General features: G+C 65.3%; 52 protein-coding genes, 1 tRNA gene and 1 riboswitch (1 of these 54 only partly in view). Of the genes, 35 read left to right on the forward strand and 18 right to left on the reverse strand.

The window, feature by feature from the left end; all coding sequences use genetic code 11:
• The 4 genes from FYM52_RS02070 to hemP form a co-directional block, all read left to right on the forward strand.
• Positions 1–389: energy transducer TonB (locus FYM52_RS02070; protein ID WP_154162913.1), on the forward strand; the 389-nt coding region annotated here is incomplete at its 5' end.
• 21 nt (positions 390–410) lie between these two features.
• Positions 411–1,142, forward strand: a complete 732-nt coding sequence (locus FYM52_RS02075; protein ID WP_043386915.1) for a MotA/TolQ/ExbB proton channel family protein — start codon at positions 411–413, stop codon at positions 1,140–1,142.
• A 3-nt stretch (positions 1,143–1,145) separates the two neighbouring features.
• The gene (locus tag FYM52_RS02080) at positions 1,146–1,556 is read left to right on the forward strand and encodes a biopolymer transporter ExbD (protein ID WP_042416545.1); all 411 of its coding nucleotides are present in this window, start codon (positions 1,146–1,148) and stop codon (positions 1,554–1,556) included.
• 272 nt (positions 1,557–1,828) lie between these two features.
• Positions 1,829–2,044: a hemin uptake protein HemP gene (gene hemP / locus FYM52_RS02085; RefSeq protein ID WP_154162914.1), complete on the forward strand. Its 216-nt coding sequence runs from the start codon at positions 1,829–1,831 to the stop codon at positions 2,042–2,044.
• A 166-nt stretch (positions 2,045–2,210) separates the two neighbouring features.
• On the opposite strand, the gene FYM52_RS02090 is transcribed toward hemP, so the two are convergent.
• The gene (locus FYM52_RS02090) at positions 2,211–2,618 is read right to left on the reverse strand and encodes a heme-binding protein (RefSeq protein WP_154162915.1); all 408 of its coding nucleotides are present in this window, start codon (positions 2,616–2,618) and stop codon (positions 2,211–2,213) included.
• A 210-nt stretch (positions 2,619–2,828) separates the two neighbouring features.
• Here FYM52_RS02090 and FYM52_RS02095 point away from each other — a divergent pair, with 210 nt between their 5' ends.
• Positions 2,829–3,521 (forward strand): Bax inhibitor-1/YccA family protein, encoded by a 693-nt coding sequence (locus FYM52_RS02095; protein WP_042416555.1) that lies wholly within the window; start codon positions 2,829–2,831, stop codon positions 3,519–3,521.
• 99 nt (positions 3,522–3,620) lie between these two features.
• Entirely contained in the window at positions 3,621–3,983 is a 363-nt protein-coding gene (locus FYM52_RS02100; protein ID WP_042416558.1) for a hypothetical protein, read from the forward strand.
• Between the two features lie 108 nt (positions 3,984–4,091).
• Here FYM52_RS02100 and rlmD read toward each other — a convergent pair whose 3' ends face one another.
• The 6 genes from rlmD to FYM52_RS02130 all read right to left on the reverse strand — a co-directional run bounded on the left by rlmD (position 4,092) and on the right by FYM52_RS02130 (position 8,997).
• Complete coding sequence (gene rlmD / locus FYM52_RS02105; protein ID WP_238826090.1) at positions 4,092–5,549, reverse strand: 23S rRNA (uracil(1939)-C(5))-methyltransferase RlmD; 1,458 nt, start codon at positions 5,547–5,549, stop codon at positions 4,092–4,094.
• A 242-nt stretch (positions 5,550–5,791) separates the two neighbouring features.
• On the reverse strand, positions 5,792–6,229 hold the full coding sequence (locus FYM52_RS02110) for a ribonuclease HI family protein (protein WP_370513785.1): 438 nt from the start codon (positions 6,227–6,229) through the stop codon (positions 5,792–5,794).
• A gap of 10 nt (positions 6,230–6,239) precedes the next feature.
• Positions 6,240–7,178 carry a CysB family HTH-type transcriptional regulator gene (locus FYM52_RS02115; RefSeq protein ID WP_154162917.1) on the reverse strand — a complete coding sequence of 313 codons (939 nt, stop codon included), beginning with the start codon at positions 7,176–7,178 and terminating at the stop codon, positions 6,240–6,242.
• A gap of 55 nt (positions 7,179–7,233) precedes the next feature.
• Complete coding sequence (locus tag FYM52_RS02120) at positions 7,234–7,701, reverse strand: VOC family protein (protein ID WP_154162918.1); 468 nt, start codon at positions 7,699–7,701, stop codon at positions 7,234–7,236.
• Complete coding sequence (locus tag FYM52_RS02125; protein WP_154162919.1) at positions 7,698–7,904, reverse strand: hypothetical protein; 207 nt, start codon at positions 7,902–7,904, stop codon at positions 7,698–7,700. Before FYM52_RS02125 ends, FYM52_RS02120 begins: the two co-directional genes overlap by 4 nt.
• Positions 7,905–7,968: 64 nt before the next feature.
• Positions 7,969–8,997: a sulfate ABC transporter substrate-binding protein gene (locus FYM52_RS02130; RefSeq protein ID WP_042416566.1), complete on the reverse strand. Its 1,029-nt coding sequence runs from the start codon at positions 8,995–8,997 to the stop codon at positions 7,969–7,971.
• 140 nt (positions 8,998–9,137) lie between these two features.
• On the opposite strand from FYM52_RS02130, the gene FYM52_RS02135 reads away from it, so the two are divergent.
• The 3 genes from FYM52_RS02135 (at position 9,138) to mnmC (ending at position 12,503) form a co-directional block, all read left to right on the forward strand.
• Positions 9,138–9,413, forward strand: a complete 276-nt coding sequence (locus FYM52_RS02135) for an oxidative damage protection protein (RefSeq protein ID WP_042416570.1) — start codon at positions 9,138–9,140, stop codon at positions 9,411–9,413.
• A 288-nt stretch (positions 9,414–9,701) separates the two neighbouring features.
• Positions 9,702–9,800, forward strand: a riboswitch (glycine riboswitch).
• Between the two features lie 216 nt (positions 9,801–10,016).
• Positions 10,017–10,673, forward strand: coding sequence for a trimeric intracellular cation channel family protein (locus FYM52_RS02140; protein WP_255446747.1), 657 nt, complete (start codon positions 10,017–10,019; stop codon positions 10,671–10,673).
• A 36-nt stretch (positions 10,674–10,709) separates the two neighbouring features.
• A complete protein-coding gene (gene mnmC / locus FYM52_RS02145) occupies positions 10,710–12,503 on the forward strand; it encodes an FAD-dependent 5-carboxymethylaminomethyl-2-thiouridine(34) oxidoreductase MnmC (RefSeq protein ID WP_154162920.1) in 1,794 nt (597 codons plus the stop codon).
• Positions 12,504–13,234: 731 nt separating this feature from the next.
• Here the strand turns inward: mnmC and rocF are convergent.
• Together rocF and FYM52_RS02155 are read right to left on the reverse strand one after the other, a co-directional pair.
• Complete coding sequence (gene rocF, locus FYM52_RS02150; protein ID WP_154162921.1) at positions 13,235–14,218, reverse strand: arginase; 984 nt, start codon at positions 14,216–14,218, stop codon at positions 13,235–13,237.
• The gene (locus FYM52_RS02155; protein ID WP_154162922.1) at positions 14,219–15,343 is read right to left on the reverse strand and encodes an ornithine cyclodeaminase; all 1,125 of its coding nucleotides are present in this window, start codon (positions 15,341–15,343) and stop codon (positions 14,219–14,221) included.
• Positions 15,344–15,479: 136 nt separating this feature from the next.
• Between FYM52_RS02155 and FYM52_RS02160 the strand changes: the two genes are divergently transcribed.
• Positions 15,480–15,935 carry an Lrp/AsnC family transcriptional regulator gene (locus tag FYM52_RS02160; protein WP_154163068.1) on the forward strand — a complete coding sequence of 152 codons (456 nt, stop codon included), beginning with the start codon at positions 15,480–15,482 and terminating at the stop codon, positions 15,933–15,935.
• A gap of 103 nt (positions 15,936–16,038) precedes the next feature.
• Positions 16,039–16,404, forward strand: a complete 366-nt coding sequence (locus FYM52_RS02165) for a hypothetical protein (RefSeq protein ID WP_154162923.1) — start codon at positions 16,039–16,041, stop codon at positions 16,402–16,404.
• Between the two features lie 80 nt (positions 16,405–16,484).
• On the opposite strand, the gene FYM52_RS02170 is transcribed toward FYM52_RS02165, so the two are convergent.
• From FYM52_RS02170 to FYM52_RS02180, 3 genes are all read right to left on the reverse strand, one after another.
• Entirely contained in the window at positions 16,485–17,921 is a 1,437-nt protein-coding gene (locus FYM52_RS02170) for a zinc ribbon domain-containing protein (protein WP_154162924.1), read from the reverse strand.
• A gap of 87 nt (positions 17,922–18,008) precedes the next feature.
• Positions 18,009–18,653 carry a hypothetical protein gene (locus tag FYM52_RS02175; protein WP_154162925.1) on the reverse strand — a complete coding sequence of 215 codons (645 nt, stop codon included), beginning with the start codon at positions 18,651–18,653 and terminating at the stop codon, positions 18,009–18,011.
• Between the two features lie 116 nt (positions 18,654–18,769).
• On the reverse strand, positions 18,770–19,612 hold the full coding sequence (locus FYM52_RS02180) for a zinc ribbon domain-containing protein (RefSeq protein ID WP_154162926.1): 843 nt from the start codon (positions 19,610–19,612) through the stop codon (positions 18,770–18,772).
• 162 nt (positions 19,613–19,774) lie between these two features.
• On the opposite strand from FYM52_RS02180, the gene FYM52_RS02185 reads away from it, so the two are divergent.
• The 8 genes from FYM52_RS02185 (at position 19,775) to FYM52_RS02220 (ending at position 28,466) form a co-directional block, all read left to right on the forward strand.
• Positions 19,775–21,568: a nitrite/sulfite reductase gene (locus tag FYM52_RS02185; protein WP_154162927.1), complete on the forward strand. Its 1,794-nt coding sequence runs from the start codon at positions 19,775–19,777 to the stop codon at positions 21,566–21,568.
• Between the two features lie 26 nt (positions 21,569–21,594).
• On the forward strand, positions 21,595–21,987 hold the full coding sequence (locus tag FYM52_RS02190; protein WP_154162928.1) for a DUF934 domain-containing protein: 393 nt from the start codon (positions 21,595–21,597) through the stop codon (positions 21,985–21,987).
• The gene (locus tag FYM52_RS02195; RefSeq protein ID WP_154162929.1) at positions 21,984–22,619 is read left to right on the forward strand and encodes a phosphoadenosine phosphosulfate reductase family protein; all 636 of its coding nucleotides are present in this window, start codon (positions 21,984–21,986) and stop codon (positions 22,617–22,619) included. The genes FYM52_RS02190 and FYM52_RS02195 overlap by 4 nt, the downstream gene beginning before the upstream one ends.
• 64 nt (positions 22,620–22,683) lie before the next feature.
• Positions 22,684–23,616: a sulfate adenylyltransferase subunit CysD gene (gene cysD, locus FYM52_RS02200; protein ID WP_042416599.1), complete on the forward strand. Its 933-nt coding sequence runs from the start codon at positions 22,684–22,686 to the stop codon at positions 23,614–23,616.
• A gap of 160 nt (positions 23,617–23,776) precedes the next feature.
• Positions 23,777–25,156, forward strand: coding sequence for a sulfate adenylyltransferase subunit 1 (locus FYM52_RS02205; protein ID WP_154162930.1), 1,380 nt, complete (start codon positions 23,777–23,779; stop codon positions 25,154–25,156).
• 144 nt (positions 25,157–25,300) lie between these two features.
• Positions 25,301–25,630 (forward strand): ferredoxin FdxA, encoded by a 330-nt coding sequence (gene fdxA / locus FYM52_RS02210; RefSeq protein WP_043386884.1) that lies wholly within the window; start codon positions 25,301–25,303, stop codon positions 25,628–25,630.
• A 96-nt stretch (positions 25,631–25,726) separates the two neighbouring features.
• Positions 25,727–26,791, forward strand: a complete 1,065-nt coding sequence (locus tag FYM52_RS02215) for an NAD(P)/FAD-dependent oxidoreductase (protein WP_154162931.1) — start codon at positions 25,727–25,729, stop codon at positions 26,789–26,791.
• 259 nt (positions 26,792–27,050) lie between these two features.
• Entirely contained in the window at positions 27,051–28,466 is a 1,416-nt protein-coding gene (locus FYM52_RS02220; RefSeq protein ID WP_162524623.1) for a methyl-accepting chemotaxis protein, read from the forward strand.
• A 102-nt stretch (positions 28,467–28,568) separates the two neighbouring features.
• Here FYM52_RS02220 and FYM52_RS02225 read toward each other — a convergent pair whose 3' ends face one another.
• Both FYM52_RS02225 and FYM52_RS02230 read right to left on the reverse strand, forming a co-directional pair.
• Positions 28,569–29,423 (reverse strand): YbgC/FadM family acyl-CoA thioesterase, encoded by an 855-nt coding sequence (locus tag FYM52_RS02225; RefSeq protein ID WP_154162933.1) that lies wholly within the window; start codon positions 29,421–29,423, stop codon positions 28,569–28,571.
• A gap of 25 nt (positions 29,424–29,448) precedes the next feature.
• Entirely contained in the window at positions 29,449–30,378 is a 930-nt protein-coding gene (locus tag FYM52_RS02230) for an alpha/beta hydrolase (RefSeq protein WP_154163069.1), read from the reverse strand.
• A 233-nt stretch (positions 30,379–30,611) separates the two neighbouring features.
• On the opposite strand from FYM52_RS02230, the gene FYM52_RS02235 reads away from it, so the two are divergent.
• Positions 30,612–31,748, forward strand: a complete 1,137-nt coding sequence (locus tag FYM52_RS02235; RefSeq protein ID WP_154162934.1) for an iron-containing alcohol dehydrogenase — start codon at positions 30,612–30,614, stop codon at positions 31,746–31,748.
• Between the two features lie 8 nt (positions 31,749–31,756).
• Here FYM52_RS02235 and FYM52_RS02240 read toward each other — a convergent pair whose 3' ends face one another.
• The 3 genes from FYM52_RS02240 to FYM52_RS02250 form a co-directional block, all read right to left on the reverse strand.
• Entirely contained in the window at positions 31,757–34,222 is a 2,466-nt protein-coding gene (locus FYM52_RS02240) for an AI-2E family transporter (protein WP_154162935.1), read from the reverse strand.
• Positions 34,223–34,407: 185 nt separating this feature from the next.
• Positions 34,408–35,205, reverse strand: coding sequence for an HDOD domain-containing protein (locus tag FYM52_RS02245; RefSeq protein ID WP_154162936.1), 798 nt, complete (start codon positions 35,203–35,205; stop codon positions 34,408–34,410).
• A 262-nt stretch (positions 35,206–35,467) separates the two neighbouring features.
• The gene (locus FYM52_RS02250; protein ID WP_154162937.1) at positions 35,468–37,834 is read right to left on the reverse strand and encodes a Tex family protein; all 2,367 of its coding nucleotides are present in this window, start codon (positions 37,832–37,834) and stop codon (positions 35,468–35,470) included.
• 167 nt (positions 37,835–38,001) lie between these two features.
• Between FYM52_RS02250 and FYM52_RS02255 the strand changes: the two genes are divergently transcribed.
• From FYM52_RS02255 to FYM52_RS19090, 10 genes are all read left to right on the forward strand, one after another.
• A complete protein-coding gene (locus FYM52_RS02255; RefSeq protein WP_154162938.1) occupies positions 38,002–39,051 on the forward strand; it encodes a DUF72 domain-containing protein in 1,050 nt (349 codons plus the stop codon).
• A gap of 198 nt (positions 39,052–39,249) precedes the next feature.
• Complete coding sequence (locus FYM52_RS02260; protein WP_154162939.1) at positions 39,250–41,478, forward strand: hypothetical protein; 2,229 nt, start codon at positions 39,250–39,252, stop codon at positions 41,476–41,478.
• 224 nt (positions 41,479–41,702) lie between these two features.
• Positions 41,703–42,807, forward strand: a protein-coding gene (gene prfB / locus FYM52_RS02265; protein WP_154162940.1) for a peptide chain release factor 2 whose coding sequence is annotated in 2 segments (ribosomal slippage) — positions 41,703–41,783 and positions 41,785–42,807 — 1,104 coding nt in all. Because the reading frame shifts where the segments join, the coding sequence is not laid out codon by codon here.
• Between the two features lie 11 nt (positions 42,808–42,818).
• A complete protein-coding gene (pepN, locus tag FYM52_RS02270; protein WP_154162941.1) occupies positions 42,819–45,506 on the forward strand; it encodes an aminopeptidase N in 2,688 nt (895 codons plus the stop codon).
• 97 nt (positions 45,507–45,603) lie between these two features.
• Complete coding sequence (locus FYM52_RS02275; protein WP_154162942.1) at positions 45,604–46,620, forward strand: class 1 fructose-bisphosphatase; 1,017 nt, start codon at positions 45,604–45,606, stop codon at positions 46,618–46,620.
• Positions 46,621–46,638: 18 nt separating this feature from the next.
• Positions 46,639–46,714: transfer RNA gene (locus FYM52_RS02280), tRNA-Thr, on the forward strand.
• 619 nt (positions 46,715–47,333) lie between these two features.
• Positions 47,334–47,933: a hypothetical protein gene (locus FYM52_RS02285; RefSeq protein WP_154162943.1), complete on the forward strand. Its 600-nt coding sequence runs from the start codon at positions 47,334–47,336 to the stop codon at positions 47,931–47,933.
• Positions 47,934–48,133: 200 nt separating this feature from the next.
• Positions 48,134–48,343, forward strand: a complete 210-nt coding sequence (locus tag FYM52_RS02290; protein WP_042419516.1) for a hypothetical protein — start codon at positions 48,134–48,136, stop codon at positions 48,341–48,343.
• An 86-nt stretch (positions 48,344–48,429) separates the two neighbouring features.
• A complete protein-coding gene (locus FYM52_RS02295) occupies positions 48,430–49,656 on the forward strand; it encodes a plasmid recombination protein (RefSeq protein ID WP_238826093.1) in 1,227 nt (408 codons plus the stop codon).
• A gap of 46 nt (positions 49,657–49,702) precedes the next feature.
• Positions 49,703–49,993, forward strand: coding sequence for an HGGxSTG domain-containing protein (locus FYM52_RS19090; protein WP_304515523.1), 291 nt, complete (start codon positions 49,703–49,705; stop codon positions 49,991–49,993).
• A 240-nt stretch (positions 49,994–50,233) separates the two neighbouring features.
• Here the strand turns inward: FYM52_RS19090 and FYM52_RS02300 are convergent, their stop codons facing one another.
• Entirely contained in the window at positions 50,234–50,386 is a 153-nt protein-coding gene (locus FYM52_RS02300) for a hypothetical protein (RefSeq protein ID WP_154162945.1), read from the reverse strand.
• A 251-nt stretch (positions 50,387–50,637) separates the two neighbouring features.
• On the opposite strand from FYM52_RS02300, the gene FYM52_RS02305 reads away from it, so the two are divergent.
• The 5 genes in view from FYM52_RS02305 to FYM52_RS02325 are tightly spaced (at most 38 nt apart) and all read left to right on the forward strand, a layout consistent with a single transcriptional unit that may run on beyond the window.
• Positions 50,638–50,871: a MarR family transcriptional regulator gene (locus FYM52_RS02305; protein WP_162524625.1), complete on the forward strand. Its 234-nt coding sequence runs from the start codon at positions 50,638–50,640 to the stop codon at positions 50,869–50,871.
• A gap of 38 nt (positions 50,872–50,909) precedes the next feature.
• Positions 50,910–53,681, forward strand: a complete 2,772-nt coding sequence (locus FYM52_RS02310) for a class I SAM-dependent DNA methyltransferase (protein ID WP_154162947.1) — start codon at positions 50,910–50,912, stop codon at positions 53,679–53,681.
• Positions 53,674–54,927 (forward strand): restriction endonuclease subunit S, encoded by a 1,254-nt coding sequence (locus tag FYM52_RS02315; RefSeq protein ID WP_154162948.1) that lies wholly within the window; start codon positions 53,674–53,676, stop codon positions 54,925–54,927. Before FYM52_RS02310 ends, FYM52_RS02315 begins: the two co-directional genes overlap by 8 nt.
• Positions 54,920–55,570: a DUF4433 domain-containing protein gene (locus FYM52_RS02320; RefSeq protein WP_154162949.1), complete on the forward strand. Its 651-nt coding sequence runs from the start codon at positions 54,920–54,922 to the stop codon at positions 55,568–55,570. Before FYM52_RS02315 ends, FYM52_RS02320 begins: the two co-directional genes overlap by 8 nt.
• Positions 55,570–56,562: the 5' portion of a macro domain-containing protein gene (locus tag FYM52_RS02325; RefSeq protein ID WP_154162950.1), read on the forward strand. 84 nt of this gene lie beyond the right edge of the window; only the first 993 of its 1,077 coding nucleotides appear in the window; the start codon lies at positions 55,570–55,572; its stop codon lies off the right edge, out of view. Before FYM52_RS02320 ends, FYM52_RS02325 begins: the two co-directional genes overlap by 1 nt.

Below are 56,562 nucleotides of genomic sequence, written 5' to 3' on the forward strand. Positions count from 1 at the left end.
CCCCCACCGGAACGCTGGACAGCGCGCCCGCTGTCAACACAGCGCCGCCCGCCCCGCCCGCGCCACCGGCCCCGTCGACACCGCCAGCCACACCTTCGGGCGGGGCCGTGCAACTGCCATCCAGCGACGCCGCCTACCTGAACAATCCACGCCCCGGCTACCCATCGATCAGCCGCCGCATGGGCGAACAAGGCAAGGTGCTGCTGCGCGTGATGGTGAGCGAACAAGGCCTGCCGCAGCAAATCGAAATCAAGACGTCCAGTGGCTATGAGCGCCTGGACAAGGCCGCCATCACCTCCGTGCAGCGCTGGCGCTTTGTGCCCGGCAAGCGCAATGGCGTCCCCGAAGCCATGTGGTACATCGTGCCCATCAATTTCGTTCTCGAATAAACAGTCATCTCAGGAGTTTTCATGGAATCCCAATTCGGCATTGCCCACGTCTGGGCGCAAGGCGACTTTGTCACGCGTGGCGTCGCCATCCTGCTGCTGCTCATGTCCGTCGCCTCGTGGGTCGTGATCATCGTCAAGGCCCTGGGCCTGATGAAGTTCAAGAAGTACGCCAAGGAAGCCAAGGATTTCTGGCACAGCGAAGACTTCGGCGCCGGCCTGAACAAGCTGGACGCCAATCCGTCCAACCCCTTCCGCTACCTGGCCCTGGAAGGCCGCGAAGCCATCGCCCACCACCGCAAGACCAGTGCCCACCTGCACGATGCGCTGGACGTCAGCGACTGGATCACACGCTGCCTGCGCAACGGCATCGATGAGTTCACGGCCCGCCTGCAGTCCGGCCTGGCCATCCTGGCATCGGTCGGCTCCACCGCCCCCTTCGTGGGCCTGTTCGGCACCGTCTGGGGCATCTACCACGCGCTGATCGTGATCGGCACCAGCGGCCAGGCGTCCATCGACAAGGTGGCCGGCCCCATCGGCGAGGCCCTGATCATGACGGCCTTCGGTCTGGCCGTGGCCATCCCCGCCGTGCTGGGCTACAACGCCATCGTGCGCGGCAACAAAGGCGTGCTGGGCGGCCTGAACAGCTTTGCCCACGACCTGCACGCTTTCTTCGTGACTGGCGCCCGCATGACCGTGGACACGTCCAGCAACGGCACCGACGGCAAGGTGCTGCCGATCAAGAAAGGCGCGTAAGCCATGGCCTTCGGCACCCAAGACGACAGCGATGAAGTCATGAACGAAATCAACATGACGCCCCTGGTGGACGTCATGCTGGTGCTGCTCATCGTCTTCATCATCACCGTGCCTGTCATGAAGCATGCGGTGAATGTGGACCTGCCCCGCGCCTCCAACGAGCCCGAGGTGGTCAAGCCCCAGAACATCAGCCTGAGCATCGACGCCCAGGGCCAGTACCACTGGAACAAGGAAGCCATCAGCGACGAACAGCTGGTGGAGCGCCTGAAGGCCGAGGCTGCCAAGGACCCGCAGCCGGACCTGCACATCCACGGCGACAAGCAAGTGCGCTACGAGCGCGTGGCCAAGGCCATGGCGGCGGCCCAGACCTCGGGCATCCGCAAGATCGGCTTCGTGACCGAACCTGAACGTTGACCGACGGCTGCATTGCCGAGAACGCCCCCGCCCTGCACGCGCAAGCCTGCAGGGCTTTTTTTTAGGGCTTTGCAAAAAACAGAGCGGCTAGCGCTTGCCTTTCCTTAGTTTCAATCACTTTTTTGGCTGAATGTGAATGCAGACCAGCGCCAGGCGCTATCTATTCCTGCATGCAATCCCCTTTTACATCCAGGGACACCGAATAACGGTTGACTCACGAATAAGAATAGTTATCATTAACAAACATTCACACCAACCCAACACTTCGCACCATGCAAGCCACTCTCACCCTCCCCACCTCGCGCCGCGCTGCAGCCCCATCGTCTGCACTGTCCGAGTGTGCCAGCCAGCCGGCCAGCGCCGCCGAGGACCTGAGCGTGGACAGCGAGCTGCTGCTGCGTGGCCAGAAATCGGTGTCCATCGTGCACAACGGCGCCACCTACCGCCTGCAGGCCACCAAGCTGGGCAAGCTGATCCTGACCAAATAAACCGTTTCATCGTGGGGCGATTCCGGGTTCACTGGCCCGGCATCGTTTTAGGCCAGCCAACAAGGCGTTCATCGGGCATTGCGTAGCCAGTCCTTTTTTCCACGAAGCTCCCAACAAAAAAAGCGACCTGACCGGTCGCTTTTTCTATGGCCGCAGAAGCGGCGGCTTACAGGCCCAGCGCCGCAATGCCGGCTTGCGCCACCTGCGCATCTTCGCTGGCCTTCACGCCGGAAACACCGACGGCGCCCAGGCACTGGCCGTCCTTGATGATGGCCACGCCACCTTCCAGCAACCCATCCACAAAGGGCGCGCTCAGGAAGGCCGTGCGGCCGTTGTTGATCATGTCCTCGAAGGCCTTGGTATCCTTGCGGCCCAGAGCGGCAGAGCGGGCCTTGGCCGGAGCAATGTGCGAGGAAATGGCGGCGGCGCCATCCAGGCGCTGCAACCACAGCAGGTGGCCGCCATCGTCCACGATGGAGATGGTCACTGGCCAGTGGTTTTTCAGCGCTTCGGCTTCTGCGGCGGCGGCAATTTTCTTGACATCGGCCAATTCCAGTTCAAACTTGCTCTTCATCGCTACGACTCCCACAATTTGTATACAAAACAGGGCAAGCATAGCGACAATCCAGCCCCCCGCCCCAACCTTCTGCGCAAAACATTCCAACCCAAAAACGCGCGGAAAACCGCTCCGCCCTGCGCGGGCGGCGGGAACTTACACCCCGCAACCCTTCTCATAGAATGGACGCCACGGGCATTTCGCCCGTTCAACAGGAGAAAACACTCAATGAACCACCAAGTAAACACTTTGGACTCTGCAAGCTACGGTATCGCGCAGCAGCAGCGCCACAGAGTGCTGCGCAACACCTACTGGCTGCTGGCACTGAGCCTGCTGCCCACCGTGCTGGGCGCCTGGGTTGGTGTGGCCACCGGCATCACGGCCGGCCTGACAGGCTTTGTGGGCCTGCTCGTCTTCATGGGCGGCGCCTTCGGCTTCATGTTCGCCATCGAAAAGACCAAGCACTCGGCCGCAGGCGTGCCCGTGCTGCTGGGCTTTACCTTCTTCATGGGCCTGATGCTGTCGCGCATGATTGCCATGGTGCTGGGCTTCAGCAATGGCTCGCAGCTGATCATGACCGCCTTTGCGGGCACGGCCGGCGTGTTCTTTGTGATGGCCTCGCTGGCCACCGTCATCAAGCGTGACATCTCCGGCATGGGCAAGTGGCTGTTCGTCGGCGCGCTGGTGCTGATGGTGGGTGCCGTCATCAACGTGTTCGTGGGTTCCACCGCGGGCATGATGGCGATTTCCATGCTGGCCATCGGTATCTTCTCGGCCTACATGCTGTACGACATCAAGCAGATCATCGACGGCGGCGAGACCAACTACATCAGCGCCACCCTGGCCCTGTACCTGGACATCTTCAACGTCTTCCAGAGCCTGCTGGCCCTGCTGGGCATCATGGGCGGCGAACGCGACTGATGCACGGCCACAAGGCCCCAAAAGCCCCTTCGGGGGCTTTTTTACGTCCGCGCGAAGAAACCCTTAATATTGTCTGCAGCTTGTCGATACCACTGACACATGCCAAAACATCTCCACTCCTTCCGCCCTGCCTTCTTGCTGCTGCCGCTGGCCGCAGGCTTGCTGGCAGGTTGTCTTGAACAGGTGCCGGGTCTGGGCCCGGACCCCCGCATGGTGATCCGCGAGAACGAGGCCAAGGCCATCGGCAGCGCCTGCCGCCATGCCATGCGCGGCATCGAAGACTGCTACACCCTCAACCCCAAGGCCCCCAAGGCCATGGTGTTCGCCGGCTGGAAGGAGATGGACGAGTACATGCGCGAGCACAAGCTGGAAGGCACGCCCTCGGTGCTGACGCAAAAGCCCGAGCCTGCACGCGCCCGTGAAGACGACGTCGAAACCGAATACACCCGCCCCCGCAGCTGAACGGGCGCGAAGCCCCCACAAAAAAGCCCGGAGAGCCTTGCGCTCATCCGGGCTTTTTTGTGACGAGTCACACCCAGGGCAACGACACCGCCCCGGTCAGGCACACCCTCAGTGGGCTCGCTCGAACACGGCCATCGATTCCACGTGGGCCGTGTGCGGGAACATGTTGACCACCCCGGCGGCCACGCAGCGGTAGCCCGCCTGGTGCACCAGCAGGCCGGCATCGCGCGCCAGCGTGGCGGGGTTGCAGCTGACGTAGACGATGCGCTCGGGGAACTGCCAAGCCTCATGGCCTTCGGGCAGCGGGGGCAGCAGGTCGGGCTGCTCTTCCGTGGCCACGCCGGTCTGCTTGGCGCCGATGCGGATCTGGTGGATGTCGGCCAGCGCCTTGGACAGGGCGAACGCGCCCTCGCGCGGGGGGTCTACCAGCCACTTGTCGGCATTGCCGTCGGCCATCAGCAGCGCCGGCGTCATGTTGAACAGGTTGCGGCCCACAAAGCGGGTCGGAGCCAGCTGGTCGCCCTGCGCGCGCGTGGCGTTGTTGGCGGCGTAGTTCTCGTGCGAGCGCTGCACCAGCGCGTCCGAGCCCTCGATACCCAGCACCTCGCGCGCCATGGAGGCCAGCGGCAGCGTGAAGTTGCCCAGGCCGCAGAACCAGTCGATCACGCGGTCGCTCTTTTGCGCATCCAGCAGGCGCAGCGAACGCGTCACCAGCACACGGTTGATGTGCGGGTTGACCTGGGTGAAGTCCGTGGGCTTGAACGGCATGGTGATGCCGAAGTCCGGCAGCGCGTACGACAGCTGCGGGCCACCCGGGTCCATCAGGTGCACGGTGTCCGGGCCCTTGGGCTGCAGCCACCACTGCACGTTCTGCGCGGCGGCAAAGTCGCGCAGGCGCTGCAGGTCGGCGTCGGACAGCGGCTCCAGGTGGCGCAGCACCAGGGCGGTGACATGGTCGCCACAGGCCACTTCAATCTGCGGGCAGGTCTCGCGCGCATCCAGGCTGGCGATCAGCGCGCGCATGGGCATCAGCATGGCGTCCACGTGGGGTGGCAGCACCTTGCAGGTTTCCATGTCGGCGATGTAGCGGCTCTTGCGCTCGTGGAAGCCCACCAGCACCTTGCCCTTCTTGATCACATAGCGCACCGACAGGCGGGCGCGGTAGCGGTAGCCCCAGGCCGGGCCTTCGATGGGGCGCAGCAGGGTCTCGGGCTTGACCTTGCCCAGGTGCCACAGGTTGTCCTCCAGCACACGCTGCTTGACGGCCACCTGGGCCGCCACGTGCATGTGCTGCATCTTGCAGCCGCCGCAGGCACCGTCGTGCAGGCCGAAGTTGGGGCAGCCGGGCTGCACGCGCTGTGCGGATTCGCGGTGGATCTCGCGCAGGCTGGCGGCTTCCCAGTTGTTCTTCTTGCGGTGCACGTTGGCCGTGACCAGCTCGGTGGGCAAAGCCCCGTCGATGAACACCACCTTGCCATCGGGCTTGCGGGCCACGCCCTTGGCTTCCATGTCCATGGACACCACTTCCAGCCAGCCTTCGGGCAGGCTGGGGTTGGCGGCGGGCATGTCGGCGTACTCGGTATCGGGGGAAATCTTGTCGTTCTGGTCACTCATGATGGGCGACATTGTCTCAGGCTCTGAGTACCTTGCGCGGCGACAGGAAAGCGGGGACCCCAAGTGGATGGCGCATGGCGGCAGGCCGGGCCGGCACAGCCGTGCCCCCGGCCCTGACGGCGCGGCTGCATCAGAGTTTCTAGCCAAAAATGGCACCAGCGCTTGTGCAGCCTGCACTGTGCGCTATGTTTTTCTCAAACTTCGAGCGCCTCGACGGCCGCGCGTGCCAGGGCATCGGCCTCGCTGTTGCAGCGCCGCGGCACCCAGCGCAACTGCACCGTGCCCAGGGCCTGCAAGGCCTGGCGCGCCTGGGCGAACAGCGGCTCCAGCCGCACGATCGGCCGCGGTGGGCGGCCGGGGGCTAGCGCCAGCTGCTCCAGCAGCACATGGCTGTCGGTGTAGACGCGCAGGGCCTGGGCCCCGGCCTGCTGCGCGGCCTGCAGGCCGTCGAGCAAGGCGGTCAGCTCGGCCTCGTTGTTGCAGCCGGTGTGCGGCAGGCGCCGCGCCGCGCGGTGGTGGGACCCATCGGGGCCGGTGAGCACCAGGCCCACCGCCATGCGCCCCGGGTTGGGCATGGCCGAGCCATCGATGTGCAGGATCCAGAAATGAGGGGGTGGGTAAGCGCGCAACACGGGCCCGACTCTACACCGCCGGCGCCTTGCCTTGCAGGGTCTGGGCGATCACCTCCCGCGTCAGCGTGGGCACAAAGCGCTGCATGAAGTCGTAGGCATATCCGCGCAGCCAGGCACCGCGGCGCAGCCCCAGGCGCGTGACGTTCACCTCGAACAAATGCCCCGCATCCAGGGCGTGCAGGTGCAGGTCACGCTCGGGATCGAGCGCCACCGAGGCGACGATGCCCACACCCATGCCCAGCTCCACATAGGTCTTGATCACATCGGCATCCATGGCGGTCAGCACCACGTCGGGGGCCAGGCCCTCGCGCTCGAAGGCCTCGTCGATGTGGGCGCGCCCGGTGTAGCCCTGCTCGTAGGTGATGATGGGAAAGGCTGCCAGGTCCTGCAGGGTCAGCGGCAGCTCGTGCTGCAGCAGCGGATGACCGGGCGGCAGCACCACGCTGTGCGTCCAGCGGTAGCAAGGCAGCGTGACCAGGCCCTCGTAGCCGGCCAGGGCCTCGGTGGCCACGCCCAGATCGGCCTCGCCGCTGAGCAGCATCTGCGCGACCTGCTTGGGCGAGCCCTGGTGCAGGTGCAAGCGCACCTGGGGGTAATGCTGGCGGAACTCCTGCACCACCTGCGGCAGCGCATAACGCGCCTGGCTGTGCGTGGCGGCGATCGACAACTGCCCGTGCGCGCTGGCGCTGAAGTCGGCCCCCACGCGGCGCAGGTTGTCGGCATCGAGCAGCAGACGCTCCACGATGGGCAGCAGCTCGGCGCCGGGCTGGGTCAGCCCGGTCAGGCGCTTGCCGGCCCGCAGGAAGATGTCGACCCCCAGCTCCTCCTCCAGCTCGCGGATCTGGCGGCTGACGCCCGGTTGCGAGGTGTGCAGGATCTGGGCGACATCGGTCAGGTTGAAGCCGCTGCGCACGGCCTCGCGCACGGAGCGCAATTGCTGGAAATTCATAGACTATCAAAACAGAAGCTATCAGCGCTTGACCAGCAAGCGCTGATAGCCAATTTCATGCAGCAACCGCCCAGGCGCTGTCTGCCATAGCCGGTTGGCCGACAGCCCCCTGTGTCGCCACAGCGGGACGTGGCCGTGGGGCGGCCAGCGGCGCGGGTTGCAGCAGCTCCAGCGTATTGCCTGCCGGGTCCTTGGCGTAAAAGCGCCAGCCCTCGGCCACCCGCACCACGGCCAGGGCCGTCGCGCCTTGGGCCTGCAGGCGCTGCTGCAGCGCCTCCACCCCGGCGACCTGCAAGGCCAGGTGCCCCAGGCGTTCGCCGCCGAGGCCCGCCGTGCTGCGGGGCACCAGGTCGATGCGCTGGGCACCGGCCAGGTAGGCCAGCACCTGGGCATGCACGATCCGGGGCAGCCCCAGGCCGTCGCTGTAAAAGCGCTCCATCTGCGTCTGCAGGTGGGCTGGGTAGGACAGTTGCACATGGTGCACGCCCTGCACCACACCCTCGACAGGCAGGCGGGCACTCATGCTGCCAGCCCCCAGGCCCGCAACGCCGCGCACGGCGAGGTGGCATGGCCGCTGCGCTGCACCTGCGGAGTGCGCTGCGGGCGCGGCATGGCCCCCATGCCCCATTGCTGCGCCGTGGTGCGCAGCACGCGCAGGGCGTGCACGCACAACACGTCGCGCGAGGTGGCGACAGGGGCTGCGATGGAAACGATGGGGGTGGACATGGTGCGCTCCTTCAAACATTCGGGGCGGCGCGCAACGCCGCCCCCGGGCCGCGGGTGCGGCACATCACTTCTTGGTGTAGATCTGGTCGAAACTGCCGCCGTCGGCAAAGTGGGCCTTGTCGGCCTTGGCCCAGCCGCCAAAGGCCTGGTCGATCGTGAACAGCTCCAGCTTGGGGAACTGCTTGGCGAAGTCGGCCTTGATCTTCTCGTTGGTGGGGCGGTAGAAGTTGCGCGCGGCAATCTGCTGGCCTTCGTCGGAGTACAGGTATTCCAGGTAGGCCTGGGCCACCTTGCGCGTGCCCTTCTTGTCCACCACCTTGTCGACCACCGCCACCGTGGGCTCGGCCAGGATGGAGATGGACGGAGCGACGATCTCGAACTTCTCGGGACCGAATTCACGCAGCGCCAGGAAGGCCTCGTTCTCCCAGGCCAGCAGCACATCGCCCACGCCACGCTGCACGAAGGTGATGGTGGAGCCACGGGCGCCGGTGTCCAGCACGGGCACATTGGCAAACAACTGCTTCACGAAGTCCTTGGCCTTGGCCTCGTCGCCACCGTTCTTGCGCTTGGCGTATTCCCAGGCGGCCAGGTAGTTCCAACGCGCACCGCCGCTGGTCTTGGGGTTGGGGGTGATGACCTGCACGCCAGGCTTGACTAGGTCGTTCCAGTCCTTCAGGCCCTTGGGGTTGCCCTTCTTGACCAGAAACACGATGGTGGAGGTGTAGGGCGCGCTGTTGAGCGGCAGCTTCTTTTGCCAGTCGGCCGAAAGGTAGTTGCCGTTCTTCACCAGGGCATCCACATCCCCCGCCAGGGCCAGGGTGGCCACATCGGATTCAATCCCGTCGATGATGGAGCGCGCCTGCTTGCCCGAACCACCGTGCGACTGCTTGATGGTCACGTCCTGGCCGGTCTGGGCCTTCCAGTGCTTGGCAAACGCCTTGTTGTACTCGACGTACAGCTCCCGCGTGGGGTCATAGGACACGTTCAGCAGGGTGACCGGGTCGGCCGCGAATGTCGGCAAAGCCGTGAAGGAGAAGCCCGCCAGAAGGCTGAGGGCAACGGGAATCTTGATAAAGTTGCGGCGATCGTTCATTGTTGGCTTTCTGGGTTGTGCTGGGAAATACGGTCCGTTTCACCGTTGAATGGCATTCTGAAAGCAAGCCAACAAAACTTAAACCAATAAGATTTCAGTTCTTTATTACCTAAACATCTGAAATCAACCGAGGACACCCCATGGCACGTACCGTTCAATGCATCAAACTGGGTCAGGAAGCCGAAGGCTTGGACTTTCCCCCCTACCCCGGTGAACTGGGCAAGCGCATTTTTGAAAATGTGAGCAAGCAAGCCTGGGCCGACTGGCTCAAGCACCAGACCATGCTGGTGAACGAAAACCGCCTGAACCTGGCCGATGCCCGCGCCCGCCAATACCTGGCCCGCCAGATGGAAAACCACTTCTTCGGCGCAGGCGCGGACGCCGCCGCCGGTTACGTGCCTCCCAGCGCGCAGTAATCCCCAGTGAAGTGGTTGCTTCCCAACCACTTCTTCGGCAGCGACGCAGTGGCGGGCTTCGTGCCCCGTGGGCATCCGGCACGGCAGGCGCAGGCGTCACAAGTACTACCTCAGCAGCAGTGACGCAGGAGTTGGGCGCCATGCCCTGCGCCGGCTGGCCTGACACCCTATGGCAGGACAACGGTTCCGCCAAAGCCCCCGCCCACCGGCACCACAGGCCGGTTTTTTTATGGGCCGGCAAGTCCCCCTGGGCGTTTGGGTCTTGCACGCAGGCCATAATCGCAGCTTTTGTTTTCCGTGGGAGAGCGAGGCAGCCACACCGGGCCGGCCTCCGCCGAAGGCGCAAACTCCCATAATCGCTCAGGCACCCAGCACCACGGAACACACATGCCGACTGGAGAGCAGCCGGGACCTTGGCACAAGGTCAGCCGGCTCACCGAAGGGGCAAGCGCACGCATGACGAACATGCGCCGTGCAAAAACTCTCAGGTAAAAGGACAGCGGGAGAGGCTCATCCATGCCCCCATGGCAGCTGCTGCATTGCAGGCCTGGGCGTGTGGGTCTCACCCTTGTGCGCCCATGGGCGCTGCCTGCCGTGTCCGTCCTGTCCGATTTCCTGCACTCCGTCGCCAGCGTCCAGCTGGACGTCATCCTCGTCATCTACCTGATCGCCATCACGGCCGAAGCCATGTCCGGCGCGCTGGCCGCCGGGCGGCGCAACATGGACATCTTTGGCGTGGTCGTGATCGCCTTCGTCACCGCCCTGGGTGGCGGCACCATCCGCGACATGGTGCTGGGCAATTACCCCATCGGCTGGACCCAGCATCCGGCCTATGTCTACCTGGTGGTGTCTGCGGGCCTCTTGACCACCGTCATTGCACGCTACATGCAACGCATGAAACATGTGTTCCTGCTGCTGGATGCCATGGGGCTGATTGCCTTCTCGCTGATCGGCAGCAACGTGGCCATCAAGCTGGGGTATGACCCGCTGGTGGTCGTCATGGCTGGCATGATCACCGGCATCAGCGGCGGCATTCTGCGCGATGTGCTGTGCAACCAGGTGCCCGTGGTTTTCCGCCGCGAGCTGTATGCCAGCGTCTCCATGCTGGTCTGCCTGCTCTACCTGGGCCTGCAGGCGCTGGAGGTGTCGATCGGCATCAGCACCGCCCTGTGCTTTGCCGGGGGACTGGGCCTGCGCCTGGCCGCCATCCGCTTTGGCTGGCGCCTGCCCGTGTTCTCCTACCAGCAGCGCTGGGAGTGAGCCCCGCAGGCGATCGCGCCTGATTTATTCATAGATATGCATTTTCCACCTGCACTGCTGTCCCCCTCCTCCCCGTTGCTCGCCTGGCAAGGCCGCCCCAGCTGGCGCTTGCTGAGCACTGATTTCGGCCACGGGGACAGCTTTTTGCAGGTCTGGTCCGCCTGGCAGGCCGACCCCGCGCGCAGCGCCCAATTGCACGTCACTGCCGTCCTGGCACAGCCCGTGACCGCCCAGCAGGTGCTGGCCCAAGCCCCGGCGGCGCTGCAGCCCCAGGCCCAGGCATTGGCCGACCAGCTGTACGGCCTGCTGCCCGGCGTGCACCGCCTGGGCTTTGACCACGGCCGCGTGCTGCTGACGCTGTGGGTGGGCGAGGCACACAGCCTGCTGCGCCAGCAGCACAGCGTGGCCGATGCCGTGCTGCTGCACACCCCCTGGGCCAGCGATGCCCACAGCCTCAAGGCCCTTGCGCGCCACTGCCGGCGTGGCACGGTACTGGCCGTCACCCCTGCGGACGCTACCCTGCAGCAGGGCCTGGCGGGCGCGGGCTTTGTGGCGGACACCACGGCGGCCTCCCCGGTGCTGCGGTTCGATCCTCGCTGGGAGCCGCGCCAGCGCAGCACCAGCCAATCCAGCTTCACCCAGCCGGGCACGGCCCTGGTGGTGGGCGCGGGCCTGGCGGGCGCCGCCGTGGCCCACAGCCTGGCGCTGCGCGGCTGGCAGGTCACGGTGCTGGGCGAGGGGCAGGACCCGGCCGATGGGGCCTCCGGCCTGCCGGCCGGGCTGTTCTGCCCCCATGTCTCGCCCGACGACAGCGTGCTCTCGCGCCTGTCACGCAGCGGCGTGCGCATGACGCTGCAGCGCCTGCGCGATGTCTGCCGCGAAGACCAGGACTGGGGCCACAGCGGCGTGCTGGAGCATTGCACCGACGGCGGCACCGGCCTGCCCGCCGACTGGGCCCACGGCCCCGGCGCCGACTGGAGCCACGCCACCACGCCCGAGCAGCTGCAGGTCGCCGGCCTGCCTGCAGACACCACCGCCTGCTGGCACGCCCAGGCCGGCTGGGTACGCCCGGCCCAGTTGGTGCAGGCGCAACTGCAGCACCCCTTGATCCAGTTCCACGGCCAAACCCCGGTGGCGCAGCTGCGTGCCACGGACACCAGCCTCTGGCAGGCCCTGGATGCCGAAGGCCAGGTGCTGGCCCAGGCCGATCTGGCCCTGCTGGCCTGCGGCCCGGGCACTGCGGCGCTGTTGCCGGCGGGCAGCGCCTGGGCCCTGCAGGCGCTGCGTGGCCAGATCACCTGGGGCTGGCACACCCCCGCCAACGCCACCGCGCTGCCGCCCTTCCCCGTCAACGGCAATGGCAACCTGGTCACCCACGTGCCCCTGGCCCCCGGGGCGGCCTGGGTCATGGGCTCCACCTTCGAGCGCGATGTGGACACCCTGCCCATCTCCGCAGAAGACCAGATGGCCGCGCACGCGGTGAATTACGACAAGCTCGCCACGCTGCTGCCCGCCAGCGCTGCGCCGCTGGCGCCATGGTTCACGCCGGGCGACGAACGCTGCCAGCCCACTTGGGGCCGCGTGCGCGTGGCCAGCCACGACCGCCTGCCGATTGCCGGCCCGGTGGGCGATGCCACCCCGGGCCTGTGGGCACTGACCGCCCTGGGGGCCCGTGGCCTGACCCTGTCGGTGCTGTGCGGCGAGCTGATCGCCGCCCAGTTGCACGGCGAACCCCTGCCGCTGGACGCCAAGCTGGCCCTGCACCTGGGCACCGAGCGCCTGGCACGCCAGGGACAGAAAGCTAAAGTGGCACCGTTGCCAGCAAATTGACAAAGATTCGCCCAATCAAAAACAAGAGCTGCCAACGCTTATCTAGCAAGCGCTAGCAGCCAATTTGGTGCATGCATCGTCACAGGCTGCAGCGCCCGGATGCATATTGGGTGGTGTGTTGTGGGGCAAAGGCCGGGGGGCGCCTCGGCAGCCCAGTGACTTTCACGCTGGCGTGGGACGCCATGCATACTGCGGAGCACCGTGAGTGAAGGCCAAAGCAACGCGTCTGCTGACGGCTGCCTGAGGGAACGCGCTGCGCTCAGACCGTCGCAGGAAGTCCGAAGAACTTTCTCACATAGCAGGTTGCGCGCGTACACGGGTGGCGCTGTGCCTCCTCATGCCCGCATGCTTCGCCACAGCGCTGGCTCTTCCCGCAGGCCTGCCGCAGCAGCGCTGCGAGACAGGTCTGCCTCGTCCACCTGAATTGCCGTGGCTGGTTGAGTGAAGCGCTGCAAGCGCGCAGCGAGTTCCACGGCAGGTATTCAAAAGCGCATCTTTGGTCTCCACTCACATTGCTACGCAATATGAGTTACGTCCCACGCAAGCGTGAAGGTCACTTTCTGGGCGCACCCAGAAAGTGACTCGCCCGCCGGGGCGAGATCCCGGCCTCTGATCACCAAGTCTTCACTGGCGCTACAACCCGCCGCCCCTCAGGCGCAAGCTGTCGCAGCGCAGCGGCGACACAGGGCTGCCACCCACCAAGCCAATGCAGGGCAAACAAAAGCCCCACCTCACCCCCGCACCAAGGTGCTCTTTCCGAACAAACTCTCCACCAAATCCACCACCAGCTCCGCCGTCTGGTTGCGGATGTCCAGCGCCGGGTTCAGCTCCACGATGTCCAGCGAGGCCAGGCGCCCCGTGTCGGCAATCATCTCCATGCACAGCTGGGCCTCGCGGTAGTTGGGGCCGCCGCGCACGGTGGTGCCGGTGCCGGGGGCGATCTCGGGGTCCAGGAAATCCACGTCGAAGCTCAGGTGCAGGTGCACGCCCTCGCCGTCCGGGCCATCCAGCCCCGCCAGGGCCTGCTGCATCACGGCACGCATGCCTTGTTCGTCGATGGCGCGCATGTCGAACACCTCCAGGCCCAGGCGCTGAATGATGCGTTTTTCCACCGCATCCACGCTGCGCAGACCGATTTGGCAGATCTGCGGGCCTTGCACGGCCGGGATGGCGCCCGACAGGGCGGCCAGCGGCTCGGGGCCCTGGCCGCACAGGCTGGCCACGGGCATGCCATGCAGGTTGCCGGTGGGGCTGATCTCGGGCAGGTTGCAGTCGGCGTGCGCGTCCAGCCACAGCACACGCAGGCGCTGGCCGGTGGCGCGGCAGTGGCGGGCCACGGCGCTGATGGAGCCGGTGGCCAGGGTGTGGTCGCCGCCCAGCATGATGGGCATGCGCCCGGCCTGCAGCTGAGCGTACACCGCATCGTGCGCGGCCTGGTTCCAGGCCAGGCATTCGGCATAGTTGCGCAGGCCCTGGGCATCGCGCGGCCCGCGCGGGTTGGGCGGGCCGGCCAGGTTGCCGATGTCCTGCACGTCCACGCCGAATCGACCCAGCGCCCGGCCCAGCTGGGCCACGCGCAGCGCATCCGGGCCCATGGCAGCGCCCAGGCGGCCGGCGCCCACATCGGTGGGTACGCCGATCAGAGTAACCGCCTTTTTAGCCTCCAGCGCTTGCTGGTCTTGCGCCAATAGCTCTTGTTTTTGCAGCTTTTGCATTCATGCCACCTTGTGCAAAACGGGATGCCCCACCCCGGCGGCCGGGTGCAGCAGGGCAAACAAGTCCTTGGGATCGGCCAAGGTGGGCACCAGCTCGATGGCCGACAGCAGCCCCGCCTGGCGCCCCAGCGCCTGCATGGTACGCAGGGCGGAGTAATCCTCCAGCGCAAAACCCACGGAGTCGAACAGGGTGATCTGCGCCGGCGACACGCGCCCAGGGGCCTGGCCGGTCAGCACGCGCCAGAACTCGGTGACGGCGAAGTCGGCCGGCATCTGCTGCAGCTCGCCTTCGCGCCGGGTCTGGGGTTCGTACTCGACAAACACGCTGCTGCGGCGCAGCACCTCGGCCGCCAGCTCGGTCTTGCCGGGGCAGTCGCCGCCGACGGCGTTGAGGTGCATGCCCGGCGCCAGCGCCCGGGCGTCCAGCACCACGGCGTTGCGCTTGTCGGCGGTGACGGTGGTGACGATGTCCGCGCCCTGCACGGCGGCCTGCACGCTGTCCACGGTCACCGCCTCGGCACCGTACTGGTCCAGCCAGGGCGCCAGGTTGCGCTGCAGCTTAGCCGAGGCGGCCGGGTCCACGTCGAACAGGCGCAGCGTGCGCACGCCCAGCAGGTCCAGGAAGGCCAGGGCCTGGAATTCACTTTGCGCGCCGTTGCCGATCAGGGCCATGCAGCGGCTGTCCGGCCGCGCCAGCCGGCGCGCTACCATGGCCGAGGTGGCTGCGGTGCGCAAGGCGGTGGTCAGCGTCAGCTCGCTGACAAAGCGCGGCGCGCCGGTGGCCACGTCGGCCAGGGCGCCAAAGGCCATCACCGTGGGCAGGCCGTGCTGGGTGTTGACGGGGTGGCCGTTGACGTATTTGAAAGCATAGTCGTGCGCGTCGGCCACGGGCATCAGCTCGATCACGCCGTGGGCGGAATGTGCCGCCGTGCGCGCGGTCTTGTCGAAATCGTTCCAGCGGGCAAAGTTCGCCTCCAGCGCCTGCACCATCTGGCGCAGGCAGGCCACGACGCCGACGCGCGCCACCAGGCGGGCGGCGTCGCTGGCGCTCAAGAACTCGGTATGCACCGGGGTGGGTGCGGCGTTGCGGGGCAAGCGGTGGGTGGTGGGGGTCACGGGGGTCATAGGTCCTCCTGCCGTGGGGGCTCCAGGGCGATGCACCAAGCGTGACACAGGTCAAGCGCAATTCAAATTGCCAAATTTGAATCAAAATCGTTAAATACCTGTCATTTCGACAACCTGGATTGCCACTATGTCCAATCTGGACCAGATCGACCAACGCCTGATCGCCCTGCTGCGCCACAACGCGCGCGAAAGCGTGGCCACGCTGGCGGCGCGGCTGGGCGTCTCACGCGGCACGGTCACCAACCGCCTGCGCCGGCTGGAGGACGAGGGCGTGATCGCCGGCTACACGCTGCGCCTCAAACCCGCAGCCGACACCGGCGGCCTGCAGGCCTGGATGAGCATTGCCATCGAGGGCAACGATGCCCGGCGCGTGACCGCCAGCCTGCTGGGCGAACCCGCCGTGCAGGCCCTGCACGCCACCAACGGCCAGTGGGACCTGCTGGCCGAGCTGCAGGTGGCCACCCTGCCCGAGCTGGCGCGTGCACTGGAGCGCATCCGGCTGATCAAGGGCATCAGCCACACGGAAACCAGCATCCACCTGGAGACACTGCGCGCGCCCCACGGCGCCAGTGCTGCGCAAAAAGATAGCTGACGGCGTGGCTGCCTGCGGCATTTCCAAGCACAATCCCCGGCAAAACCACACAACACCAGCGCGACAAGCTCCTGCTTTCTACAACCCTGGAACACGATTGCCCATGTATACCGCCCTGAAACACTCCCACATGCTGCTGGCCGTGCTGACGCTGCTGCTGGCCGTCGGCTTTGCCGCCCTGGCCTGGCAGGCCACGCCCGCCCGCAAGAGCGCGCTGGTCTATGTCTGCACCCGCATCTTTGGCGGCCTGACCGCGCTGACCGGACTGGCCATCACCTTCGTCGGCCCCTGGCAGCAGATGATGTACCCCTACATCGGCCTGATCCTGTACGTGGTGCACGGTCTGGCGATCGGCTTTGCCAAGCGCGCCGACAGCCCTGACAAGCTGGGCCTGCGCCGCGGCCTGCTGGCCGTGCAATTGCTGGCCCTGCTGGCACTGACCGGCCTGATGGGCGCCAAGCCTTTCTGAGCCCGACGCCACAGCCGCAGATCAAAAAAAAGCCCCGCAGGGTGACCCTGCGGGGCTTTTTGCTTTCTGCGCGGTACCGCTCAGGGCTTGAGCTTGTGGCCGCAGTGCTCGCAGAAGCTGTCCGTGCGCCCTACCTGGCCGTGGCAGCTGGGGCAGCTGGGGCAGCTGGGCGCCACCGCAGGGGCCGCCGGGGCGGCCTCCTGGGCCTGCGGGGCTGCCGCTGGCTGTGCGTCGGCCAGGCGCTGGGCTTTCTGCGCAGCCTGTTGCGCGGCTGCGGCTTGGTCTGCGGCTGCTTGTTCGGCCTGCAGGCGTGTCGCTTCAGCGGCCTGGCGTGCGGCTTCACCCTCGGCAGCCACTGCGGCTTGCTGCTGGGCTTGCTCGGCGGCAGCTTGTTCAGCCTGCAGGCGCGCCGCTTCGGCGGCCTGTGCGGCCTGCTGCTGCGCTTGCTCAGCCGCAGCGGCCTTGCGTGCTTCGTTGGCGGCGGCAACTTCCTGCGCCTTCTGTGCCGCGACCTGCTTGGCCCGCTCGGCGGCGGCCTTGGCACGTTCCTTGGCTTCTTCGGCGCGCTTGCGCACATCACTCCACACACCGTCCAGGGCCTGCTCCTCGCCTGTGCTGTCGATGCTGGCGCTGGCTTGCAGATAGACCAGGTTCTGGCCCATCACCGCCACCTGGCCCAGCAGGGCAAAGATGACGCAGAACAGCACGCCCACACCCAGCCACAGCCCAATGACCGCGCCCGACATGCCCATGTGCGCCAGGGCCCGGGGGCCCATGTACATCAGACCTTCCAGCCCCATGCCCCCCGCGCCGCCACCGGCAATGCCGGTGCCCATGGCCGTCAGGCTGATCGACGCCGGCAGCAGGCCCATGAACAGCAGGCCGGTGATGACCATCAGGATGACGTAGAGCACGATCTGCATCAGCACCACCTCGACCAGGCGGTTGCGGGCGATGCCGATCACGCTGGCCAGGGCGGCCTTGAACGGCAGGCCGCTCCAGACGGCGGGCGCGAACATGGGCGCCACCACGCAGACCCAGGCCACGATCAACGCGGACGCCGCGATGATCAGCACCGGGTGCGCCACAAAGGCCAGCACCGCCCCCAGCAATGGGATCTTGCAGACGAAGTAGATGATGGCCGCCACCAGGTAGAACAGCAGGGTGGCCACCAGGGCCAGCAGCGCCAGCCCCAGGAACTTGGGCACGCACAGCAGGCCCGCGTAGGCCGCATCGGCAAAACCCCGCACGGCGATGCCCTGGGCCTTGTCCATCAGCATCACACCCACGGCGGAAACGCCGGAGAAGAAGACCACCGCGGTCGCCAGCATCAGCAGGCCGAACAGCAGCACGCCGGCAAAGCCGCCCATGCCACGGGCCAGGGCCTGGCTGACAAAGACCAGCAGGCCGCACGCCACCAGCGTGATGAAGCCCATGGCCAGAGGCCGCCATTGCGTCAGGCCTTCGCCTGCGCGCGCCAGCGCCGAAAATTGAATGTTTTGCAGTCTAGAACTCATCCCGTCCCTCTTTCTTTTTGACAAGCGATGGGTGGCGGTGTGCCCGCCATCCCTGGGGCCCACAGTGGCCTGCGGACCCCCATGACCTCACAGGCTGCCGCGGATCGCGCCGGCCTTGACCGTGTAGCGCTCCACCCCGGCAGGCACATTGGCGGTGGTTTGCTTTTCCACCGTGATGGGCTGCCCAGCCGGGCTCTTGGTGTTGCCCGAGGCGGTGTTGACGCGCTTGGCCTTCACATCGGCCGGGTTCTGCTGCACCAGGATGCTGGCGCTGCCGCGGTTGTCGGCCAGGGTGTTGGCCAGGTCCTTGATCTCGTCCATGGCCTGGGTGTAGCCGTCCTTGCCCTTGCCGCCCAGGGGCATGTCCAGGGTCATGGCATCCAGGGTGCGCATGTTGCGCTTTTGCTGGCTGCGGCTGTCGGTGATGTCGACGTGGATCACGGCCACCTCGCCGGCCACGGCGCGCTGCTTGGGCCCCAGCGGCTGTGTCGCGGCCACGGCGCGCGCCTGGGCCTCGCGGGCGGTCTGGATTTCCTGCTCGAACACGGTCTGCAACTGCTCGAAGCGCCCGCCCTGGCCCGTGCTGGCCATGGCAGCTTCCTGGCCCCCGCAGGCCTTGCCGGTGGCGCGGGCCAGCATGCAGCTGAGCGAATTGCTGGCTTCGTCCATGGTGGCACAGCCTGTCACGGTCAGCAGTGCAGCCACCACCACGGTTGTCTTGATCATTCGCATGGGTTCACCTCTCTCTCGGTCTCTCGGAATCTGTTGGGAAGATGACGGCCACACGGCCCTGGGCCATGTGGCGTCCTTCCTCGGTTGTGCGGGGGGATGGGCAGGCCCGTGGCCCGTCAATCCAGCAAGCTGTCCAGCGTGTTGGCGGGTTTGGGGGCCGGCTTGGGCGCCACAGGCTTGGGGGCCGCAGGTTTGGGCGTGGCCGCCACCGGGGCCGGCGTGGGGGCCACGGCAGGCTCCAGCGGCTGCGGTGCAGCCACCACGGCGGGTTCTGCCGGGGGCGGCAGGGCCTCAGCGGCGGGCGCGGGGTCCAGCGCCTCGGCCTGGGGGCCCACGATATTCGCCGCCCGGGCCTTGTCTTCGTCCTCCGGCAGGCTAGGGGTCGGATCGTTCAGGCGCTCGGCGTTGATGACCGTCTGCGCCCCCGGCTTGAACATCATCCAGGTGCCGCCGGCCGCCACGGCCAACACCCCGACCACCACAAGCGCCAGCAGCTTGGGCTGCAAGGCGGCGGGCTTGGACGGGTTGACCGCAGGCCCCGTCACCAGCGGGGTTGGTGCGACAGGGTCCGCCGCGGGCGTCACCTGAACGGGCGGGCTGACCACCGGCGCAGGCGCAGGCGCAGACGGAGTCGGGCTCGATGTCGCCACTGCGGCTGCGGTGCGTGCCACGCCGCACTGCAGGCAGAACTTGGCACTGGGCGAGCACAGTGCCCCGCAGGCACTGCACGCCTCCTTGGTCATGGCCACCTCCTCCGTCCCGGCGACCGCCTGCGTGGGCGTGCCGCATTGTTTGCAAAATTTGGCGTTATCGGACAGCGGATGTGTGCAGTGGTGACAGTGCATAGGGTGCGTTGGTGAAGAAATTCCCGGCATTCTGTCGGTAAAAACCGCATCCATCAAACATTCCGAGGCTGCGCGTGGGCTGGACCACACGGGCTTTTTGCGATGTCTCCGCATGGCGTCCGCTGCGGACGAGCAAGTCTTAACTTCAGGCCATATTTCACGGGGATATAAGACAACAACAAAACAATCGTTTGTTTTTATAAAGAGATTTCATACAGTGCGCAGCCAGAGGGTTTCCTACGACAAGACCCAGCTTTCCACGATCGCGACTGCGCCATGTACCAATACACCGAATTCGACCAAGCGTTTGTCCAGCAACGCGCTGACCAATTCCGAGACCAGCTGCAGCGCTGGCAGACCGGCAAGCTCTCTGAAGACGACTTCCGCCCCCTGCGCCTGCAAAACGGCTGGTATGTGCAGCGCTACGCCCCCATGCTGCGCGTGGCCGTGCCCTATGGCGAAATCAATGCCGCCCAGATCCGCGTGCTGGCCCGCGTCGCCCGCGAGTACGACGAGCCCGAAGCCGCCGTCTTCCAGGCCGCCATGGAAGGCCAGGGCAAGCTGGGCACCACCTTCCTGCCCACGCACTGCGCCCACTTCACCACGCGCACCAACGTGCAGTTCAACTGGATCCCGCTGTCCAAGGCCGCCGACGTGATGGACCTGCTGGCCACGGTGAACCTGCACGGCATCCAGACCAGCGGCAACTGCATCCGCAACACCACCACCGACGCCCTGGCCGGGATTGCCGTGGACGAGGTTGTGGACCCCCGCCCCTACGCCGAAATCCTGCGGCAGTGGACCACGCTGCACCCCGAGTTCGCCTTCCTGCCGCGCAAGTTCAAGATCGCCATCACCGGCGCGGCCGAAGACCGTGCGGCCACCGGCTGGCACGATGTGGGCCTGCACCTGGTGAAGAACGCCGCAGGCGAGGTCGGCTTCAAGGTCTTCGTGGGCGGCGGCATGGGCCGCACCCCCGTGATCGCCACGCAGATTCGTGAGTTCCTGCCCTGGAACCAGATCATGAATTACATCGAGGCCATCGTGCGCGTCTACAACGAGCTGGGCCGCCGCGACAACAAGTACAAGGCCCGCATAAAGATCCTGGTCAAGGCCGAAGGCCAGGCCTACATCGACGCCGTGGAAGAGGAATACCGCCAGATCGTCGAAGTCGATGGCGGCCCCCACACCGTGCCCCAGGCCGAATTCGACCGCGTGGCGGCCATGTTCGTCGAGCCCGACCTGTCGTCCCACCCCGCCATCGGTGCCGGGCAGGCGAATGCCGAACTGCAGGCGCAGATCGCCGCTTCGCCCGCGTTTGCGCGCTGGGTGCAGCGCAATGTGCACCCCCACCGCAACCCGGCACTGCGCGCCGTGACCCTGTCCTTCAAGCGCCCCGGCCAGGCCCCGGGCGATGCCAACGGCGACCAGCTGGACGCCCTGGCCGACCTGATGGATGTGTTCTCCGCCGGGGAAGCCCGCGTCACCCACGACCAGAACGTGCTGTTGCCCTGGGTGCATGCCAGCGAGCTGCACGCCCTGTGGCAGCAGGCCAAGGCCCTGGGCCTGGCCAGCACCAACGTGGCCCTGCTGACCGACATGATTGCCTGCCCCGGCGGCGACTTCTGCGCCCTGGCCAATGCCCGCAGCCTGCCGATTGCCGAAGCCATCACCCAGCGCTACCAGGACCTGGACGAGCTGGACGACATCGGTGACATCGACCTGCACATCAGCGGCTGCATCAACAGCTGCGGCCACCACCACAGCGGCCACATCGGCATCCTGGGCGTCGACAAGGACGGCAAGGAGTGGTACCAGGTCACGCTGGGTGGCTCGGACGGCTCCACGCTGTCCGGCGAAGCCGGTGCCGGCAAGGTGATCGGCCCCTCGTTCTCGGCCGCCGAAGTGCCCGACGTGCTCGAAGCCGTGCTGACCACCTACCGCGACCTGCGCCAGCCCGGCGAGCGTTTCATCGACGCCGTGCGCCGCATCGGCCTGGACCCGTTCAAGGAAGCCGGCAAGGCCGCGCGCCACCCCGCGCCTGCCGAGGTGGAAGCAGAAGCCGTCTGAGCCCCCAGAACCCCAAGGAAACCACCATGCAAATTCTGGCCCACAACGACTACCAGGCCCCGACCGCCAGCACGGCCACCGTGCTGGTGCTGGCCAACGACACCAACGTGCTGGACGTGAACCTGGACGGCATCACGCAGATCGACCTGCACTTTCCCACCTTCACCGACGGCCGCGCCTTCAGCCAGGCCTACCTGCTGCGCCGCCGCCTGAAGTTTGCCGGCGACATCCGCGCCACGGGCGATGTGCTGATTGACCAGCTGGTGCAGATGCAGCGCACCGGCTTCAGCAGCGCCGTGCTGCGCGAAGGCGTGGACGCGGCCGATGCCCAGCGCCAGTTCGAGCGCTTCGGCGGCTACTACCAGGCCGATGCCGTGAACCCCCTGCCCCACTTCCACGCACGCCAGGCCACCGCATGAGCGCACTTGCCCCCACCCTCGATCTGGCCCAGGTGAATGCCGAACTGGGCCGCGACGCCCAGGCCCTGGTGAACTGGGCCGTCGGCCTGGACCTGCCCACCATCGTCACCACCAATTTCCGCCCCTTCGAGGCGGTGATCCTGCACATGGTGACGCGCGCCCGCCCCGACGTGTCCGTGGTCTGGATGGACAACGGCTACAACACCGAAGCCACCTATCGGTTTGCCGATGCGGTGACCAAGCAGCTTGAGCTCAACCTCAAGATCTACCTGCCGCTGCGCTCGCGCGCCCACCGCGAGGCCGTGGAAGGCCCCACGCCCGCGCTGGATGACCCACGCCATGCGGCCTTCACCGCCGAGGTGAAGCTGGAGCCCTTTGCCCGCGCCCTGCGCGAGACTGCGCCCCGGGTCTGGTTCACCGCCCTGCGCGCCACCGACACCGCCGTGCGCGCCGCCATGGACCCGGTCAGCATCAACCCCGATGGTCTGATCAAGGTGGCGCCGCTGCTGCACTGGTCGTCCAAGGACCTGTACGAATACTGCGAGCAGCACGGCCTGCCCAACAACTTCGACTACGTGGACCCCACCAAGGGTGAAGACAACCGCGAATGCGGCCTGCACATATCCCACTAAGAACCATAGCTGCCAGCCCTTACTGGATAAGCGCTAGAGCCCGATTTCGTTTGAAAGTATCTGTATGAACGCCCGTGTGGACACCCCCGTGCTGAGCCAGCTCAGCAACCGCCACCTGGATGCGCTGGAAGAGGAAACCATCTTCATCCTGCGCGAAGTGGCCGCCGCCTTCGAACGCCCCGCCCTGCTGTTCTCGGGCGGCAAGGACTCGCTGGTCATGCTGCGCTGCGCCGAGAAGGCCTTTGGCGCGGGCCGCATCCCCTACCCGCTGCTGATGATCGACACCGGCCACAACTTCCCCGAAGTGACCGATTTCCGCGACTTCCGGGCGCAGGAGCTGGGGGCCGAGCTCATCGTGCGCAGCGTGGAAGACTCCATGGCGCGCGGCACGGTGCGCCTGGCCCACCCGGAAGAGCCCCGCAATGCGCACCAGTCGGTCACGCTGCTGGAAGCGATTGAAGAGTTCCGCTTTGATGCGCTGATTGGCGGTGCCCGCCGCGACGAGGAAAAGGCCCGCGCCAAGGAACGCATCTTCAGCCACCGCGACAGCTTTGGCCAATGGCAGCCCAAGGCCCAGCGCCCCGAGCTGTGGACGCTGTTCAACACCCGGATTGCCCCGGGCGAGCACTTCCGCGTGTTCCCCATCAGCAACTGGACCGAGCTGGACGTGTGGCAGTACATCGAGCGTGAGCAGATCGCCCTGCCCAGCCTGTACTACAGCCACCCGCGCCACATCGTCGAGCGCAAAGGCCTGCTGGTGCCCGTGACGGAGCTGACCCCGCCCAAAGACGGCGAAACCGTCGTGGTGCGCGATGTGCGTTTTCGCACCTTGGGGGACATCACCTGCACCTGCCCCGTGGAAAGCACGGCAGCCACGGCGGCCGAGATCGTGATCGAGACCCTGGCCGCCGAGGTCAGCGAACGCGGCGCCACGCGCATGGACGACAAGACCAGCGAGGCCTCCATGGAAAAGCGCAAGAAAGACGGTTACTTTTAATGCATCCCCCTGAGGCGCTCACGCGCCTTCCCCCTTCTCTTGCAGGCTTCGCCTTCGGGAAGGGGGATGACACCAGCGCGGCGGGGCGGCCCTTGCGCGGTGTCTCTGGATTGGGCCATGCCAGTGCAAGGGCCATGCCCTTGCTCAGAGAAAGAATGCAATGACAGAAACTCTTAATTCCGTAGCTACCAGCGCAAGCACAGCAAGCGCTAACGGCCAATTTGACTCTGATTCCGACCACGTCTCCGCCCTGCGCTTCATCACCTGCGGCTCGGTGGACGATGGCAAGTCGACCCTGATCGGCCGCCTGCTGGTGGACACCCGCGCCGTGCTGCAGGACCAACTGGCCGGCGTGACCAAGAGCGGTGAGACCGACCTGGCCTTGCTGACCGACGGCCTGTCGGCCGAGCGCGAGCAAGGCATCACCATCGACGTGGCCTACCGCTACTTCAACACCGACGCGCGCAAGTTCATCATCGGCGACGCGCCCGGCCATGAGCAGTACACGCGCAACATGGTCACGGCCGTCAGCAGCGCCGACGCCGCCGTGGTGCTGGTGGACGCCACCAAGCTGGACTGGCAGAACCCCGGCTTGCAACTGCTGCCGCAGACGCGCCGCCACAGCCTGCTGGCCCACCTGCTGCGCGTGCACTCGCTGGTGTTTGCCGTCAACAAGCTGGACGCCGTGGCAGACCCAGCCCTGGCCTTCACCCACATCCGCGGCGCCCTGGCGCGCTTCGCCCAGGACGCCGGCATTGCCGTGGCGGCCACCGTGCCCGTGTCGGCCCTCAAGGGCTACAACGTGGTCAACGCCCACCATGGCTGGGCCGGCTATGACGGCCCCAGCCTGCTGCAACTGCTGGAGCAGCTGCCCAACACCCCGGCCGACAGCGATCTGCCCCTGGCCTTCCCCGTGCAGTGGGTGGAGAAGTTCCACGACAGCGCCGTCACCACCCAGGGCCGCCGCGTGTTCTGGGGCCGTGTGGCCGCCGGCAGCGCCCAGGTGGGCGCGCAGGTGCAGATCCTGCCCAGCGGCCAGCTGGCCACCATCGCCCAGGTGATCGACCATGCCCGCGCGCCCCAGGGCGTGGCGGCGGGCCTGTCCGCCGGCATCACGCTGGACCGCGAGGTGGATGTCTCGCGCGGCGACTGGATTGTGGCCGCCCCCGTGCCGGCTGCCGTGGCCGACGATGATTTCGACACCCCCACCGCCCAGCCCGTCTGGCCCAGCAGCCGCAGCCTGAGCGCCACCGTGGCCTGGATGGACAACGAGCCCCTGGTGCCCGGCCGCGTCTACTGGGCGCTGCACGGCCACCGCTGGGTCAAGGCCAAGGCCCAGCGCGTGGTGCATCGTCTGAACGTCAACACCCTGGCCGAGGAAGACGCCGCCCAGTTGGAGCCCAACGCCATCGGCGTGGTGGAGTTTGCGCTGCAGGAAGCGATTCCCACCGCCGCCTTCCACCGCAGCCGCGCCCTGGGCTCGCTGATCCTGGTGGACACCGCCAGCAACGCCACGGCGGCAGCCGTCCTGGTGCGCTGAGCGCGCCCCCGGATTTGATCCGCCACACGGAAACCGCAGCTTGATACCCCTGAATCCATGCCCACTGCTGGCAGGGTTCAGGAAAAAACCTAGAATCGTGGGTTAATACCGATCCCCTTGCATACTGCATAAGAAGAATCTCTCATGACACACGTCGTCACCGAAAACTGCATCAAGTGCAAATACACCGACTGCGTGGATGTTTGCCCCGTGGACTGCTTCCGCGAAGGACCAAACTTCCTCGTGATTGACCCCGATGAGTGCATCGACTGCGCGGTCTGCATTCCCGAATGCCCGGCCAACGCCATCTTTGCGGAAGAAGATACGCCGGCCGACCAGCTGCACTTCATCAAGCTCAACGCCGAGCTGGCCATGGCCAAGGGCTGGAAAAGCATCACCAAGCGCAAGGCCTCGCTGCCCGACGCCGACGACTGGAACGGCAAGGAAGGTAAGCTGGACCTGCTGGAGCGTTGATCGCCTCCGTCCACGGTGGCCCCGATCGCCCCCCATCAGCCCCAGCCCCTGGGGCTGTTTGCTTTGTAGCTGCCTGATCGCTTTGCACCCACCCGTATGACCTCTGCCCCCACCTGCTCCGCCCCGCTGTCCACCGATGTCGCCGTGATCGGCGCAGGCCCGGTGGGCATGTTCCAGGTGTTCCAGTTGGGCTTGCAGGGGCTGCGCAGCCACCTGATCGACGCCCTGCCCCACCTGGGCGGCCAGTGCGCCGAGCTGTACCCGGACAAGCCCATCTACGACATCCCGGGCATTCCCGTGTGCACGGGGGCCGAGCTGGTGCAGCGCCTGCGCCAGCAGATGGCGCCGTTTGCCCCCACGCTGCACCTGGGCCAGCAGGTCCAGACCCTGGTGCAGGAGGACGACGGCCAGTGGCTGCTGGGCACCTCCACCGGCACCACGCTGCGCGCCAAGGCCGTGGTGATTGCCGCGGGCGTGGGCTCGTTCGTGCCCAAGGCCGTGAAGGTCGACGGCATCGACGCCCTGGTCGGCCACAGCGTGCACTACCACCCGGCCGATCTGGCCCGGCTGCCCCTGCGCGGGCAGCAGGTGCTGGTGCATGGCGGCGATGAACTGGCCGTGCAGGCCGCCATCGACGCCCTGGCCCAGGCGCCGGCCAGCGTCACCCTGATGCACCGCCGCGAGGTCTTCACCGCCCCTGAAGCCTTGCTGGCCCAGCTGCAGGCCCACCAGGCCGCCGGCCGCATCCGCGTGCTGGCCGCCCAACCCCTGGCGCTGCAGGCCGATGGCACGGCGCTGCAGGCCCTCGACGTCAGTCTGCCCGATGGCAGCCCGCACAGCCTGCCGGTGCAGCAGTGGCTGGTGTTCCAGGGCATCTCGCCCAAGCTCGGCCCCGTGGCCGAGTGGGGGCTGGAGCTGGTCAAGAAGCAGTTGCCCGTGGACACGGGCACCTTTGTCACCGAGGCCCCGGGCATCTACGCCGTGGGTGACATCAACCACTACCCGGGCAAGCGCAAGCTGATTGTCTGCGGCTTTCACGAAGCCACGCTGGCGGCTTTCTCGATCGCGGAATACCTGACCGACAAGCCCGTGCTGCTGCAATACACCACCTCCAGCAGCCATCTGCAAAGCCTGCTCGGGGTGGCCCCCAGCGCCGCCTGAGCGGCTCCCTACCCGCTAAACCCCGGTCGTGCCACGTCCGGCGGGCCGACCCCGCACGGCAGTCCCCTTTGCCCCTGGGGCACCCGCTGGCACCACGGCGCCCCGATATGATTTGCGGACTTTCCCCGCCTTTTCCAATCATATTTATTCAAAAGGCGGCCGCTTCATTTTTATCCAGCGACCCAATCCCTGATTGGGTTTTTTTATGCATTCATTGGCAATTCAATCCGCATCGGCACGCCCCCCTGCGGGCCGTTCGATGTCCCACACCAATATCCAGCAGGCCCTGCAGGACATCGGCCGGCAGGCCGATGTCTTGATGCTGCTGTTGATTATGGGCTGCAGCATTCTGGCTGTGCCGATTGCCTGGCATTACTCCAGCCTGGATGGGGTGCTGATTTTCAGCCCGCTGCTCAGCGCCCTGGCCGCCGTGCTGTGCTTCAGCCTGCGCGGGACGGTCATCACGCGCTACGCCCTGCCGCTGCTGCTGTGCGCCACGGTCGCGCTGCACATCCAGGTTTCGCTGGGCACGATCGAATTTCACTTCGGGGTATTTGTCACATTGGCCCTGGTCATGGTGTACCGCGAATGGCGCGTGGTATTGGCCTGTGCAGCATTTTTTGCCGTGCACCATATATTATTCGACCGTTTGCAGGCCTGGGGTTACGGCATTTACTGCACCACCGAAGCAGATTTTCAGAAAATCGTTTTGCATGCCACGTTCGTGGTGGCGCAAACGGCCGTGGAGATATTCATTCTCCAGAAAATGGTGGCGTCTTACCGCCAGGGGATTGAATTGCAGGGTCTGGTCAATGCCCTGGACGATGGCGGCCAATTCAATCTGGATATTTCCGGAGAATCGGTGCAGACGCCCCTGGCGCGCGAGCTGCAGGCGCTGATGCTGAACCTGCATGACACGGTCCGCACCGTGACACACAGCGTGCGCCAGATGCAGACCGCCAGCCACGAGATCCAGACCGGCAGCAACGACCTGTCGGCCCGCACCGAGATGGCCTGCAACGCGCTGGAGGAAACCGCCAGTGCCGCCTCGCGCGTGCTGGCGGCCGGCGAACATGCCCGGGCACTGGCCGCGGACACCGACGCCATGACGCGCAACGCCACCGAGGCCGCGCACCAGGGGCAGGCCGTGGTGGCCGCCCTGGCCCAGAGCATGGCCACCATCCGCCAGCAGTCGCAGGAGATTGCCGAGATCGTGGCCGTGGTCGATGGCCTGGCGTTCCAGACCAATCTGCTGGCCTTGAACGCGGCCGTGGAAGCCGCCCGCGCGGGCGAGCAAGGCCGTGGTTTTGCCGTGGTGGCCGAGGAGGTGCGCCGCCTGGCCCTGCGCAGCGCCGATGCGGCCCAGCAGATCCGCGGGCTGATCCAGTCCTCCGGGCAAGCGATCGCCCTGGGTTCCAGCCAGAGCCAGGACGCGCTGGCCGCCATGCAACAGCTGCAACATGCCTCGGGCAATGTGACGGGCAGCATGCGCGAGATCATGGACTCCACGCAAGAACAGGCCAGTGCCATGGCCGACATCACCCAGGCCATCCACCAGCTCGAGCACAGCATGTCGCAGAACTCGGCCCTGGCCGAAGAGTCGCATGCCGCCGCCAGCAGCCTGCAGGAGCAGACGGTGCAGATGCGCCGCAGTGTGCAGGCCTTCAAAATCTGAAGCGCACACCGCGCATAGAACAAAGGGCTTCAGGTCAAAAACACCTGAAGCTCTTTGTCTTTGAGCGCAGGTCGCTCATTTTTTGATGAACACCTGCCGCGTTTACAAGGTTTTGCGCATGGTGATGTGGTCGATGCCCGCCTCCTGGTAGACCTCGCCCTCGGGCACAAAGCCGGCGCGGGTGTAGAAGTTGCGGGCGTGGACCTGGGCGTGCAGCACGGCCTCGCGGTCCCCGCGTTGCTGTGCGGCCTCCACCAGCGCGTCCAGCACCCGGCGCCCCACGCTGGAGCCGCGCAGCTCGCGCGCCACGGCCATGCGACCGATGCGACCCACGCCAGGCGCATCGCTGACCAGCCGCCCCGTCCCCACGGCATGGCCCAGGCGGTTGAGGGCCACGACGTGGCGGCAGACCGGATCGAACTCGTCCATCTCGATCTCGGGCGGCACACCCTGCTCCTTGACGAAGACTTCCATGCGCAGGCGCTCGGCCAGGCGGCCCAGGTCGTTCCAGTTGCCGGAGCGCAGCTGCACCATGTCCTCGCCAGCCTCGAAGGCGGTCAGCATGTCACGCAGCGCCTGCGGCACGGGCTGGGGTTGCTGCTGTGCGTCGGCAAACACATAGACCAACTCCACCGTGTTGAGCAGTTGCTGGCCGCGGAAAATGCCCGCCTCGAACTGCAGCGAGGTGTTGCCCTGGCGCACGCAGCGAATGCCCACGTCCAGCACATCGCCCATCTGGGCCGAGGCGTGGTAGGTCACCGTGGCCTTCTTGACAAACAGCTCGCCGCCCAGCGTGGCCCAGCTTTGCGCATACGGCATGGCCATCTGGCGCCAGTAGTCGGTGACCGCCACGTCGGCGTACATCAGGTAGTGGGCGTTGAAGACGATCTTCTGGGCATCCACTTCGGACCAGCGCACCGTCAGGCGGTGGCGGCAACGGAAATCTTGGGGTCGCATGGTGGGCTCTTTCATGTCGCGGGCATCAGTCGGCGGGCGTGGTGCCCAGCGCCGCGCGCAAGGCGGTGGCCATGGCGGCATGCGCCTGGCGCGCCTCGGGAATGGCGCGGCCCATCTTGATGAACTCGTGGGTCACGCCCTTGTAAATCTCCAGCTCGACCGGCACGCCGGCCATGCGCAGCAGGTCGGCGTACTGCACGCCCTCATCGACCAGCGGGTCCAGCTCGGCCAGACAGAAGAAGGCCGGCGCCACGCCCTCGACGTCAGGGGCCAGCAGGGGCGCAAAACGCCAGTCCTCGCGGTCGGCCGCGCTGCGCACGTAGTGGTTGAAGAACCACTGGATGCCATCGCGCTCCAGCACCAGGCCGTGGGCATAGCGCAGGTGCGAATCCGTGTCCTGGTGGGCGCAGGTACCGGGGTAGATCAACAGTTGCAACTGCAGCACCAGGCCGGCATCGCGCGCCAGCAGTGCGCAGGCCGCAGCCAGGGTTCCGCCGGCGCTGTCACCACCCACGGCCATGCAACCGGTGTCCAGCCCCAGTCCCGCACCGTGCAGGGCCAGCCACTGCAGGGCATCCCAGGCGTCGTGAATGGCGGTGGGGAAGCGGTGCTCTGGCGCCAGGCGGTAGTCCAGCGACACCACGGCGCAGCCCGACAGCCGGGCCAGCTGGCGGCACAGGATGTCGTGCGTCTGGACGCTGCCGATGGTGAAGCCGCCGCCGTGCAGGTACAGCAGCACCGGCAGGGCCTGGCCCTGCGTGGGTGCATACAGCCGGGCCGGCAGCGCGCTGCCATCGCGCGCGGGAATGCGCAGGTCTTGCACGCGGGCCAGCTCGGGCTTGTTGATCTCCAGCACGCCGGCGCCCGCCTCGTAGGCGGCGCGGGCCTGCTCGGGGCTGAGCGTATGCAGATGGGGGCGGTTGGCACGCACCATGCGGCGCAAGACATCGCGCATGGCTGGCGTCAGGGGATGGGGCAGTTCGTGGTCGGGACTCACAACACGCAAACAACAGTCACAAAGCCGCACATCATGCAGCAATCCCGGGCAGTGCGCAGCCAAACTGGCGGACTTTGTCCCCGGGGTGACCGTGGCCCAGCCCGGCTCAGGGTTCCCAAGGTGGCGCGATGGGCGCAGGCTGACTAGATTGCCAGTCCAGCGTGTGCACATGGCTTCACAGGGAAATTCGCATGGCCTTCATCAATTACGTGACCCAGATCCAGTTCGACTTCGGCGCCGTGCGCCTGCTGCCGCAGGAATGCCAGCGCGTGGGCATCACCCGGCCGCTGATCGTGACGGACGCGGGCGTCAAAGCGGCCGGCGTGCTGCAGCACGCGCTGGACGCCCTGGACGCGCTGCCCGTGACGGTCTTTGATGCTACCCCGAGCAACCCCACCGAGGCCGCCGTGCACGCCGCCGCCGACCTGTACCGCCAGCACCGCTGCGACGGGCTGATCGCCGTCGGCGGGGGCAGCGCCATCGACTGCGCCAAGGGCGTGGCGATTGCGGCCACCCACGAGGGGCCACTGACCACCTACGCCACCATCGAAGGCGGCTCTGCCAAGATCACGGCCGCCGTCGCCCCCATCATCGCCGTACCCACCACCAGCGGCACGGGCAGCGAGGTGGCGCGCGGCGCCATCATCATCGTTGACGACCACCGCAAGCTGGGCTTTCACAGCTGGCACCTGGTGCCCAAGGCCGCCATTTGTGACCCCGAGCTGACCTATGGCCTGCCGCCCCTGCTGACGGCCGCCACCGGCATGGATGCCATCGCCCATTGCATGGAAACTTACATGGCGGCGGCCTTCAACCCGCCGGCCGATGGCATTGCCCTGGACGGCCTGGAGCGCGGCTGGGCGCACATCGAACGCGCCACGCGCAACGGCCAGGATGCCGAGGCGCGCCGCCAGCTGATGAGCGCCAGCATGCAGGGCGCCATGGCCTTCCAGAAAGGCCTGGGCTGCGTGCACAGCCTGAGCCACAGCCTGGGCGGCATCGCCCCCCGCCTGCACCACGGCACGCTCAACGCCATGTTCCTGCCAGCGGTGGTGCGCTTCAACGCCGAGGCCGCGTCGGTGGTCAAGGACCACCGGCTGGAGAAGATGGCCCACGCCATGGGCCTGGCCAGCGCCAGCGACATCCCCGAGGCCCTGCGTGACATGAATGCCCGCCTGGGCTTGCCCAGTGGCCTGGGCGCCCTGGGGGTGGAGCAGGACTGGCTGGATGCCGTGATTGCCGGCGCCCTGAAAGACCACTGCCACGCCACCAACCCGCGGCTGGCCAGCGCCCAGGACTACGCCGACATGCTGCACGCCGCCTGGTAAGACCGGCCTCAGGCTGCGGGCGGCGCCCCTGTGGCGCCCTGGGCGCGCGCCTGCACCTGCTGCATCACCTCCCGCGCCATGCCTTGCAGCACCGCCAGGCCGGCGGCATCCATGTTGCGCGGGGCATCGTGCAAGATGCACAGGCTGCCCAGCACCATCCCCGCCGCATCCACCAGCGGCACGCCGGCATAGAACTGGATGCCCGCCCGCCGCAGCCACGGGTTGTCGGCAAACCGCGGGTCGCGCGCCAGGCTGTCCACCACCACGCCCTGCCCCTCCTGCACCACATAGGCACAGATGGAGGCATCGCGCGGCAGCCCCGGCGAGGCCGGCGGCACCCCACCGTGCACCAGCAGCCCGCCAGGGGTGTGCACCCAGTCGGCATCGACCAGCGAGACCTGGGCGTACTTCACATCGAAGGCATGGGCCGCTTTCAGGGCGGCGATCCTGTAGGCCTCGGTGCAACCAGCATCCAGGGCGCCGCTGCGCTGCAGGTGCTGCAGGCGCTGCGCCTCGTGCGGCGGCCTGCGCGCCGGCACACAGCCCTGGGCCGTGGTCGGCACCGGCGACGCCGCCTGCTGGATGCGCAGCACCGCCTCGTGCAGGCTGGTGACCTGGGCCTGCACGCCCAGGCGCTGCAAGTCCTCGCCCTGCAGGCCTTCGGGGGGCACGTTCCACAGCGCCAGCACCACCTGCAGCTGCGGATACCGCCGGCGGATGCGGCGCAGCCACTGGCGCAGCAAAATGTGCGGCTGCCCATGCAGGGTGGACAGCACCAGCCACTGTACCTCCTGCCAATCGCCGATGCCGTCCAGCCCCCGGTCCGGCGCCAGTGCATGGCTGGCACTGGTGGCGGGCAGGCCCTGCAGCTGCAGGCTGTGCGCCAGCATGCGGGCGGCCCAGGCATCGACCGCCCAGCGGGCCCCGACACAGTGCACGCGCCCACACGCCGCCGCGTCTGCCAGCCCTGACGCGCCCGGGTAATCCTCCGCCAGCTCTTCCAGCAGGTCTTCCATGCCGTTGGACAGGCGCATGCGGTGCTCGACCGTGGCCGCCTCGGCATGGTGCTTGCACGCCAGCTGCAAGGCCGGCAGCGCCACCTGGCCGTAAAAACCCTCCACCGCCGCGGCCTTGTCCGCCACCGTTGGTCTGGCGGGCAGGCGCTGGGCGATGTCGCTGCGCGCCAGGGCAATCGCATCGGACACGTCCTCGGCCAGCAGGCGCTGGTACAGGCGGTGCGGGGCGTCCATCACCGGCTGGCTGCCCAGCAGCACCTCCAGGAACTGCAAGCCCGGCAGATAGCGACCCAGCACCAGGCAGCAAGCTGTCAGCGGCGTCGACAGGATCAGGCCGATGGGCCCCCACAGCGCGGTCCAGAAGGTGGCGGCGATGATGATGGCCAGGGTCGACAGGCCGGTGCTGCTGCCGTACAGCCAGGGCTCGACGATGTGGTTGCTGACCAGCTCCAGCAGCAGCACCAGCGCCAGGGTCCACATCAGCATGTCCCAGCCCGGCGCCACGGCAAACGCCAGGGCCAGCGGGAACACCGCGGCCACCAGCGGCCCCACGTAGGGCACAAAGCGCATCACCATGGCCAGCACCCCCCACAGCATGGCCCCGGGCACGCCAATCAGCCACAGGCCCGCCGCCATGGGCACGCCATAGGCCACATTCACAATGCACTGCATGCGCAGGTAGCGGCCGATGCGGTGGGCGGCCTCGTCCATGGCATCGGTCGCCACGTGCGGGTTGCCGCCCATCAGGCGCAGCAGGCGGTCGCGCAGGTCGTCGCGGTCCAGCAGGATCAGGATCACGAACAGCAGCACGATGCCGGCCTGCGTCAGCGGCTCGCTGACCTTGCCCAGCCACTGGGCCACGCGCAGCACGGGCTTGTCCTCATCGCGCACCACCTCGACCTGCTGGACCCGCGATGACCGCTGGCCGGGCTCGGCCGTGGCCGCTGCGATCTCGCGCTCCACCGTGCCATAGGTCTTGACCGCGCCGTCCCAGGCGCTGGGGCCGGCGGTCAGCACGCGCAGGTTGCGAAGCTTTTGCTTGATGGTGGTCTGGTAGGTGGGCAGGTCCGCACTCAGCGCCTGCACCTGCTTGCCCAGGTACAGGCCCAGGCCCGCCAGCGCCCCCAGCGCCAAGGCCACCACCAGCAGTGCGGCCGCCAGGCGCGGCAGCCCCCAGCGGTGCAACCGCGTGACGGCCGGGTCCAACAGGAAGCCCAGCAGCACGGCGAGGGCCAGGGGAATCAGGATCTCCCGCCCAAAGTACAGGCCCACGATCACGATGGCGGCGATCATCAGCCCCACCATCCAGCGCAGGCCGGGCACGATGGCCACCAGGGCATTGCCCTGCGAGGCTCTATACGCTGTAGGGCGCGCACTGGCGGGCCCAGAACCCGGACCCTGGGCCGTCTGGGGTTCGGTCGGGGTGGATGGCGATGGCTGGGGCGACGGGTCGGACATGGGGCATGCCACAGCGGCCGGCCCGCCTGCGCCAGGCGGGCATGCACGGTTGTGGACCAAAAACGAAAACCCGCCCAGCATGGCGGCGCCCGGCACCGCCCCGGTGTCAGGTTTTTCCGCCAGGCCGTGCCTGATTTTTCAGTCTTTTTGGGCTCCAGCCCTTGGTGCAAGCGCGCAGTGCGCTATCAATACATGGACTGGCTCCAGTCCGTTGCCTCCTGCTGCAAGACCACGTCCACGTCGATGCCCAGCGCCAGCGCCACGTCCACGGGGAAGGCGTCGGCCATGCTGCGCTCGCTCCAGCCGCTGACCTTCACGCGGTTGCGCCACACCGCCAGGTGCAGCACCCCGGCCATGGGGTCGAACTGCGCGTCCTGCAGCGGCGCCTCCATCGCCTGCACGGCGGCGACGATTTCTGCGGGCAGGCCCCAGGCGCGCAGCAAGATGGCCGTGGTGTAGTGGGCGCTGTAGCCCCAGTGGCGCACTTCCACGCGCGGGCGGCGCGGGTCCCACAGGCCGGCCTCGGCCGCGAGGGCGGCCACGCGCTCGGGCTGGGTCTGGTGCAGCACCAGCTGGCCCATGCCATGCAGCAGGCCGGCGATGTAGGCCACGCTGCCATCCAGTCGCACCCGACCCGCCAGGCTGCGCGCCAGCTTGGCGCAGTCCTGGCTGACGCGCGCAAACTGCCCCATGTCGATGCCAGCAATCGGCCGCGCCACCATGCCCGCCTGGGCCTTCTTCAGCAGCGCGCGCAACTGGCGCTCGCCCAGCAGGGTCAGGGCCTGGGGGATGCCGCGCACCTGCGCCGCCATGCGGTAGGCGCTGGAGTTGGCGCACTCCATCAGTTGGGCCGCCAGCACCGGATCGCAGCCGAACAGCTGGTTCACACGGCGCATGTGCGGCACCTCGCTGATCAGCTCGCGCATCAACAGCGCCAGGATCCGCGGCTGGCAGGGCAGTGACAATTCTGGAGCGGCTTGCATGGACCTTCAGGCAGTGACAACCGTGTACCGGGCCCGGGCATCGCCGCCCAGGCACCATCCTCTTCAACCGGGGCACGCAGCCCCCCATGCCGAGTATGGGCTGCGCAGATGACGGCCTTGCGCGAATAAGGCAGGCTTTTCCCCGCTGATTGCCCGCTATCTGCGCCGCGATTGTGCGCGGTCGTGCGCACGCCGTCACGGGCCGACGCACAAAAAAGGGCAGCCGCAGCTGCCCCGGGTCGCGCCTTGCGCCGTGTGCGCCTTACTTCTTCAGCGCTTGCAGCTTGGCAAAGGCCGAGGCCATGGCGTTGGGCTGCTCGGCCTGGCCCCCACGCTGCGGCTGGGCATAGCCCCCGCGGCCTTGGCCGCGACCGGCGCTTTCAAAACGGTTGTCGCGCGGGCCATCGCGGCGGGCGGGGACCGCATCCAGCTTCATGGTCAGGCTGATGCGGTTGCGCGCCACGTCCACTTCCAGCACCTTGACCTTGACGATCTGGCCGGTCTTGACCACCTCGCGCGCGTCCTCGACGAACTTGTGGCTCATCTGGCTGACGTGAACCAGGCCGTCCTGGTGCACCCCCAGGTCCACAAACGCGCCGAACTGGGCCACGTTGCTGACCGTGCCTTCGAGGATCATGCCCTCCTTGAGGTCCTTGATGTCTTCCACGCCGTCGTTGAAACGCGCCACCACAAAGTCCGGGCGCGGGTCACGGCCGGGCTTGTCCAGCTCGCCCAGGATGTCCTTGACGGTGATGGCCCCGAACTTCTCGGTCACAAACTGCTCGGCCTTCAGGCCCTTGAGCACGTCGCTGCGGCCCATCAGCTGGTCCACGGGCTTGCCGGTGGCGGCAATGATCTGCTCCACCACCGGATAGGTTTCCGGGTGCACGCCGGTCATGTCCAGCGGATTGTCGCCACCGCGGATGCGCAAGAAGCCGGCGGCCTGCTCAAAAGTCTTGGCGCCCAGGCCGGCCACATCCATCAGTTGCTTGCGGTTTTTGAACGAGCCGTTGGCATCGCGCCAGCGCACCACGGACTTGGCGACCGAGGCGCTCAGGCCCGACACGCGGGTCAGCAGCGGGGCCGAGGCCGTGTTCAGGTCCACGCCCACCGAGTTCACGCAGTCTTCGACCACGGCGTCCAGCTGGCGCGCCATCTCGCTCTGGTTCACGTCGTGCTGGTACTGGCCCACGCCGATGCTCTTGGGGTCGATTTTCACCAGCTCGGCCAGCGGGTCCTGCAGGCGGCGTGCAATGCTCACCGCGCCGCGCAGGCTGACGTCCACGTCGGGCAGCTCCTGCGAAGCGAATTCGCTGGCCGAGTACACGGACGCGCCCGCCTCGCTGACCACCACCTTCTCGATCTTGCGGTCCGCCTTGGCGGCCAGCTTGATCAGGTCGGCCGCCAACTTGTCGGTTTCGCGGCTGGCCGTGCCGTTGCCAATGGCAATCAGGTTCACGCCATGCTTTTCCACCAGCTTGGCCAGGGTGTGCAGCGAACCCTCCCAGTCTTTGCGTGGCTCGTGTGGGTAGACGGTGGCGGTGTCCACCAGCTTGCCGTTGCTGTCCACCACGGCCACCTTCACGCCGGTGCGGATGCCGGGGTCCAGGCCCATCACGGTCTTGGCGCCGGCCGGGGCGGCCAGCAGCAGGTCGCGCAGGTTGTCGCCAAACACCTTGATGGCCACCTTCTCGGCGTCTTCACGCAGGCGACTGAACAGGTCGCGCTCGGTCGACAGGCTGAGTTTGACGCGCCAGGTCCAGGCCACGCACTTGCGGATCAGGTCATCGCTGGCGCGCTTGGCGTGGCTCCAGCCCAGGTGCAGGGCAATCTTGCCTTCGGCCAGGCTGGGCTGGCCGGGTTCGGGCTCCACGGGCTGGACCAGCTTGGCTTCGAGGATTTCCAGGGCACGGCCGCGGAACACGGCCAGCGCGCGGTGCGAAGGCACGCGGCCAATCGGCTCGTCATAGTCGAAATAGTCGCGGAACTTGGCCACCTCGGGGTCGTTCTCGTTCTTGGCCTCAACCTTCTTGGACTTGAGCAGGCCCTCGTCCCACAGCCATTCGCGCAGCTTTTGCACCAGGGCCGGGTCTTCGGCCCAGCGCTCAGACAAGATGTCGCGCACGCCGTCCAGCACGGCGAAGGTGGTGCTGAAATCGGGGCCGGGCTTGCCATCGTCCAGCGTGGTCGCAGGCTGGCAGAAGGCCTTGGCTTCTTCGTGCGGGTCCAGCGTGGGGTCGGCAAACAGCTTGTCGGCCAGCGGTTCGATGCCGAACTCCTTGGCGATCTGGCCCTTGGTGCGGCGCTTTTGCTTGAACGGCAGGTAGATGTCTTCCAGCTCCTGCTTGGTCGGCGCATTGGCAATCGCCAGGCGCAGCGCATCGGTCAGCTTGCCCTGCTCGTCGATGGCCTTGAGCACGGCCACGCGGCGGTCTTCCAGCTCGCGCAGGTAGGACAGGCGGGCCTCCAGTTCACGCAACTGCACATCGTCCAGCCCCCCGGTCACTTCCTTGCGGTAGCGGGCGATGAACGGCACGGTCGCGCCACCATCCAGCAATTCCACGGCAGCACTGACTTGCTGCGCACTGACTTTGATCTCTGCGGCAATTTGCCCAATGATTTTTTGCATGCGTTACGCGCCCCTCGGCGCTGTGTCCCTGAAAGCGGGCAAGTGTGCCATACGTGATTGCCGCCCATCCGCAGATCGGGTGCCGCCTTGCATATCCACACAATTGATAGCTGATCGCGCCGGATACATCTGCCCTGGAGGGCAAAATCATTCAAACTCCAGATGCCATGCAAGACGATTTGTTCGCGGCCGACGATCCGCCCGCTCCCCAGCCCGCCCCCAAGGCTGCGGCCACGCCGCGTGGCAGCGGCGTGCGCGCAGTGCAGCACCCCGCCGAGTTGCACGAGCTGGCCCAGTCGCTGCCCCCCACGCTGCGCATGGGCGTGTCCACCTGGTCCTACCCGGGGTGGGATGGCCTGGTCTGGGACGGCGTCTACAGCGATAGCACCCTGTCCCGCAAGGGCCTGGGCGCGCTGAGCCAGCACCCGCTGATGCGCACCGTCTGCGTGGACCGCAGTTTCTGGCGCCCCCTGAGCACCGAGCAGTACGCCCAGATGGCCAACCAGGTGCCGGGCGACTTCCGCTTTGTGGTCAAGTGTCCCAATGTGGTCACCGACGCCCTGGTGCGCGGCGAGCATGGGGCCGGCCAGGAGCGCAACCCGGCGTTCCTGGACCCAGGCCTGGCCTGCACCCAATTCGTGCTGCCCTGCCTGGACGGCCTGGGACCCAAGCTGGGGGTGCTGGTGTTCCAGATCAGCCCCCTGCCCTGGTCCGTGCTGCAGGACACCGCCACGCTGTGGCGGCAACTGGCGACCGTGCTGGCCAGCACCCGCGCCGCCTTGCAGCACGCCCCACAGGTGATCGTGGCCGTGGAGGTGCGCGACCCGCTGCTGCTCAGCCCCGAACTGGCCCAGGTGCTGAACGCCCACGGCGCCACCTACTGCCTGGGTTTGCATGGAAAAATGCCGCCCATCGAGCCACAGCTGGTGTTCTTGCGCCAGCTGTGGCCCACGCCCCTGGTCTGCCGCTGGAACCTGAACCACAGCTTCGGGCCGTTCGGCTACCAGGCGGCCCAGGAAAAGCACCGCCCCTTCAACGCACTGGTTTCGGCTGACACCCACACCCGCGCAATTCTGGCGCGGACTGTGCGTGGCATTACTGGCGCCGGCCAACCCGCATTTGTCACCATCAGCAACGATGCGGAAGGCTGTGCGCCACTGTCCATCCTCCGCTTGGCACAGCAGATTGCGCCTGCCGCTGGTCTGGAGCCGGCCTGAGGCACTTGCCACCCAGTTATGAATGGTTCACATTAAGTCCCACACAGACAACAGCCAGGGCCCTTTACAGCCAGCTTGTCACAAAAAAATGACCCAAGCGCGACAATTTGCAACATTCTGCGGAGGCATTACCGGAGGATTCACTCACAGGGCGCACGTGGTTGCGCACAGGACTTTGGCGTTAGAGAAGACATCACCGTGAAACTTCGCAACATCCTCATACTCGCTGGCAGCGTCGCCGCTGCCTCGCAGGCCTGCGCGCTGTCCCTGGGCAACTCGCAAGGCCAGGTCCAGCTCGGCGCGCCCTTGAACCTGGTGTTTCAGGTGCAGCCCGATGACGGACAAACCGCCGAGAGCAGCTGCATCACGGCCGCCGTGTGGATGGGCGACGACAGCCTGTCACCCGGCAATGTGCTGATCACCCCGCAAACCACCACCGTGCGCGTGCGCACCACCCAGGTCGTGCACGAACCCCTGGTGACCGTGAAGCTGACGGCCGGCTGCGCAGGCAGCGTGGCCCGCAGCTACACCCTGTTCGCCGACCCACCAAGTTCCATGGCGGCCACCGTCGCCCCGATTGATCTGAGCAAGTTGCAGGTCACCTCGCGCCCGGCGGCACGCCCCGCACCGGCCGCCGACGCACCCGCACGCCCTGTGCGCAAGGTGACCAAGCGTGTGGTCAAACCCGCTGCGGCAGCCCCCGTGGCCGCGGCTGCAGTGGCTGCCCCTGCGGCCGCCAGCGCCAGCAGCACGGTCGCGCCCCCCCCTGCACCGCCCGCGGTCACGGCTCCAGCCCCCAGTGCGGCAGAACCCGCAGCGACCACACAGCCACGCTTGCGTATGGAACCCCTGGAAGGGCTGGGCAGCCCCCAGACGGCGCCCGAGGCCCCGGCGAGCGCCGAACCCACCGACCCCCGCATCGACGCCCAGACCCAGGCCTTGCTGGACACCAATGCCCAGCGCCTGCAGACCTTGGAGCAGCAACTGCTGGGCCTGCAATCGCAGCTCAAGAACAACCAGACCGAACTGCTGAAGCTGAACACCCAGCTGGCCCAGGCAGAGCAGCAGGGCCTGCCAGCCTGGGTGCATGTCTTGCTGGGTTTGCTGGCGTTGTCCCTGGCCTGCATTGCGTGGCTGCTGCAGCGCATCAAGCAGGAACGCCAAAACTCGCAACACGCCTGGGCCGAAACCGTGCTGGCGGCCGCCCACCCGACGACGGACCCGGCCGAGGCCGCGCTGCAAGCTGCGCCAACACCCGCGACCGCACCAGCCCCCGTGCCCCCTCTGGTGCCGGCGGCTGCACAACAGCCCGAGCCCCCGCTGCCTGAAGCCACCGAAACCATCATCGCAGCGACTGCGCCAGCCATGGCTGCGCCTGCAGTGGTAGCAGTGCCGCAAGAGCCCCCTCTGCCCGAGTCTCCGCAACTGCAAGAGCTGCCCAGCCAGGTGGCAGAGGCCGCGCCAGCCCGCGCACCAGTGGCACCACCTGACACGTCCCTGGTCGAGATGCTGACCGCACAGGCCCTGTTCGATGTGCAGGAGCAGGCCGAGTTCTACGCTTCGATTGGCGAAAACGACCAGGCGGTCGACATCCTGCAGTCGCACATTGCACAGCACCAGGCGTCCTCGCCCCTGGCCTATCTGGAGCTGCTGCAGCTGCTCTACCGCCTGAGCCGCACCGAGGCCTACGAGCAGGCGCGCGAACAATTCCAGGCGCATTTCAACGTGCAGGTGCCCTCTTTCCTGGGCTTCTCGCGCAAAGGGCGCGACCTGTGGAGCGGCTACCCCGAGGTGCTGGGCAAGATCGAGGCCTTGTGGCCCACCGATGACGTGCAGCCCCTGCTGCGCAGCCTGATCGTCCACAACCCTGCCACCGCGCTTGCCGACACTGAAGTCCGGTTCGATCTGGCGGCCTTTGATGACCTGCTGATGCTGTACAACGTGGCCCAGACCACCCCGGCCTCCAGCCGGGGACAGATGCCGGGCCGCATCCGCACCGCGCCCACCGAAGTGCCCCTGCCCGAGGTGGTGTTCGATGCCCCGGCTGCTGCGCCGGTGGCAGCCCCCACCAGCTTTCTGCCCGATGACGCCTTCCTGTCGCTGCGCACGACGCCCGCGCCCCGTGCGCCGGTTGCCCCCCCCGAGGTCACCCTGCCGCTGCAGGCGGCCCAGTTGGACATGCTGACTGCGGCCCCCGCGCAGGCCCCACTGGCGGCCACGGAGTTGCCTGGCGACTCGCCATTCCAAAGCCCTTCCCACTTCGCTCCCGATGAAGTGCTGATGCAGGAGCTGTCCCTGGACTGGAACAGCACCTCCCCCGCGGCCTCGGCCCCGGCCGACTTCACCACGCTGGATCTGCAGACGCTGACCATGGATGAAAGAGACCTGCCTCCGCCGCCACCGGCAGCGCCACCGCCCTCGCATTGACGCCCCCCGCCCAACGCCACAGCCCTTGCCCGCTGTGGCGTTGTTGTCTGCGGCCCCGGAACCCCATTCCCAGCCCCCACCTGCCACAAACCTGCAGCGCGAGTGCCTTATTGGGGCAGTGTCTCCGTCTACATGCGAAAATCACGCCTTTGCGCGAGCAACGCCACAAAGTCCGACCACCGACTGGCCTTGCCGCGCAGCACAGTTACACACAAGGAATACACATGGAAGCCGAACGCATCAACCAAATCGAAGCCACCCTCACCGACCTGTCCAGCCGGACAGAAGACCTACGGAGGTATCTTTGACTACGATGCGAAATACGAACGCCTGCGCACTGTAAACGCCTCGCTGGAAGACCCCAACGTCTGGAACGACCCCAAGAAGGCCCAGGAACTGGGCAAGGAAAAGAAGTCCCTGGACGCGATCGTGCTGACCCTGCAAAAGCTCACCACCGAGCTGGCCGACAATGCCGAGCTGTTCGAGATGAGCAAGGAAGAAGGCGATGACGCTGGCCTGGAAACCATCGAAGGCGAGACCGACAAGCTGCGCCCGCTGATTGAGGAGCTGGAGTTCCGCCGCATGTTCCGCCACGAGGCCGACCCGCTGAACTGCTTCGTCGACATCCAGGCGGGTGCGGGTGGCACAGAAGCCTGCGACTGGGCCAGCATGCTGCTGCGTCAGTACCTGAAGTACGCCGAGCGCAAGGGCTTCAAGGCCACGGTCGAGGACGAAACCCCCGGCGACGTGGCGGGCATCAAGAGTGCGACGATCAAGATTGAAGGCGAATACGCCTACGGCCTGCTGCGCACCGAAACCGGCGTGCACCGTCTGGTGCGCAAGTCACCGTTTGACTCCTCGGGCGGCCGCCACACCAGCTTCTCCTCGCTGTTCGTCTATCCCGAGATTGATGATTCGATCGAAATCAACATCAATCCCGCCGACGTGCGCACCGACACCTACCGCGCTTCCGGTGCCGGTGGCCAGCACATCAACAAGACCGACTCGGCCGTGCGCCTGACCCACATGCCCACCGGCATCGTGGTGCAGTGCCAGGACGGCCGCTCGCAGCACAGCAACCGCGACGTGGCGTGGCAACGCCTGCGCTCGCGCCTGTATGACTTTGAAATGCGCAAGCGCATGGAAGAGCAGCAAAAGCTCGAAGACACCAAGACCGATGTGGGCTGGGGTCACCAGATCCGCTCGTACGTGCTGGACAACAGCCGCATCAAGGACCTGCGCACCAACGTTGAAGTTTCGGCGACCCAGAAGGTGCTGGACGGCGACCTGGACGTATTCATCGAAGCCTCGCTCAAGCAAGGCCTATAAGGGGAGCTTTCATGCTGCGTGAAGGACAAGCCTCAGCCATTTACCGTGCTGACTACCAGGCACCGGCCTGGTTGATTGAAACCGTCGACCTGACCTTCGACCTGGACCCCGCCAAGACGCGCGTGCTCAACAAGATGCGCATCCGTCGCAACCCCGGCGTGCCCGCCCAGGCGCTGCGCCTGGATGGCGACGAGCTGAACCTGGCGCGCGTCATGGTCAATGGCGGTGGCACCTCGTTCAAGATGGATGGCGGCCAGCTCGTGCTGGAGAACCTGCCCGAAGGCTGCGACCCCGTCGAACTGGAAATCTTCACCACCTGCGCGCCCGCGAAGAACACCAAGCTCATGGGCCTGTATGTGAGTGAAGGCACGTTCTTCACGCAGTGTGAGGCCGAGGGCTTCCGCCGCATCACCTACTTCCTCGACCGCCCCGACGTCATGGCCATGTACACCGTGACGCTGCGCGCCAGCCGGCACGACTACCCCGTGCTGCTGTCCAACGGCAACCTGGTGGACGCAGGCCCCATGGACGACGGCCGCCACTTCGCCAAGTGGGTCGACCCGCACAAAAAGCCCTGCTACCTGTTCGCGCTGGTGGCGGGCCAACTGGTCGCCCGCGAGCAGAAGATCAAGAGCCGCGCCGGCCGCGAGCACCTGCTGCAGGTCTTCGTGCGCCCCGGCGATCTGGAAAAGACCGAGCACGCCATGAACGCCCTGATGCACTCCGTGGCATGGGACGAGGCGCGCTTTGGCTTGAGCCTGGACCTGGACCGCTTCATGATCGTCGCCACCAGCGACTTCAACATGGGCGCGATGGAGAACAAGGGCCTGAACATCTTCAACACCAAGTACGTGCTGGCCAGCCAATCGACGGCCACCGACGTGGACTTCGCCAACGTGGAAAGCGTGGTGGGCCACGAGTACTTCCACAACTGGACCGGCAACCGCATCACCTGCCGCGACTGGTTCCAGCTGAGCCTGAAGGAAGGCCTGACCGTCTTCCGCGACCAGGAATTCAGCATGGACATGGCGGGCACCCCCTCGGCCCGCGCCGTCAAGCGCATCGAGGACGTGCGCGTGCTGCGCACCGTGCAGTTCCCGGAGGATGCCGGCCCCATGGCCCACCCCGTGCGCCCGGACAGCTACATCGAGATCAACAACTTCTACACCGTCACCATCTACGAAAAGGGCTCGGAAGTGGTGCGCATGCAGCACAACCTGGTCGGGCGCGACGGTTTTGCCCAGGGCATGAAGCTGTATTTCGAACGCCATGACGGCCAGGCCGTGACCTGCGACGACTTCGTGCAGGCCATCGCCGACGCCAACCCCAACAGCGCGCTGGCCCAGCACCTGGAACAGTTCAAGCGCTGGTACAGCCAGTCGGGCACGCCCGTGGTCCACGCCCGCGGCCAGTACGATGCCACCGCGCAGACCTATGCGCTGACCCTGTCGCAAAGCTGCGCTGCCACGCCCGGGCAGACCGACAAGCTGCCGTTTGTGATCCCCGTCGAAATCGGCCTGCTGGGCCAGGACGGCAGCGCCCTGCCCCTGCAGTTGCAAGGCACGGACGCCACCGCCGCCAGCCAGACGCTGGTGCTGACCGAAGCCACGCAGACCTGGGTCTTCACCGGCGTGGCGCAAGCCCCGGTGCCTTCGCTGTTGCGCGGCTTCAGCGCGCCGGTGGTGCTGGACTACGACGGCAGCGATGCCGAGCTGCTGACCCAGCTGGCCCACGACAGCGATGCCTTCAACCGCTGGGAAGCCGGACAGCGCCTGGCCCTGCGCTACGCGCTACAGGCGGTGCGTGCAGACGGTGCCGTGGCAACCGACATCCTGCCCGGTGACTTTGTGGCCGCCCTGCGTGACGTGCTGCGCCACCCGACGCTGGATGCCGCCTACAAGGATCTGGTGCTGACGCTGCCCGCCGAAAGCTACATGGCCGAGCAGCTGGACGTGGTCGATCCGCAGCGCATCCACGCCGTGCGTGAATCCATGCGCCAGCAACTGGCCGAAGCCCTGCAGGCCGACTGGGCCTGGGCCTTCGACACCCACAGCGCCACCGGCGCCTACCAGCCCGACCCCATCTCGTCCGGGCGCCGCGCCCTCACGGGCAGCGCCCTGCTGATGCTGTGCCTGGCGGCGCGCACCAGCGGTGATACGGTCTGGCCCGGCAAGGCCTACCAGCGCTTCAAGGATGCGGGCAACATGACCGACCGCTTCAACGCCTTGTCGGCCCTGGTGCACAGCGGCGCCGAGCTGGCCAAGCCCGCGCTGGAACGCTTCCACGCCCTGTTCAAGAGTGAGCCCCTGGTCATCGACAAGTGGTTCAGTCTGCAGGCCAGCAACTGCGACCGCGGCGGCCAGGTCCTGCCGGCCGTCAAGCAGCTGATGAAGCATTCAGACTTCAGCCTCAAGAACCCCAACCGCGCACGCAGCCTGATCTTCAGCTACTGCAGCGCCAACCCCGGGGCCTTCCATCGCACCGATGCCGCCGGCTACGTGTTCTGGAGCGAACGTGTGCTGGAGCTCGACGCCATCAACCCGCAGGTCGCGGCCCGCCTGGCGCGCGCCCTGGACCGCTGGAGCAAACTGGCCGAGCCTTACCGCACGGCCGCCCGTGAAGCGATTGCCCGCGTGGCCGCCAAGCCGGACCTGAGCAACGACGTGCGCGAGGTGGTCACCCGCGCCCTCGGCGATTGAGCATCAAAATGGCTGTTAGCGCTTGTACAGCAAGCGCTAACAGCTCCTTTTTTAGAGTTAAGGCGCCCTGCCGCAGGGTGCCCAAAGGAGAATTCTTATGAAACGTCGTGTCAGCCTGACCCGTTATCTGGTCGAACAGCAACGCGCCGATGGCCGCATCCCCCCCCAGCTGCGCCTGCTGCTGGAAGTCGTCGCCCGCGCCTGCAAGCGCATCAGCTTTGCCGTGAACAAGGGCGAACTGGGTGACGTCATGGGCACCGCCGGCAGCGAGAACGTGCAAGGCGAAGTGCAGAAGAAGCTGGACATCATCGCCAACGAAACGCTGATCGAAGCCAACGAATGGGGCGGCCACCTGGCGGCCATGGCCTCGGAGGAAATGGAAGGCATCTACGTGGTGCCCAACCGCTATCCCCAGGGCGAATACCTGCTGATGTTCGACCCCCTGGACGGTTCGTCCAACATCGACATCAACATGTCCATCGGCACCATCTTCAGCGTGCTAAAGAAGCCCGAAGGCCACCCTGGCGTGCACGACAGCGACTTCATGCAATCGGGTGCCCACCAGGTGGCGGCCGGCTACTGCATCTACGGCCCCCAGACCACCCTGGTGCTGACCGTGGGCGACGGCGTGGCTATGTTCACGCTGGACCGCGAGCAAGGCTCCTTCATTCTGATCGAGGAAAACGTCAAGATCCCCGAGGACACCAAGGAATTCGCCATCAACATGTCCAACATGCGCCACTGGGATGCCCCGGTCAAGCGCTACATCGACGAATGCCTGGCCGGTGAAGAAGGCCCGCGCGGCAAGAACTTCAACATGCGCTGGGTGGCAGCCATGGTGGCCGACGTGCACCGCATCCTGTGCCGTGGCGGCATCTTCATGTACCCCTGGGACAAGCGCGAGCCCCAGAAGGCCGGCAAGCTGCGCCTGATGTACGAAGCCAACCCCATGAGCTGGCTGATTGAGCAGGCTGGCGGCGCCGCCACCAACGGCCGCGAGCGCATCCTGGACATCCAGCCCACCGAACTGCACCAGCGCGTGTCCGTGGTGCTGGGCTCCAAGAATGAAGTCGAACGCGTGACCCGCTATCACCTCGAAGCCGACCAAAAGTAACTATAATCTTCACCTGTTGCCGGTGTAGCTCAGTCGGTAGAGCAGCTCATTCGTAATGAGAAGGTCGCGTGTTCGATTCATGTCTCCGGCACCATTGAAATAAAGAAACCTCGCTATGTTTTGCATAGCGAGGTTTTCTGTTTTTGCAGGCATGCATCCCACATGCATCCGGCAGTACATGGTTTTGATGCTCCAGTGTGCTGAGTTGCGAAGTGTCGCAACAAATCACACCAGGCTCCGTGGCAGCTCCTTCAACCAGCTACTTGCTCAGCTGCTTGAGCAGGCCGCTCTTACCAATCAGGTCTTCTGGCTTCTTGAGTTGGCCAGCAGGCCAAGCAGTAGTACTTCGGTACTTCGTGTTTCTTGGTGCTCATGATGCTTACGCACAGACCGACTTGTGCCGGCAGTGGATTGTCCGTTTACGCACAACTCCGCACACCCATACGCTATGGATTTGGCAGCAATAAATCACATGATCGATTTCTTTACCCAGTGCATTTGAAGCAAGGAAACCCCGCTATGTTTTGCATAGCGGGGTTTTGTTTTTTCCGACGATGTAAGGGCGGATGTAAGACGATTTTTTAGACGGCTGGCGCTGGCCTGCGCCAGCCACCCAACCCAAACCGCGCAAGGAGACTGGATTCGTGCCCCCGTTTGACAAGACCCGTACCACTACCGAACTGCAGAGTTTGCCCATCGAGTGCGCCCCACATGTGGAACTCGAACTCACGGAACAACAAGCGCGCACCATGCTGGCCATCCAGGCCAAGACCGAGCAGCTCAAGCAAACACTGCGACAAGACCCTTTGTGGGGGACCCCGGTGTATCTGCCGCCCAGGGGTTTTCCGCTCAAGCCAGAAACTAGCGAGCAGGTGCTTGCCGAGCAGTTGCCCTGGCCTGCCTTGCTGACGTTGGCCAATTGCGCCGAGGAAACGGCCCTAGTCGCCCAGTGCTCCGTTAAAGAGCTGCTGCTGTATGCCATCCAGATCTGCCCGTACCAGCATGTGGCCGTCTTGATTCAATTTTTGTCGCACAAAGAAGGCGTCCAAGCATCTGCCAAGGCGTTGAGCCCTTACATCCGACAGCTGAGAGACAAAGAAGCCCGCATCAAAGCAGGTGCCCGCAAAGGGGCCGACAAATCTGCGCATACGCGGCGCAAGCAGTCCAAGGTACCTGCGCCGCAAGATCTCAAGCGTGAAGCAGACAAGTTGATGGCCAGCCACTATGCGAAGCAGGACGTGGCAGGTATTTTGGCCAAGCGCTACGACGTCACGCCGACGACCATCCGCCGCAAGCTGAATGCCGCCACATAACAGACGCTTCGTTTAGAGCGGACCCAGCCAACTCGCTGGCAGGTTTTCTGCCGGCTGAATTGCAGGGCTTGGATCGGTGAGCACCTGCAATCTGAATCTCTATTGCCATCACAAAAATACGAACATGTAGGGGGCTCATGTTCGTCGTGACATTCAAAGTCGCGGCCATCACAACTTCTTCAACTCAGAGGAATACAACGATGGCCTACTTTGTTGCGCACCCCGTCCGCCTGGACGAAGAAACCCGCTCCCACATCACCACCGCCGAGGCGGCTTTCCACCTCAACCGCTCCGAGCAGACCCTGCGCCTGTGGGCCTGCAAGGAAACAGGGCCACTGCGCCCTGCCCGCATCAACAACCGCTTGGCCTGGTCGGTTGCCGAGCTGCGCCGCGTTTTGGGTATCCACTAAACCGCTGCCCCGCCATGCGTTCGCTGGCCCTCTTTAACCCAGCCGTGCTCGTCACGGCTGGGTGCATTTGAGGGGCACGCGTGCACATGGACCGCCGGACACGCTCTGCCAACCTGCTGGTGCGCTTTGCCAAGCTCAAGGGCCCCACGGCAGCGCTGCGGTCGGCTCGGCACAATCTGCGCGAGCTGGCCTTGACGCCCAACATCACCCCAGGCCAGCAGCATCTCAACCGCGTCTTGCTCGGTCACCAGAGAGCTGACGCGGTCAACGCCGCCTACAAAGCACAACTGGAAGCAGCAGGCATCGACAAGCTGCGCGTGGATGCCGTGCGCCTGATCGAGGCCTTGGTCAGCCTGCCTGTGGGCATCCACGATGACGAATGCGCGTACTTCCAAGCTGCACTGGACTGGATGGCCACAGAGTTTGGCAGCGCCAACCTCCTGAGCGCGGTCGTGCACAAGGATGAAAGCGCACAGCACATGCATGTGCTGATCGTTCCCCTGGTCCAGGGGCGGATGCGGGGCTCAGACTTGCTGGGCGGTAAAGCACAGCTGCGTGCGCGCTTGGCGCGCTTTGAACAAGCCATGCAGCCCCACGCAGCCGCTTTAGGCCTGCTGGACCATTCCGAGATGGCGCTGACGGCAGAACAAATGGCCGGGGAAGTCATTCGCGCACTCCAGCACCGCAAAGACCCGATGTGGAAAAGCTGCGTGGCCCAGCTGCTTCGCAACTGCATTGAAGAAGCCCCCCAGGCGTTTTATGCAGCCCTGGCCCCGACGTTGGGGCCCGCCGATACCCTGAGTCCGCCTCGCCCTCGTTGCCGCCCCAAGCGCACGAAAAAGATGGCTGAGATTTTTACCAAGCCGATTGCCAAGCTCCGTGGCGCGGCTGCGGAACGCTATCGCCAAAGCCAGGAATACCAGCGTGCCCACATCACGGCACCGGCACGGACCAAGCCTGCCGCCAGCATGGTGGGTGCCCGTGCCATCTCAGACGCCCCTCGCAGTTCCTCGCCTCCCGTGCATGTTGTGACTGCACTGAAACTGCCCGCCTTGCCGCAGCGAACCCTATGCTCTGTAGGGTTCGCTGGCGCTGGTCCCACTTGGCCCATCCATACCAGCCTTGGCATCCTGGCCCAGCCTCGATCGGTACTCCAGGCAAGCATCCCCAGGGTACGGGCCACACCAATCCCATCGTGGCCAGCTGCAAAGTACCCACAACCGACTCTTCAACGCACCAGTTGGCTGGTGGCGACAGTGCCGCTGAACTGCGTGCTTTTGCAATGGTGGCTGCTCAAAGCGCGAGTGCCCTGAGATGGGACGACACACAAGTACGTTCAATTGCAAGACAGAGGCCCCCATGCACCACACCACTCAACCACATGCCTTACCGGCGCCAGCATCTGGCAATCAGAGCGCTGATCACGAACCTGCGTCCGTCCATCTCCACAGCGACTGCTGTGGCGCGAGGACGCGCAAGGGCACTCCCTGCAAAAGCAAGGCTCTGTATCGCGGCGGACGCTGCAAGTTGCATGGTGGCTTGTCCACGGGGCCCAAAACCAAAAAGGGCAAGGCTGCCAGCCGCCGTAATGGAAAGAAAGGTGGGCGGCCCAGGAAGAACCGACAAACTGAACGCAAAGGCACGGCTTAAAACCCAACCCCATGAGAACCAGACAAAACTTGACATCAAAAGACACTGAAAAAAGGAAGCTCAAGATGCTGGTCCAGCAGGACATAGGGATGGTGCTACGCCACTGGAGCCAGTGGTTGAGAAGATGACATTACCTACGTCTCGACCTGGCAAGGTTGGCTCTATGCGGCCTTTGTGATTGATGTCTCCGTCACTTGGCCTGGCCGCCAAAGATCGCCAGCAGGTCATCCAGCGCCTGATCTACCCGCCCGAGGTCACCCACTTGGCCCCAGTGGAGGCATCCGGGTCGTGGCCGAAGTGGTCGTCGGCCAGTTGCCGCAGCCGGGTCAACTTGTTGTGGATGGCTGCGGCGCGGGCGAGATAGGTGTCGAGGGCGTCGGTCTTGGTGTTCATCGCGGGGCTCGTTGGTTGATGGATGACACCACCATTCACGCGCTGAACGATCAAGAAGCCAAGCGAAGATGATTAGAACTCTGGCTCTCCAGCCCCTCGTCATAGTTGTGTCGGACTGATACAATGGAAGGTAATTTTCTGTTGATCCAGAACCATTCGCCATGAAGCGTTGCTTAGTCGGAATTCGCCCCACTGATGCGCCTGATGCCACGGTTTCAGGCAAGCAGGTGCCCACGGTCTGGTTTCCGTCGATGGCAACGCTGGCGGCGGTCTTGTCGGAGGACAACCGGGCTTTGCTGCGGCTGATTCGGCAGGCCAAGCCCAAGACCATGACGGAACTGGCGGCGCTGTCGGGGCGGCAGGTGCCCAACCTGTCGCGCACGCTGCGGATGATGGAAGGGTATGGACTGGTGGCTTTGACGAAAAATGCCCGGCAAACTCGCCCCACCGCGCTGGCCACCGAGTTTCTGGTGGTGCTGGATTGAGATACAGAAATAACAAAAAACGAGGAACAGACTGAACGATGCCTTCCGCCAAACTCACACTCGCCCGCCTGGAAAGCCTGCTGCTCACGGCTTGCGATGACCTGCGCGGTAACATGGATGCCAGCGAGTACAAGGAATACATCTTCGGCATGCTGTTCCTCAAGCGTGCCAGCGATCTGTTCGATCAGCGCCGGGAGGAGATCAAGAAGGAAGGCAAGGCGGCGGGGCTGTCAGAGGCCGACATCGCCCTCAACCTCGAAGACCCGGATCAGTACTCGGGCAAGTATTTCTACGTGCCGCCACGAGCCCGCTGGAACGATCCGTGGGTAGACGATGCAGGCAACCAGCAACCAGCGCTCAAGCACGTCAAGGAAAACGTCGGCTCCACGCTCAACAAGGCGCTGGAAGCCCTGGAAGAAGAAAACGCCGATGCCCTGCAGGATGTGCTTAAGGGCACCATCAACTTCAACCGCAAGATCGGTCAGAACACGCTGGATGACGATACCCTGGTCGACTTCATCCAGAACTTCGAAAAGATCCCGCTGCGGGATGATGATTTCGAATTCCCCGATCTGCTCGGTGCTGCCTACGAATGGCTGATCAAGCACTTTGCCGATTCGGCTGGCAAGAAGGCGGGCGAGTTCTATACCCCGGCCGAGGTGGTCCGCATCTGCGTCGAAATTTGCGACCCCAAGGAAGGCATGAGTGTGTACGACCCGACCGTTGGCTCGGGCGGCATGTTGATCCAGGCCCGCGACTACCTGCGCGAATGCGGGGCCGATGCGGCCGAGTTGTCGCTCAACGGGCAGGAAAAGATGGGCACGACCTGGTCCATCTGCAAGATGAACATGCTGCTGCATGGCATCTCGCACGCCGACATCCGCAACGCCGACACCCTGGCAGACCCGCAGCACAAAGACGAAAACAACGAGCTGCGCCGCTTTGACCGTGTGCTTGCCAATCCGCCTTTCAGTCAGAACTACGCCAAGACCAAATCCAAGGACGATGGCAGCGGTGCCAAGAAGAAGGAGCCCATCGCTTACCCCGGGCGCTTCCACGTCTGGATGCCGGAAAAAGGCAAAAAAGCTGACCTGATGTTTGTGCAGCACATGCTGGCCGTGCTCAAGAGCAATGGCCGCATGGCCACCGTCATGCCCCACGGCGTGCTGTTCCGTGGCGGTGAAGAGCGCGAAGCGCGCCAGTATTTCATCGACAGGGGTTACCTCGAAGCCGTCATCGGCTTGCCCAGCAATCTGTTCTACGGCACCGGCATCCCTGCGTGCATCCTGGTGCTGAACAAGGATGGCACCCAGCAGCGTGACCACGTGCTGTTCATCAATGCTGACCGCGAATACCGCGAAGGCAAGGCGCAGAACCATCTACGGCCGGAAGACATCGACAAGATCGTGCACGCCTACCGCGATGGCAAGAACATCGACGGTTACGCTAAACGTGTGCCGGTGGCCGACATCAAGACGGAAGACTACAACTGCAACATCCGCCGCTATGTGGACAACGCCCCGCCACCCGAGCCGCACGACGTGCGCGCCCATCTGCACGGCGGCGTGCCGGTCAGTGAAGTCGATGCCCTTGGCCACTTCTGGCAGAACTACGCGGGCCTGCGCGAAAGCATCTTTGTGCCCCGTGCCACGGCAACCCATGGCATCTGGTATGCCGACTTTGCCGCCCCCCTGGCCGACAAGCGCGACATCGCCCCGCACATCAACAGCCACGCCAGCGTCACCCAGCGCCACGCCCAGTTCATGACCGATCTGGCCGACTGGTGGCAACAGCACCTGCCTGTCATCGAGGCTCTGGCGCCGGATGCGGACAACCAGCACGCCACTGGTCGCAACGTCTACGCCGTGCGCGCCACGCTGCTCGACAGTATCGAACGCACGTTCGCAGGCCAACACCTGCTGAACCGCTATCAGGTACGCGGCGCTTTCGCCAACTACTACAAGGGGCTGGTGTCCGATTTCAAATCCATTGCCGCCAGTGGCTGGGGCCCGGAGCTGATTCCGGATGAAGACATCCTGCAAAGCCAGTTCCCCGAGGTATTGGCAGAACTGGAACAACAGCACGCCCGCCTCGCCGAGCTGCAAGCCCTGTTCGCCGCCGCAAGTGAAGAGGACTTTGAAGATACCGACGACAACGGCGTGCTGCCTGCCGATGAGGTGAAAACCCTCAAGGACGAACTCAAGGAAGCCAACGCCGAATGGAAGGCCCAGCTCAAGACGCTCAAGGGCGCTGTGGGTGACTTGTTCTCCGAGATCAAGGTGGCCGGGCTTTTGCCCAAGGGCACGGACAAGGCGCACCACTGCAGCGATGGTTTCACCGCCAAGGAGGCCCAGTTCGCCAACGGCCAGCGCGTCCTCGATCTATCCGCCTCTGTCGGCCACACCTCCACGTTCGCTTCTGTGATCGAAGCCGCCATGGCTGCTGGCCAGCAGGCCAAGGCCACTGCCGAACGCATCGAAGCCAAGCTGACCACGCACAAAGCACTGGAAGACGAAGCCAAGGCCCTGAAAGCCGCCATCAAGTCCACCGAGGCCAAGAAGGACGAGCTGGTGGAACAGGCCCGCCTGAAGATCAGCAAGGACGAGGCACGGCAGGTCATCGTTGAACGTCTGGGCAAGCTGCTGTTCGAGAGCTACCGGCAATACCTGCGGGCGGATCAACGCGCTTGCATTGCATCGGTTGAAAACCTGTGGGGCAAATACGCCGTCACGGCCAAGCAGATTGAGTTCGCGCGGGATGAGGCGGCCAAGGCGCTGCGGGAATTCCTGGTGGAGTTGGGGTATGAATGAGTGGGTTGAATCGCCCCTATATCAACTGGCGACCTTTCAAAAAGGTCGGAAGGTTGACACATCACCGTTCAATGGTGATGGGTACGCTCCTTACCTGGGTGCGTCGGGCCTAGAGGGCGGTGACGATGGCTTTGCCGCTACCCGACTCGCGGTCATCGCAAAAAGCACTGACACCTTGATGCTGTGGGATGGTGAGCGCTCTGGTCTGGTGGGCTATGGTCGCCAAGGGGTGGTGGCTTCGACGGTTTCCAAGCTCTCGCCGAGCGACAAGGTTGAGCCCAAATATCTGTACTACGCACTGTCCGAACGGTTTGATTGGATTCAGCACCGCCGTACAGGCACCGGTGTTCCCCACGTTCCCAAGGATCTGGGGAGACTGCTGAAGCTGCGCTACCCAAAGCAACGGACGATTCAGCAGCGAATCGCCACCATCCTCACCGGCATCGACACCGCCATCGAAAAAACCGAAGCCCTGATCGCCAAATACCAGCAGATCAAGGCCGGCCTGATGTACGACTTGTTCACCCGTGGCGTGCTGCCCAACGGCCAACTTAGACCCATTGAGTCGTCGTCATCTACACAATTTGGAAAGATTCCATTCGGCTGGAAGCTTGGATCGATTCTTGAGCTGACTGATCCGCAGCGACAGCCGATTCTTACTGGTCCGTTTGGGGCTGATTTGGGTAATGCTGACTTCGTCGCAGAAGGAATTCCAGTTTTGAGAATTGGAAACGTGCAGCAAGGCGAATTAGATCTTTCGGATTTGCTTTACGTCACCCCAAGAAAGGCTGCTTTACTCAGTCGCTACCGAATTAAGTCTGGTGATTTGTTATTCGCCCGGCAGGGGGCCACAACTGGCCGTAATGCATTGGCGACCAAGTTGGTTTATGGATTCCTCATCAACTATCACATCATTCGCGTAGCACTTGATCACGAACGCTGTGCACCACTCTTTGTAGAGGCGGCGTTTGCAAATGAAGTAGTAAAAAGGCAAATCGAGCGAGACAAAGGTCGTGGTACGCGAGAAGGAATAAATACTGCTCAAATCACGTCTCTAGCGTTCCCGATTGCACCGCTGAACGAGCAACGTCAGATTGCGCAGATTTTGAAAAAAATCAACCTTCAGATTGAAGCGACTCAAGCCGAACTGAATTCTTACAGAATGCGAAAGTGCGGCCTGATGCACGACCTGCTGACCGGGAAAGTGCCCGTCAAGGTCGAAGAACCCGAGGTGGTCGATGGCTAACCACTATCCCAACCTCAACCCGGAGAAGGCGCTGATCTGGCGCATTGTCCACCGCGACAATCTGCCGTGGATTCTGGACAACGGCCTGCATTGCGGCAACAGTGCGGTGAAGGCACCAGGCTGGGTCAATATCGGCAACCCGGAACTGATCGACAAGCGGGCCAATCACCCCGTGCCGCTGCCACCGGGCGGCTTGCTGAACGACTATGTGCCGTTCTACTTCACGCCGTTTTCGCCCATGCTGCGCAACATCCACACCGGCTGGGGCGGCATTCAGAAGCGGCCGAATGAGGAAATCGTGATTCTGGTGTCCAGCCTGCATCATATTGCCGGGCTGGGTTTGCCGTTTCTGTTCACCGATTGCCATGCTTATTACCAGTGGGCGGATTTTTACGCTGACTTGGCCGATCTCAACAAGATTGATTGGCCCTTGCTGCAGCGGCGGGACTTCAAGCGGGACCCGGAAGACCCGGCAAAATTCGAGCGCTACCAGGCCGAAGCGCTGATTCATCAGCACTTGCCGGTCAGCGGACTTCTCGGCATCGTGTGCTACACGGAAGCATTGAAACAACGGATTGAACAGGAGATTCAGGCCAGCAATCTGAACCTGCCGGTTTATGCCCGAACAGGGTGGTATTTCTGATGATTAAATTCTCTCAAGGCAATTTGCTGGAGGCCCGCGCCGAGGCGCTGGTCAACACGGTTAATACCGTCGGAGTGATGGGCAAAGGCATCGCGCTGATGTTCAAAGAACGCTTCGACGAGAACTTCCGCCGCTACGCCGCTGCCTGCAAGGCCAAAGAAGTGCAGACCGGCAAGATGTTCGTCACGCCGGTGCACGAACTCGACGGCCCGCGCTGGATCGTTAACTTTCCCACCAAGCAGCACTGGCGCGCGCCGTCGCGCATGGAATGGGTGGTCGAGGGCCTGCAGGACCTGCGGCGCTTCCTGATCGAGCAACAGGTCGAGTCCATCGCCATCCCGCCGCTGGGCGCGGGCAATGGGGGGCTGGAATGGGCCGAGGTGCGCGAACAGATTGAACGGGCGCTGGGTGATCTGGACATCGACATCCTGGTGTTCGAGCCCACCAAGCAGTACCAGAACGTGGCCAAGCGCGCTGGTGTTGAGAAGCTGACTCCCGCCCGTGCGCTGATTGCCGAACTGGTGCGCCGCTACTGGGTGCTCGGCATGGAGTGCAGTCTGCTGGAGATCCAGAAGCTGGCGTGGTTTTTGGAGCGGGCCATCGAGCGCTACAACCCTGGTGACAACCCGCTGAATCTACAGTTCGCCCCGCATAAGTACGGCCCCTACGCCAACCGGCTCGATCATCTGCTGAACAATCTGGATGGCAGCTACCTGCACTCCGAAAAGCGCATCAGCGACGCGGACCCACTGGACGTGATCTGGTTTGACGACGAGCGTAAGGCTTTTGTGCAGACCTATCTCAAGAGCGAGGCCAAGGCCTACACGCAAGCACTGGAATCCACCGCCGCGCTCATTGATGGCTTTGAATCACCCTTTGGCATGGAGTTGCTGGCCACCGTGGATTGGCTGTTGGATCGCGAGGGCGTTGCGCCTAATGTGCCCGCCTTGCGTGAGGGGCTGCGCCACTGGCGTGGCGGCCCGGATGCCGCT

This window comes from Comamonas sp. CAH-2 (genome assembly GCF_009668305.1).
GTDB classification, from domain to species: domain Bacteria; phylum Pseudomonadota; class Gammaproteobacteria; order Burkholderiales; family Burkholderiaceae_C; genus Comamonas; species Comamonas aquatica.

Excerpts from the sequence above, each read along its gene's own strand:
- FYM52_RS02075 (WP_043386915.1), top strand. The coding sequence starts at position 411 with ATGGAATCCCAATTCGGCATTGCCCACGTCTGGGCGCAAGGCGACTTT.
- FYM52_RS02080 (WP_042416545.1), top strand. The coding sequence starts at position 1,146 with ATGGCCTTCGGCACCCAAGACGACAGCGATGAAGTCATGAACGAAATC.
- hemP (WP_154162914.1), top strand. The coding sequence starts at position 1,829 with ATGCAAGCCACTCTCACCCTCCCCACCTCGCGCCGCGCTGCAGCCCCA.
- FYM52_RS02090 (WP_154162915.1), bottom strand. The coding sequence starts at position 2,618 with ATGAAGAGCAAGTTTGAACTGGAATTGGCCGATGTCAAGAAAATTGCC.
- FYM52_RS02095 (WP_042416555.1), top strand. The coding sequence starts at position 2,829 with ATGAACCACCAAGTAAACACTTTGGACTCTGCAAGCTACGGTATCGCG.
- FYM52_RS02100 (WP_042416558.1), top strand. The coding sequence starts at position 3,621 with ATGCCAAAACATCTCCACTCCTTCCGCCCTGCCTTCTTGCTGCTGCCG.
- rlmD (WP_238826090.1), bottom strand. The coding sequence starts at position 5,549 with ATGCCCGCCGCCAACCCCAGCCTGCCCGAAGGCTGGCTGGAAGTGGTG.
- FYM52_RS02115 (WP_154162917.1), bottom strand. The coding sequence starts at position 7,178 with ATGAATTTCCAGCAATTGCGCTCCGTGCGCGAGGCCGTGCGCAGCGGC.
- FYM52_RS02120 (WP_154162918.1), bottom strand. The coding sequence starts at position 7,701 with ATGAGTGCCCGCCTGCCTGTCGAGGGTGTGGTGCAGGGCGTGCACCAT.
- FYM52_RS02125 (WP_154162919.1), bottom strand. The coding sequence starts at position 7,904 with ATGTCCACCCCCATCGTTTCCATCGCAGCCCCTGTCGCCACCTCGCGC.
- FYM52_RS02130 (WP_042416566.1), bottom strand. The coding sequence starts at position 8,997 with ATGAACGATCGCCGCAACTTTATCAAGATTCCCGTTGCCCTCAGCCTT.
- FYM52_RS02135 (WP_042416570.1), top strand. The coding sequence starts at position 9,138 with ATGGCACGTACCGTTCAATGCATCAAACTGGGTCAGGAAGCCGAAGGC.
- mnmC (WP_154162920.1), top strand. The coding sequence starts at position 10,710 with ATGCATTTTCCACCTGCACTGCTGTCCCCCTCCTCCCCGTTGCTCGCC.
- rocF (WP_154162921.1), bottom strand. The coding sequence starts at position 14,218 with ATGCAAAAGCTGCAAAAACAAGAGCTATTGGCGCAAGACCAGCAAGCG.
- FYM52_RS02155 (WP_154162922.1), bottom strand. The coding sequence starts at position 15,343 with ATGACCCCCGTGACCCCCACCACCCACCGCTTGCCCCGCAACGCCGCA.
- FYM52_RS02165 (WP_154162923.1), top strand. The coding sequence starts at position 16,039 with ATGTATACCGCCCTGAAACACTCCCACATGCTGCTGGCCGTGCTGACG.
- FYM52_RS02170 (WP_154162924.1), bottom strand. The coding sequence starts at position 17,921 with ATGAGTTCTAGACTGCAAAACATTCAATTTTCGGCGCTGGCGCGCGCA.
- FYM52_RS02175 (WP_154162925.1), bottom strand. The coding sequence starts at position 18,653 with ATGCGAATGATCAAGACAACCGTGGTGGTGGCTGCACTGCTGACCGTG.
- FYM52_RS02180 (WP_154162926.1), bottom strand. The coding sequence starts at position 19,612 with ATGCGGAGACATCGCAAAAAGCCCGTGTGGTCCAGCCCACGCGCAGCC.
- FYM52_RS02185 (WP_154162927.1), top strand. The coding sequence starts at position 19,775 with ATGTACCAATACACCGAATTCGACCAAGCGTTTGTCCAGCAACGCGCT.
- FYM52_RS02190 (WP_154162928.1), top strand. The coding sequence starts at position 21,595 with ATGCAAATTCTGGCCCACAACGACTACCAGGCCCCGACCGCCAGCACG.
- FYM52_RS02195 (WP_154162929.1), top strand. The coding sequence starts at position 21,984 with ATGAGCGCACTTGCCCCCACCCTCGATCTGGCCCAGGTGAATGCCGAA.
- cysD (WP_042416599.1), top strand. The coding sequence starts at position 22,684 with ATGAACGCCCGTGTGGACACCCCCGTGCTGAGCCAGCTCAGCAACCGC.
- FYM52_RS02205 (WP_154162930.1), top strand. The coding sequence starts at position 23,777 with ATGACAGAAACTCTTAATTCCGTAGCTACCAGCGCAAGCACAGCAAGC.
- fdxA (WP_043386884.1), top strand. The coding sequence starts at position 25,301 with ATGACACACGTCGTCACCGAAAACTGCATCAAGTGCAAATACACCGAC.
- FYM52_RS02215 (WP_154162931.1), top strand. The coding sequence starts at position 25,727 with ATGACCTCTGCCCCCACCTGCTCCGCCCCGCTGTCCACCGATGTCGCC.
- FYM52_RS02220 (WP_162524623.1), top strand. The coding sequence starts at position 27,051 with ATGTCCCACACCAATATCCAGCAGGCCCTGCAGGACATCGGCCGGCAG.
- FYM52_RS02225 (WP_154162933.1), bottom strand. The coding sequence starts at position 29,423 with ATGCGACCCCAAGATTTCCGTTGCCGCCACCGCCTGACGGTGCGCTGG.
- FYM52_RS02230 (WP_154163069.1), bottom strand. The coding sequence starts at position 30,378 with ATGCGCGATGTCTTGCGCCGCATGGTGCGTGCCAACCGCCCCCATCTG.
- FYM52_RS02235 (WP_154162934.1), top strand. The coding sequence starts at position 30,612 with ATGGCCTTCATCAATTACGTGACCCAGATCCAGTTCGACTTCGGCGCC.
- FYM52_RS02240 (WP_154162935.1), bottom strand. The coding sequence starts at position 34,222 with ATGTCCGACCCGTCGCCCCAGCCATCGCCATCCACCCCGACCGAACCC.
- FYM52_RS02245 (WP_154162936.1), bottom strand. The coding sequence starts at position 35,205 with ATGCAAGCCGCTCCAGAATTGTCACTGCCCTGCCAGCCGCGGATCCTG.
- FYM52_RS02250 (WP_154162937.1), bottom strand. The coding sequence starts at position 37,834 with ATGCAAAAAATCATTGGGCAAATTGCCGCAGAGATCAAAGTCAGTGCG.
- FYM52_RS02255 (WP_154162938.1), top strand. The coding sequence starts at position 38,002 with ATGCAAGACGATTTGTTCGCGGCCGACGATCCGCCCGCTCCCCAGCCC.
- pepN (WP_154162941.1), top strand. The coding sequence starts at position 42,819 with ATGCTGCGTGAAGGACAAGCCTCAGCCATTTACCGTGCTGACTACCAG.
- FYM52_RS02275 (WP_154162942.1), top strand. The coding sequence starts at position 45,604 with ATGAAACGTCGTGTCAGCCTGACCCGTTATCTGGTCGAACAGCAACGC.
- FYM52_RS02290 (WP_042419516.1), top strand. The coding sequence starts at position 48,134 with ATGGCCTACTTTGTTGCGCACCCCGTCCGCCTGGACGAAGAAACCCGC.
- FYM52_RS02295 (WP_238826093.1), top strand. The coding sequence starts at position 48,430 with ATGGACCGCCGGACACGCTCTGCCAACCTGCTGGTGCGCTTTGCCAAG.
- FYM52_RS19090 (WP_304515523.1), top strand. The coding sequence starts at position 49,703 with ATGCACCACACCACTCAACCACATGCCTTACCGGCGCCAGCATCTGGC.
- FYM52_RS02300 (WP_154162945.1), bottom strand. The coding sequence starts at position 50,386 with ATGAACACCAAGACCGACGCCCTCGACACCTATCTCGCCCGCGCCGCA.
- FYM52_RS02305 (WP_162524625.1), top strand. The coding sequence starts at position 50,638 with ATGGCAACGCTGGCGGCGGTCTTGTCGGAGGACAACCGGGCTTTGCTG.
- FYM52_RS02310 (WP_154162947.1), top strand. The coding sequence starts at position 50,910 with ATGCCTTCCGCCAAACTCACACTCGCCCGCCTGGAAAGCCTGCTGCTC.
- FYM52_RS02315 (WP_154162948.1), top strand. The coding sequence starts at position 53,674 with ATGAATGAGTGGGTTGAATCGCCCCTATATCAACTGGCGACCTTTCAA.
- FYM52_RS02320 (WP_154162949.1), top strand. The coding sequence starts at position 54,920 with ATGGCTAACCACTATCCCAACCTCAACCCGGAGAAGGCGCTGATCTGG.